This is a genomic window from Streptomyces sp. NPDC098789, assembly GCF_044759975.1.
In the GTDB taxonomy this organism is placed as follows: Bacteria; Actinomycetota; Actinomycetes; order Streptomycetales; family Streptomycetaceae; genus Streptomyces.
The window spans coordinates 1-55,833 of record NZ_JBIWAJ010000029.1 but is presented as its reverse complement, the minus strand read 5'-3'; the positions used below and the strand labels follow the sequence as shown (position 1 = coordinate 55,833).

Below are 55,833 nucleotides of genomic sequence, written 5' to 3'. Positions count from 1 at the left end.
GCCCTGGCGGGATCCGCCTCGCTGGCCTCCGCGGAGACGGTCGACGGCCGGGCGGACGGGTACGTCCGCGTCCAGCCGGGGTTCGCCCTCGACCACCTGGTGGAGTCCTCGATCCCGGGCCGGGGCGGCCCCTTGAAGGTCCTCGTCCTCGCTTCTCGCCCCGACGTCCAGCGGCGGGCCGGCGCCGTCTTCTTCGTCTACGACCCGGTGCGCGCCGCGCAGGCGGGTCCCCTCTGGCTGAGCGGGGACACGGTGGCCGCCTCCGTCGACACCTGGCGGGAGGTCGCGTTCTCGTACCCCTCCACCGCCCAGCAGCGCCTGGAGGTGCGCTACGGCGACCCCGCGGACGCGTCGGCTGCGGTCGTGGTCGCCTCGGTCACCCGCTGTCGCTGACGGGAGGATCGTCGTGAGTGCGGTCCGCGGCCACGCCGGGAGCACCGCTCGGGCCGGTGGGAAGCGCACCGCCGCTGCCTCTTGGGGTGCCCGGGGGGCACTTGTCGCCGGGGGGCCCGGGCGGGCTTCATGGAGTCCGGTGCATCACCGCACTTTCTCAGGCAAAAGCGTCACGGAGACGACATGGCAACTGGCACAGTCAAGTGGTTCAACAGCGAGAAGGGGTTCGGCTTCATCAGCCGTCCGCTCACCCCCGGAAGCCCGGCCCCGGCCGATGTCTTCGTGCACTACACCGCGATCCTCGGGAACGGGTACAAGGAGCTCATCGAGGAGGAACACGTGTCGTTCGACGTCGAGCAGGGCCCCAAGGGCCCGCAGGCCGTCAACGTCGTCCGGACCTCCCGCGGCCAGCAGGGTGCGCGCTGAGCGACCGCCACGTCGGCGCAGCGTCCGTCGCGGACGGGGCCGGCTGCCCCACCCGGCAAGGGTGGGGCAGCCGGCCCCGTCCGTGTCAGAGCGCCGCCGCGGGCCGCCCGGGCTCCTGTCGGGGCACGACCGGGACGGGGAGGGCCAGTGCCCTTCCGAGCGGGACCAGGTGGGTCGCGTACAGGACCACGGGTTCCTCCCCCTCGTTCCGCCCGAGGTGGGCGTGGATCATTCCGGCGGGCTCCTGGAAGGACGTGCCCGCCGGGTGCACCTCCACCCGGCCGATCGCGTCGTAGTGGGTGAGCACCCCGCGGGCCACCACGACCACCACGTCTCCGGGGTGGTAATGCCAGCCGGTCTCGGCGCCGGGCGGGACGACGGTCCGCTGGATCACCGTGCGGCAGGGGCCGCCGGACACCGACAGCTCGAACGGTTCCGCCGCCTCGCCCCGGACCAGCGTCTCGGTGACGACGGGATCACCGTGCGGCTCGCTCCCGCGGGGGTCCCGCCGCGCGGGCCGGGGCAGGTACACCGGTGCCCGGACGGGCCCCCGGCCCGGGCGATCGGCACCCGTCACAGCGACCGCTCCGGAAAGGAGAACCCGTAGCCGTGCGCCTTGAGCCACGGCACCAGCTGTTCGAGCGCCGCGACGGTCTGTGAACGGTCTCCGCCGCCGTCGTGCAGCAGGACGATCGGGCCGCGCGGGAGCTGGCGCTCGACGGCCTCGACGATGTTCGCCGTGCCGGGACGGCTCCAGTCCTTCGGGTCGACGTCCCAGCCCAGCGGGCGCAGGCCGTGTGCCGCGGCCACCGCTCGACTGAAGGGGGTGAAGGCACCACCGGGAGCCCTGTAGTACTGGGCCGCGGGCCCTCCCGCCGCCCCGTCGATGGTCTCCTGGGCCCCCACGATCTGCTGCGTCTGGTAGGCGTCCGACTTCTTGTCCATGGTCATGTCGTGGTCCACGGAGTGGTCGCACAGCCTGTTCCCGGCCGCCTCCACCTGCTTGACCAGCTCCGGATACTTCGCCGCGTTCCCGCCGGTCATGCAGAACGTGGCCTTGACGTGGTCCCGCGCCAGGACGGCGAGCACCCGCGGTGTCCAGACGGGATCGGGACCGTCGTCGATGGTCAGGTCGACCGTGTGGCCGCCCCCCTCGGAGACCTTGGTGAAGCTGTCCGGGACGGCGGCCTTCCCGGTCGGCGCCGTGGTGGTCGACGCGCCGGTCCCGGCGGCCGGGGCGGCCGCGGCGGCTCCGATCCCGCAGACCGCCGTTCCCAGGGCGAGCGCCGTGGCCACGGTGACGGACCGCGCGGCGCGCCGGGTCCAGATCGTGCTTCGAGGCATGTCTTCTTCTCCCACGGCCAGGCGTACGGAACCCCCTCATGGTGAGCGGGAGGGGGTTCCGTACGCTTCGTCCGATCGGCGGACCGGTCGGTGGGTCCGGTCGGTGGGTCCGGTCGGTGGGTTCGCACCGCGACGGCGGACGGCGCACCGGGCCCGGAGGACGTCGGCGCCCGCGCGCCCCGTCCCCACGAGCAACGGTCCGTCAGGCGGCGCCCCTGAGCCAGGCCGCGGGGTCGATGAACGCGTTCCCCGAGAAGTCGCGCTGGTTGCGCACCTCGAAGTGCAGGTGGGCGCCGGTGCTGTTGCCCGTGGACCCCACGTAACCGATCAGCTGACCGGCTCCCACCTCGGAGCCGACCTGCGCGGCCTTGCCGGACAGGTGGGCGTACAGGGTGTACGTGCCGTCCGGATGCTGGATGCGCACGTTGACGCCGTAGGCGGGAGCGCTGTCCGAACCGATCACCTTGCCGGCCGCGGCCGCCTTCACCCGGGAACCGTGGGGGACGCTGAAGTCACTGCCGGTGTGCCAGCCCAGGCTGTATCCGCCCGAGGGCCTGCCGAACCCCTGGCCCGTCGCCCCGTCGACCGGGGAGACCCGGCCGGACGTCGGGGACTGCCTCTCGGTGGGGGAATCCTGCGTCCGCGGCTTCTCCTGCCCGTTACCGCTCGGCGCCGGCGTCGTGGGCCGGGCGCTCGGGGGGCTCTGGGAGGGCTCGGGGGTCCGGGCCGCTGCGGGAAGCACCAGTACCTGTCCGATGTGGATCACGTCCGGGTCGGCTCCGACGACCGACCGGTTGGCGTCGTAGAGCGCGCGCCAGTGCTCACCACCGCCGGCACGACGTTCCGCGATGTCGTGCAGGGTGTCGCCGGAGGCCACGGTGTAACGGCCGCCGATGGCCTTGTCGGGGCCCGTGGCCCCGCCCTCGGCGGCCGGTTCCGGAGCGGCCTTCCGCTGCGGCGCCCGGCTCCCGGAACCGGATTCCGAGCCGGCGGGCTTGCCCGAGCCGGCAGGCTTGCCCGAGCCGGAGTCGGCGGTCGGGGCCTTGCCGGTGCCCCGGCCCACGATCGCGTCGAGCGGGGAGCCCACCTTCGCGTTGCAGGTCCAGGCCCGGGGGCCCTGCCCCTTGAGGATCCGCTCCGCGACGGCGATCTGCTGCGCCTTGGTCGCCTGGTACGGGTACGCGGCGTACTCGCGACCGCCGTACTCGTCCCACGTCGGCTTCTGGATCTGGAGGCCGCCGGTGGAACTGGCGTGTCCGTGCGGCAGGTTCCACCGCCCGGTGGACTCACACTGGGCGATCTTGTCCCAGGCACTGTTGTAGGCCGCCGCGGCCTGGCCGCCCCCGACCGCGAGGGGGAGGACGACTCCGACGCCCGCGGTCACCGCCAGGGTGGCGGCCCTCTGCTGGACCACGTTGGGCGTCGGCTTGCGATGTCGGTTTCGTCGCGCCATGTGTGTAGACCTCCGTCGGCCGCCAGGCCGGGAATGGGGAGTGGGGCGGACCGCCCCTCCACGGCCCCCCTGGCAGTCCGGTCCGTCGAACGTAGCGCCGGGGCGTCGGGGCCCAGTAGGACCTAAAGGACAGGAGAACGGTCAGGCGCGCGGGGCGGTTCGCGCCGCCCGGCGACCGGGTGCGCCCGCCACGCCCCGGACCTCCGCCGCCCGGAAGGGCAGACACCGCGCCGGGGCGTTCCCCGGGAGGGGTGGGGCGGGTCAGGATGTACGGGACGGGGCCTTCTCACCCCGGTACGTCCGTGTACGTCTTCGTGCGGTCCCCGCGGGCGGGGCCGCTCCTCCGTCGCCGCGCGGATCCGCGGGCCGGCCGGACGGGGCCCATGGGGGAAGCCACCAGCGGCCCGTCCCGCTCCGGCCCCCGCACCACCCGCCTGCACAGCCCACGTCCCACGAGGAACCGCCCCGATGACCCAGGACACACCGCCCACGGCGGCCGACGACCGGGCCCGGGCCTGGTCCCGCCGCCGGCAACGGAACCGCTCCGGCCGCCCCCCGAAGCCGCCCCGCACGGGCCGGCGCCGCTGGATCCCGCGGTGGCGCTGGGTGGTGGGCTCCTCCACCGTCGTGCTGCTGCTGGGCATGGGAGCCGTCATCACGGCCTACATGATGGTGGCGGTGCCGGACGAGGCGAAGGCCGCCGCCACCGCGCAGAGCAACGTGTTCCTCTACTCCGACGGCTCGGTCCTGGCGCGCACCGGCGCGTTCAACCGGCAGAACGTCCCCCTCTCGGACGTTCCCAAGAGCGTCCAGGACGCCGTACTCGCGGCCGAGGACCGCCGGTTCTACAGCGAGCCCGCCATCGACCCGCAGGGCATGCTGCGCGCCGCGTGGAACATGACCACCGGCAGTCCCGCCCAATCCGGCTCCACCATCACCCAGCAGTACGTCAAGAACACCTACCTGGAGCAGAACCAGACGCTGACCCGCAAGGCCAAGGAGATGGTCATCTCGGTCAAGCTGGCGCACGAGGTGTCCAAGCAGGACATCCTCCAGGGCTACCTCAACACCAGCTACTTCGGGCGCGACGCGTACGGCATCCAGGCCGCGGCGCAGGCCTATTACGGCAAGAACGTCTCCCAGGTGACGCCGGCCGAGGGCGCCTACCTGGCGAGCCTGCTGAACGCCCCGAGCGCCTACGACGTGATCACCGACCCGCAGGCCCGGCCCGACGCCCTGGCGCGCTGGAACTACATCCTCGACGGCATGGTCAAGGAGCACTGGCTCGGCGCGCACGACCGGGCCGCGATGACCTTCCCCGAGCCCGTGAAGCCGACGCAGTCGGCCGGCCTGTCCGGGCAGCGGGGCTACCTGGTCGAGGCGGCCACGCAGTACCTCGTCGCCCACGACGTGGTGACCAAGGAGGCGCTGGCGCGCGGCGGGTACCGGATCACCACCACCATCGACCGCAAGCGCGAGGACGACTTCGTCAAGGCCGTCCAGGACACGGTGACCTCCCGACTGGACGAGGGCCGGGCGGCGGACCGCAACGTGCGCGTCGGCGGGGTGTCGATCGACCCGGCGACCGGCCGGGTCGTCGCCCTGTACGGCGGCGTCGACTACACCGAACAGTTCGTCGACAACGCCACGCGGCACGACTCCACCCCCGGCTCCACCTTCAAGCCACTGGTGCTCGCCGCCGCCCTGGCGGACCACGCGCGCACGCAGGGCGGCCAGCTCATCACCCCCGACACGGTCTACAACGGCGACGACAAGACGCCCGTCCAGGGGTCGGCGGTGCCGTACGCCCCCGAGAACGAGGACCGGGCGAGCTACGGTCCCATCTCCGTGCGCGTGGCCACCGACAAGTCGGTGAACTCGGTGTACGCGCAGATGGCCGTCGACGTGGGGCCCGCCGAGGTCAAGAGGACCGCGGTGGCCATGGGCATACCGGACGACCTGTCCGCGTTCGGCGCCAACCCGTCCCTCGCCCTCGGCGTCGCGCAGGCGAGCGTCCTCGACATGACGCAGGCCTACGCGACCCTCGCCGCTCACGGCACGTACACCCCCTACAGCCTGGTGGACTCGGTGTCCCGCGGCGGGAAGGACCTGAGCCTGCCCGACCGCACCCCGTCCCGCGCGATTCCCCGGGAGGCCGCGGACACCACGACCTCCGTGCTGCGGAGCACGGTCGCCAGCGGCACCGCCGAAGCGGCCGGCGCGATCGGGCGGGACGCGGCGGCCAAGACGGGCACCGCGGAGAACGACCAGGCCGCCCTGTTCGCCGGATACACGCCCGATCTGGCGACCGTCGTCTCCGTCATGGGCCAGGACCCCGACAACGGGCAACTGCGTCCGCTGTACGGGGCGCTCGGCCTGGACCGCGTCAACGGCGGGGGCCCGCCCGGACAGGTGTGGGCCGCCTACACCCGGGCGGCGCTGCGGGGCAGTACCGCGGTCCCCTTCGACCTCCAGGTGATGCGGGGCGGCTCGTCGGGGGCGGCTTTCGACCCGACGCCGCCCACACCGCCGGGCAAGGGGAAGCGGAAGCCGACGCCCCCGGGGAGCTCCGCGGTCCCGGAGACCGACGACGGGCCCACCGACCTGCCCGACGGACCGACGCCGCCACCGACCCCGCCGGCCACGCCCACACCGCCGCCCGGCGGCGTGCCGGACGGCGGTGGCAACGGCGGGGGCGGGGACGGTGTTCTGCCCGGCCCCGGACCGAATCGGGGGTCCGGATGACCGCCGGGTCGGCCGCCGCGCGTGCGGGTCGGGCCCGTCGGCGTGTCGGAGTCCGGATCCCGAAGGGGCCTTCGCGATGACCGAGGGCCCCGACTGGCTCGGCAGGCTGTTCCCGGCGGACGCGGAGCTGCTCGACTGGTCCGCCTGCGCCCCGCGGGTCCTCCCGGGGGCCGCTCCGGGAACGATCACTCTCCTGGGCGCGCTGAAGTTCTCGGAGGTCGACGTGGCCGTGGAGGCGGAGATCGACGCGGTCCGCGACGGCGCGGGCTGGACCGCGACGGCGGTCAGGCTCGCGCCGGACGCCGGGTGGGAGGACAGTGCCTGGAACGCTCCGGAGCGGGACCCGCGGGCCTCGTCGGACGCCAAGGACCGGGTGCCGCGCATCCGGCTGCTGGCCCGGCTGAACCTGTTCCTCCTCGAAGTCCCGTGCGCGTACCGCCCGGAGTACGTCGGTCCGCTCCATCGGGAGGGCCAGGTGGACTTCGAGGCCGTGGGCACCGGAGGGCTGAACGACGCGCTCCAGGACGCGCTCCGCGACATCTGACGCACCGCGGACCGGCACGGAGGTCACGCACCCGTGCGAAGGCATGAGAAGGGCCCGCCACCGCCCGGGGGGTGGTGGCGGGCTACGGCTCAGACCCGTGCGGACGCGGGCCACTCCGTCAGCACGAACGCCTCGGCGAGTTCCTGCAACGGCAGCATGTGGAAGATCCCGAGCGGTTCCTGGCAGAGGGCGGTGTATCCGACCGCGCTGGTGTTGCTGACCGTGACGATCCGCAGGAACTGCGGTTCGCCGTCGTCCTCGGTCCGGCGGATCCACACCTGGCCCGGGTGGGCCACCACGTAGATGTTGCCGTCGGCGTAGGCCTCGCAGGCGATGGCGAGTGCCGCCCGGTCGGGGAGCAGGTCCTGCTCGCGCAGTTGTGCGCGGTAGCGGTTGATCAGCGCCGCGGCCCCCTCCGACCCCACGACACGGTCAATGCGAAACGTCATGCCGATCCTCCTCCGGGTGCGGATTGTCGCTCCACTCTCGCTGTGCGCAACCGTCGTCACCACGGCCCGCGACGCAGCTCACCGCACCGTGAAACCTGCGTCATGGTCTGCCCGTTCGGCACGGCCGGGCGGGGAGGGGCGGACGGTCCGTCGGCAAGGAGGAGGGGGCCGACGGACCGTCCGGCTCCTCGCCCGGGTCTGGCCTCCCGGGCGAGGAGTTCACGGTCCACTCTCTGCCCCGGGGCTCCCGCGCGCAGGGGCCATCCGGGCAGGCCATCGGGCAGACCGTGCGGGGCGGTGGTCAGCGGCGACGGCCGGACCCGAAGAGGAAGCGGCGCAGGGGAGAGGTCCCGGAGTGCTGCCGGGGCTTGCGCCGGCTCGGGGCGGCGCCGTGCCGCGGCGGACCGTCGGCGCTGCTCCGTGGTGCGTGCCGGCCCGTCCCGGCCGGCGACGTCGTGCGGAGGTCCTCGGAGAGGTTGCGGGCGGATCGGCGCAGCTCCCTCTTCCCGTCGTCGACCAGGAGCCGGAGCAGCGCCGGCGGCTGCTCGGGCCGGTCGGCCCCCCAGGTCTCGGGCCACTCGCTGCCCAGCAGCCCGAGCACGGTGCGGATCGCCTCCAGGACCGCGAGCAGCCGCGCCACGGCGTCCCGGTACGCCTCGGCGTCGGTGAGCCGGTGGTCGTAGAGCCGTGCCACGGCCGCGGCGCGGTCACGGAACTCCGGGTACCCGCCGCGCAGCGAGGCGCTGGTCCGCCAGGTCCGGAGTGCGGCCAGTGGGTGGGCGAAGGTGTCGGGCGGCCACCCTTCGTGCGTGCTGGCGTGAGCGAGCGCGCGCAGGTCGGCGAGGTCGGGCAGCGACAGCGGGGACAGCGGCGCGGTGCGCTGCGCCAGTCCCGCCCGCACCGCGCCGAGGCGGCCCTTGCCCGGAGCCTTCGGCCGGCCCATGCCCAGGGGGCGGTAGGTGTTCTCCCACTCGACGAAGGTGCGCAGTTCGCGGCGCTCGGCCTCCAGCATCTGCCAGCCGAGGCGGATCATGGCCGCGAACGCGGTGGGCCCTTCCGCCGGCATCGCCTCGTCGGCGCCGTCCCATCCCGGCCAGCGGTCTTCGAGGAGGTACAGGTTCTCGGAGTAGCGCCGGAAGATCCGCTGCGCCTGGCGCAGTCCGTGTTCGTAGTCCCTCCCGAGAATCTGGTTCGTCCGGAAGTACCCGACGCAGTCCGCGACCAACCGGGCCGCGCCGGTGAGGTCGGGGCAGGCCTCCTGGAGCGCGGCGAGGGCGGCGAGCTGTTCGGCCTGGCCCAGGGGGTCCGCGAAGGTCTCGCTGCGGCAGCCCGTACGCCCCATCGCCCAGGCGAAGTTGGTCAGGTTGCCCATGAGGAGGCGTACGGAGGTCTCGTCGCGGCCCGGTCCCCGTCGGGCGATCTCACCGAGGGGGGTACCGGCCGGGGCGCGGGCGATGCGCCGCACGGAGCGCCGCAGGTCCTGACAGCCGAGCCGGAGCACGTGGGTGAACCGGTCGGGGCCCACCGCGTCGCCCGGGTCCCAGCCGGTGGGCCAGCGCTCCATCGCGGCGAACCGCGAACCGAGCCGCTGCAGTTCGGCGCCCAGGTCGCTGATGGGCCCGTAGGCGTCGCCCTTGCTGCGCGGGCCGGCAGTGGGTCCCAGCACGTCCTGCACGCCCGCGGCCACCGCCGCGAGGTTCCCCAGTGAAGGCAGCGCCGCCCAACCGCGCGCGTACCGCAGTGGCGTGGCGAGTTCGCCGAGCCCGACGGCCCCGGAGCGCACCGCCTCCATCAGGCTCCGTACCGCCTCGTCGAGCTCGGGCGCGTCCTCCTGGGGAGCCACCGTCGGGTCCGGGGTCCGGGGCGGCTCCGCCGTCCACCCGGGGGCATGCTGCGCCGGTGGTGTCCGACCCGTGTGCTCGATGTACATCCAGCGGCCGTCGGCGCCGTCGTAGCCGCACCAGTGCCGGTCGCCGTGGCGGCTCAGGGAGCGGAAGCGGGGCGGGTGGCGGTCCCAGCCCGCCGCGTCCGCGGGGCGGTGCTCGCTGTGGACGTAGACCTGCACGTTCTGCTCGGTGTCGTAGGCGCACCAGATGTCGCCGTCCCACCGGGTGACGCCGGTGTGGCGCCGCGTCGGGCCGGCGGAGTCCGGGAAGCGGGCCGACGCCGGTTCGCCGCGCTCCTCGGCGCGGGTGGTCCGGTACCACAGCTCCCCCGCCACCCGCAGGAGGGCTTCGGCCTGCTCGTTCTCGTCCCCCGTGACGTGCAGGTCGGTCAGGACGAAGGACCGCAGGCTCTCGGGTTCCTGGAAGCCGCAGAGGAGGTCCTGGACGTCCCGTTCGTCGACCTGCCGCGCGCGGGCCTCGGTGACGAGGGACTGCCAGACGTCGGCGCCGCCCTGGCAGGTGTGCCGCAGTTCCGGCTGACCCAGCACCAACAGGACACCGAGTTGACGGTCCGTCAGTTTTTGGAGCAGGGCGTCATCGGCGCCGAGGAACGCTCCGCCTTCCACCCACCACTCCTTCGCGCCGGCCCGTACGGGAACGCTAGGTCCTGCGCGGCCGGGCGCGACAGCACGGACCGGACAGGGAATCGGTCACGCACCGCTGCCCTTACGGGCAAAAGAGAAATCGACTCCGAAGGAATGCTGGAAACCCTGCGCAGAAATACCTCGGACCGGCTGATCGGATCCCCCGATCAGACATTTCTCTCGGGTCTTTGGTCCCTAATTTTTCGACAAAGAGCCCCTATTGAAACCCTCACGGGACGGGCTTTGAACTGGCATTTTCTACCGAATGACCCTCACTTCCAGGCACCGGCGAAAGCAGCACGCCCCGGAACTGATCAGCGAAGAATGACCCTCATGGCTGGCGTGCCGGAAATCATCCGGCCCACAGGAGGTTCTCACCATGCGCAAGGCACTCATCATCTCGGCGGTCGCCGCCACGGCCGCAATGGCGCTCGGCGCTCCGGCTACCGCGTTCGCGGCGGATGCCGCCCCGACACCCTCGGCGAGCCCGACGGCCGCCCCCTCGCCGTCCGCATCCCCGGCGGACCAGGGGAGCAACACCATCACCCTGAACAACTCGACGGCCCGGCCCGGTGACAAGGTGAACATCACCCTCAACGGCCCGCACCTGAAGGACGTCAAGGTCTCCAGCAGCATCCTGACCCACCCCTTCGTCTTCCAGGGCATCTACGGCGGGGGAACGGTCAAGGCGGACGCCAAGGCGGGCGCGTACCAGGTGACGATGTCCGGCAAGAACGAGAGCGGCAAGGAGGTCTCGGCCAGCGCGACGCTCACCGTCACCACACAGACGCCCGCCGACTCAGGCACCTTGAAGATGTCGCCCGGCGAGGGTGCGGCCGGCGCCAAGGTCGACGTCTCGCTGAAGATCACCAACGGTGCCCAGCCCCAGGCCGTCACCGTCAAGTCGGCCGCTTTCGACGGACCCGTGTCCCTGGCCCGGGGCAAGGACGGCCTCTGGGTCGGCGCGGCCAAGGTGGCCGAGGTCAAGGACGGCAGCTACGGTGTCGCGGCCGTCAGCGACATCCCCGGCACCAAGGCGTTCGCGACCGGCACCTTCACGGTGGGCAAGGTCACCCCGCCCACCCCCCAGCCCACCCCCCGGCCCGCGGACCAGCACGTCGTGCCGAAGGGGTCCGTCAACACGGGCATGGCCCCGGTCGCCTCCTCCTCTCCCACCGCGGACATCGTCGCGGGTGGCACGGTGGCCGCCGGAGCCGCGGCCCTGCTGGCGGTGGCCCTGCACAAGCGCAACCGGAGCAAGGGGTTCTGAACCTCGGAACCTACCCGGGCGTGTGTCCGGACACCGGCGGGTGTCCGGACACACGCCTTCGCGCGGCTCACGGCGAAGCGAGGAATCATGCGCTCGACAGGGATCCCGGCACTGGGGACCGCGCTCCTGCTCGGCTGCGGAACGCTGCTCGCGGCGGCCACCGTCGCCGACGCGGGACCGCGCGCCGCGCAGGACCGGGTGGCGAACACGGCTCGGGCCGCCCTGGTGGCGGGCCCGTCCCGGCCCTTCGACTCGGGGCCGGTACTCGTGAGCGACGCCTCCCCGACGACGGCGACGGGACCGAAGGCGGCGACGGCCGACGGGAGCGGGAACGGGGAGGCGGAGTCCGTCCACGCGCCTCCGGGCACCCTCGACCTCGCGCTCGCGGCGGCGCTGGCCGGGGGCGTGACCTGCGTGACGTACGCGATCCGGCGCCGGGACGGCGCCCGCGTACCGGCGGCGGAAGGGCCCGAACGGAAATGAGCCTCCCTCAGCCGGACGGCCGGGCGGGGGCGTCCGGGGCGCCGTCGCCGGGCGGCCGGGCGGGATCCAGCGGGCACGCGGGGGGCTCGGTCGGCTCCCGCGGGACCGGCCGGGCGGGCTGACCGAAGAGCACCCGGACCCGTGCCCCGCCGGCCGGTGGCACCTCCAGGCCGAGCGAACCGCCGGTGGACTGTGCCAGGCGGCGCACGATGTCCAGTCCCAGGCCGCTCGATCCCGAGCCGCTGGCGCCCCGCCGCAGCAAGGCCGGATCGATCCCGGGCCCGTCGTCCTGCACCACCAGGCTCACCCTGGCGTCCTCGTGTCCCTCGACGCGGACGGTGAGGGCGCAGCCGTCCGGCGTATGGCTGAACACATTGCCCAACAGGGCGTCCACCGCGGCGGCCAGGCCCTCCTGCGACACCCGGACCATGTGGTCGCGGCCGATGACCGTCAGGTGGCACGAGCGGTGCTGGTCCTCGGCCAGGGGCTCCCAGAAGGCGACGCGCTCCTTGACGACCTCCGCCAGGTCGCACCGGGCCCCTTGGTGTTCCATGGCGGGGCGGCGCGCGCGCTCGATGACGTAACTGACCTCCCGGTGCAGCCGCCGCGCGCTCTCCAGGACCTGGGCCGATTCCTTGGGGTCGGTCAGCGACTGGGCCTGGAGCATCAGGGCGGCCACCGGGGTGCGCAGCCGGTGGGAGAAATCGGCGGCGGCCTCCCGCTCGGCCTCGACGCGTCTCTCGATCCTGCTGGCGAGGGTGTTGAACGAGGCCCCCAGGCGCCGTAGTTCGGGAGGACCGGCGACGGCGACGCGGACCGTGAGGTCGCCACGGGCCATGGCGGTGGAGGCACGGACGAGGCGTTCGAGCTGGCGGGCGAGACTGCGCCCGAAACGGTCGGCCAGCAGGGCCGCGGACAGCGGCAGCAGGACGAGCGCCGCCGCGATGGCGGCCCAGATCCGGTGGACGGCCGCCCATTCGTGGTGGGAGTCGATGAACGCGGCGACCACGACACCATGCCCGTCGTGGCTGTTCACCGGCAGGAGGACGGCGTCTTGCGAGGCGCCGAGTCCCAGGTGTCCGCGGGCCGCCCGCAGGCTGTCCCGGGCGGCGGCCTGCTGGACCTCGGGGGGTACCGGGCTGATCGCCACACCGGCCGTGTGGCCGTTGGGGAAGAACACCACATCGCCCAGCGCCGGCGTGACGAATCGTTTCAGCGAGCGTTCGAGCTCCGTCTCGTCCCCGGGCATGTCGGCGATGACGGCGGCCAGCGACTGGGCCCGCGCGTGCGCCTCCGCCTCCGCCTCCTGGAAGTAGGCGTGGCGGACGTAGAAGGCGAGCGGCAGGGCGAAGACCACCGTACTGAGCAGGGCCGCCACGGCCACCCGCACGGCGATGCGGCACCTCATCGGTACTGTCCCTGCGGTGCCTTGAGCTTGACCCCGACCCCCCTCACGGTGTGCAGGTAGCGCGGGCTGGCCGCGCTCTCGCCGAGCCGCCGGCGCAGCCAGGAGAGGTGGACGTCCACGGTCTTGTCGGTGACCCCGAAGGCGTTCTGCCAGACCTCGGCGCGCAGCTCGGCCTTGCTGACCATCCGGCCGGCCCGTTCGGCCAAGTAGGAGAGGAGGGCGAACTCCTTGGGCCGCAGCTCCAGTACCCGCGCGTCCAAGGAGGCGGCATGGGCGTGCAGGTCGATCAGCAGCCCTCCCACGCGCAGTGGCGGCCGTACGGGGTCGGGTTGGGTACGCCGCAGCACGGCGGCCATCCGCGCCTGGAGGTGTTCGGCGGAGAACGGTTTGATGACGTAGTCGTCCGCGCCGAGGTTCAGGGCGGCCACCGTGTGGGCCTCCTCGTCGCGCGCGGTGGCGATGACGACGGGCACGGCCAGCGAGGCGCGCAACATCTTCAGCACCTGCATCCCGTCGAGGTCGGGCAGGCCCAGGTCGAGCACGATGATGTCGACCCCGTCCTGGAGCGCGCGCGTGAGCCCTTCGATCCCGCTGCTCGCGCCGACGACCCGGTGGCCGAGTCGTTCGAGCGCGACCGTGAGGGCGCTGCGGATCAGGTCGTCGTCCTCGATGAGGAGCACATGGGGCATGGTCGGGTCAGCCAATCAGAACGTTGCACTGGGAGGTGATCCTGGCGTTGGGACCGGGGAGCGGATCGCTACAGGTCAGCACCGTGTCTCCGGACCGGGCGGCGGGTTTGCCGCCGATCAGGACCGCGGCGCTGCCGGTCGTCACCACTCCGCTGTTGTCCGGTGGGCGCAGGAAGAGACCGCCGGGCGGGGTGGGCGGCAGGTGGGGCGGGAGGTTGACGGCCTTGGAACCGACCACCGCCGCGGGCCTGCCCCCGATGAGGACCGTGGCGCAGCACCCCCCCATGAGGGTGCCCGAGAAGGGGAACGGCAGCAGGGTGGGCGTGGGACCCGTCGGGGTCGGGACCAGGACGATGTGCCGGTCCATACCGGCGACCCGGTCGCCGAGTCGTGCTGCGGGGCGGGACATGGTGCCTCCCGGCGGTCGGGGACGAGTGACGCCGGGTCAGCTCGTGAGGGTGTAGGTGCGCCCGGAGAAGGAGAACGCGGGGGTGCAGTTCTTCTTGTCGGTGTTGCCGCAGCTGACCGCGAGGACGACCTTCTGGCCCTCAGTGAAGGTGAGGGGCTCCACCCAGTGCCATTCCTTCTTGGCGTCCTTCAGGCTGAACTCCCGCAGGACCTCGCCGTTGCGGCGCAGCTGGACCGTGCCGGTGTCATCGGCGAGGTTCTCGATGTGCAGGTCACTGACGGCCAGGGTCTGGCCCTTGGCGACGGGGTCGTGCTCCTTGAGCGAGTAGGTGCCGGTCTTGCGCGGCTCGGAGTTGGCCTGGAGGCGGAAGCTCGTACCGGCCACGTCCGCGAGAACGGGAACCGGGGGCTTCGCCCCACCGCCGGAAGCACTGCCGGAGCCGGTTGCGGAACCACTGCCGGAACCGGTGGACCCGGTCTGTTCGCCGTCCCCCGCGCCCGCCTGGCCGGAGCCGCCCGAGGCACCCGAACCGCCCGGGGTACCGGCGGCCTTCCCGTCCGCCGCGGCCTTGGCCTTCCCGTCGTCGCCGGACCCGGACCCGGCCGCCGCGGTGGCCGACGGGGCGGGGTCCTGCGGGTCGGCCTTCCTGTCCTGGGAGTCGGCGACGTTCTTGCCGAACAGCAGGGAACTCGTCTTGGGGACGAGGTACGTCGGCATGACCACCAGGGCGACGGCCGCCGCGCCCGCGGCCAGCATGAGCGCCTTGGGCGCCCACGGCGCGAGCATGGCCGTCTGTACCAGCGAGCCGGCCGTCTCGCTCTTCGTCCCGGACCCCTTCACCTGGATCCGGTAGAGGTGGGTGCGCGGCTCCCCGCGCAGGAAGCGCGTGCGCGGCTTGAGCCGGTAGGCGACGATCCGGGTCGTACCGCCTTCGACGGTCACCGGGAGCTGGGGGAAGGTGAAGCGGAGCTTTCCGTCGTCGTCCGCCCCGGTGAGGCGCAGCGTCACCGGGGCGTTGCCCAGGTTGTCCAGGGCCAGCCGGCCACGGGCGCCGCGACTGCCCCGCAGGGTGCGGGAGATGAGTTCCGTCTCGATCTCCTGGAAGCCGGCGACGGAAACGGTGCCTTCGACGACGGCGGAGTGGTCCGTGTCCTCCTGGGACATCACCCGCAGGGCGAAGCCCGTCCGCCCCGGGCGGACCCCGGCATCGCGCGGAGGGGTGAAGACGATGTCCACGGTGGCCACTTCGCCCGGGAAGACGCTCACTTCGGAGGAAGTGGTCTCGGCCCATTCCTTGGTGTCCCCGAGGACGTCGAGCAGGAAGGTGTCGACCACCGTGCCGTCGTTGAACAGCTTGACGGTGCAGGTCGCCGACCCTCCCGGCTCGACCTCGGTCACTTCGTCGCTGAGGGTGGCGATGACGCCCATAACGGCTCCTTCGGTTGTCCGCGGCGCGGACGGTTGTACGGGGCTGCCCGGATCCGGAGCTCCGGGCTCCGTCGGTTGTCGAGGCGGCCACCGCTCTAGATGAATCCCTCGCGGATCGCATAGGCGACGGCGTGGGACCTGTTGCGCAGGTGGAAGCGGCTGGTGACGTCGTGCAGGGTGTTCTTGACCGTCCGCTCGGAGTACGCGAGCTTCTGCGCGATCTCCTGGGTCCCGTGGCCGGTGGCCACCAGCCGCAGTACCTCGGTCTCCCGGCTGGTCAGGCCCGAGAGGCCGATGCCCCGCGGTGCCAGGACATGGTGCTGAAGACTGGCGACCTGCTTGAGCAGGCGGCCCAGCAGGTCGGGCGGGACCACGCCGGCGCCGCGGCACACCGAGGTGACGACCTGTACCAGGCGGTCCGGTGTGGCCTCGGCGCGCCGCAGCAGACCGGCGACCCCGGCCTCCGCCGCGGCGACGACGCCCTCCTCGTCGAGGTTGCTCGCGACGATCACCACCCACTCGACGCGGGACGCCCTCATGGTGCGCAGGAGTTGGAGGGCGCCGGCGTCCACGCGGTCGACCGCGAGGAGACCCACCGTCCGGCTGTCGACCATGCGCTCCTCCACGACGCGCAGTTCGCTGCGGTGGCGGATCGAGGCGATGAGTCCCGCCTGGGACAGGGGGTCCGACGCCTTGATTTGGACACAGATGGGCTCGGACATGAAGGCTCCTCCACACGACGGTCGGGCTGGACACCCCCCGGCCCCTCGGAGTCCGCACGCCGCGCACGTGGACGCCGGTCCGAGAGCTGGCAGCTCCGCGAATCACCGGCGGTGGCGGGGGAACGTCTTCCCGAAGAGGCATCACCAGTCTCACCCCCGCTGCCCTAACGGTGGGTTAGCGGAAGAAGAGGCCTGTCTCAAAATCCAGCGGTTCGGGCACGTTCCGGCTCCTGACCTGCCCCTCGGGCCAACCGGAGGCCCTGATCGGTGGAGTGAGGTTCCCCCGGCCGCTCGGACCATCGGCGACGTCCGGACCGCCAGGTGTCCGGAGAGAGTGGATGCAGGAGTACCGGTCGGTGGCCCTGGGCACCGAGGGGGCTCGGCTTCCCCCGTCCGCGGCGGGGAGCCGCCCTCGACGCCGGGTCGGCGACGGATGCGGCCGGCCGGTCCTCCTCCACCACGGTGTGCCGACGGCGCTCCGCACGTACCGGAGCGGTCGCACCCGGAGGGGCCCGCACGGGGCTCCGGCACGGGTTCCCGCCCGTGCCCGGCCCCCGGCGCACCGCGTACGGCGGACCGGCGGCCACCCGCCCCCACTCCGGAGCTGCCGTGTTCTCACCCTTCCGCAACCGCCGCCGGTCCCGCCGTTCCCTCGTCTCTTCCCGGGCGGGCTGGTCACCGTTCCTCGGGCGGCTGAGCGTGCCCACCCGCATGCTCGCCGTGCTCGTGATCCCGCTGCTCGCCGCCGTGGTGCTCGCGGGGCTCAGGGTCAGTGACGCCTCCGACCAGGGGGACCAGTACGACCGGCTGCTGCGCATCGCGCAGCTGAGCCAGTCGGGTTCCTCGCTGATCGACAACCTCCAGCGCGAGCGTGACCTGCTCATCGACCCGCAGGCCCAGGCCTCGGGCGGGAACGGCGCCCTCCAGAACCAGGAGGAGCGCACGTCCGGCGCGGCGGAGGCCTTCCTGACCGCGGCCCGCAAGATCCCCTCGTCCACCCGGCTCGACTCGCACATCCAGGCGATCCAGGCCGCCGTCGACACCCTGCCCGGGCTGCGCGGGCTGGCGGGCAAGGCCAGCGCGGCCCAGCTGAACTCCGCCTACCTGCGCGTCCTGCTGCCGGTGATCGGGATCAACAACGAACTCGGCGGCGACCTCGACCAGTCGTACTCCCCCGGCTGGGCCACCTACACCCTGGCCCTGGACACGGCCATGACCTGGAGCGAGCGGGCCCTGATCTCCGACACAGCCAAGAGCGGCAGCCTGACCAACGAGCAGCGGGCCGCCCTGCTCTCCTCCGCGCGCCTCCAGGACATGGCCCAGCAGGAGTTCCGCCTCAATGCCATGAGCGCCGACACAGCGGCCTACGACAGGTTGGTCGGCGGCACGGACGTGGCGGCGGCCAACCAGGCCATGAAGGCCCTCGGTGAACTGAACACGGCCAAGCTGGCGAACGGCACCCTGCCCGGCGACTGGTACAAGGCCTTCACCACGAAGATCGACGGGCTCGAACAGCTCCAGAGCACCGTGGGCAAGCGGCTGGTCGACGACTTCTCGCAGCGTCGGCAGGAAGCGCAGGACCAGGCGCGCAACGACCTCATCGTCGCGGGCCTGATCCTGGCCACCGCGCTGGCCCTCGCGTTCTTCGTCTCCCGTTCCATCCTGGGCGGGCTGCGCGACCTGGAGTCCTCGGCGGTCGACGTGGCCGAGAGCAGGCTGCCGGCCGCGATGAAGGCCCTGACGTCCGGGCGCGGCAACGGCGCGGAACTCCAGGTGGCGCCGGTCGCCGGCACGAGCCACGACGAGTTCGCCGCCGTGGGCCGGGCCGTGGACCAGCTGCACCGGGAGGCGGTACGGCTGGCCGCGGGCCAGGCGAGGCTGCGCGAGAACGTCAGCGCGATCTTCCGGAACCTGTCGCACCGCAACCAGTCCCTGATCCAGCGCCAGCTGAGCCTGATCACCGACCTCGAACGGGACGAGCCCGATCCCCAGCAGTTGGCCCGGCTGTTCCAGCTGGACCACCTCGCCACCCGCATGCGCCGCAACAGCGAGAACCTGCTGGTGCTGGCCGGGGCCGAACTCGGCTCCCGCGCCGTCGGCCCGATGCCGGTGCACGACGCGGTGCGCTCGGCCATATCGGAGGTCGAGCAGTACGAACGGATCGTGGTGCACACCCTGCCGGACACCGAGCTGAGGGGCGAAGCGGTCCGTGACGTCGTCCACCTGCTCGCGGAACTCCTGGAGAACGCCGTGTCCTTCTCCAGCCCGCACTCCGATGTCACGGTCGACGGCCAACAGTTGCCGGACCGGCGCCTGGTACTGGAGATCTGCGACCGCGGCATCGGCATGAACACCGAGCAGCTCGCGGAGGCCAACCGCCTCCTGGAGGAGGGGCTGTCCCTGGACGTCAGCGTCTCGGAACAGCTCGGCCTCTACGTGGTGGGCACCCTCGCCCGGCGCCACGGCATCGAGGTGGTCCTGCGCAACGCGGCACCGGGCGTCTCCACCCTGGTGATCCTGCCGCAGGACGTGCTGCACACCCCGGAGCGGCCCGCCGCGCAGGCCGAACCCGGCCCGGTCCCCGGCCACCCCGCCGCCCCGCGGTTCCCCGCCCTGGAGGCTGCCGCACCGTCCGCCGCGGGGGACGCGGGTCCGTACGGGGGCGCCCCGGAGCCCGCGCGCCCGGCCCTCGAACCGATCCCCCCGACACGGGCCACCGATCCCGCGACGATCACGATCCCCACGGTGTCGGTCCCCCTCACGGGACCGGTCGGCGGCTGGCCGGAGCGTCCGGGGGACGCCCGCGGCCGGGCCCCGGACCCCGCGCCCGGCCCCGCCGGGGAGGGCGAGCCGGTCGGCGGCGCGCTGCCCCAGCGGGTCCCGCGCGCCCACCTGATGCCCGGCGCGGTCGAGCAGGCCCCCGACGCGGGGCACCCCCGCGACCCCGAACGGATCCGATCGCGGCTGAGCGGATTCCGCAACGCCGGCGACCCGTCCGGAGAAGGGGAGCCCGGCCGTGGCTGAGCCCGTGACACCCGTGAACGGTGAACTGGACTGGTTGATCACACGGTTCGCCGACGAGAACCCGCAGATCGAAGAGGCCGCCGTCGTCTCCAGCGACGGGCTCCTCCTGGCGCACAGCTCCCGCGGGGAGGGCGCCCAGGGCGACCGGCTGGCCGCCATCGCCTGCGGCATCGCCGCCCTGGCGGTGAGCTGCTCCGACATCGCCGAGGGCGGCCGGGTCCGGCGCGCGCTGGTGGACCTGGAACACGGCTGCCTGCTCCTGTGCCACCTCAGCGAAGGCGCGCTGCTGGCCGTGCACGCCTCGGACGGTTGCGACCTGTCCCTGCTGACCTACCAGAGCACGCGGCTGGCCCGCCGGGCCGGGGTCGCGCTGACCCCGGCCCCGCGCGGGGGACCGTACGAGCGCTCCGCCCGACGCTTCGGGCCGGGGGCCGGGCCATGAGCGGGGCGGCGGGGTCGGGTCCCTACGCGTTCCCCGAGGAGTTCCCGATCGGGCCGCGGCCCTACGCCGTCACCCGTGGCCGCACCCGGTCGTCGTTCCCCCTCGGGGTCGAGGTGCTGATCACCGCGCTCGCGGCGTCCGGGGCGACGGAGTACCGGGGACATCCGGCCCCCGCCCCGCTCTCCCCCGAGCACTGGGCGATCCACCGGCTGTGCGCCGTCCCCCTGTCGGTGGCGGAACTCGCGGCGCTCTCCCAGGTCCCGCTGGGGGTCGCCCGGATCCTGATCGCCGACCTGGCCGAGAGCGGCCTCGTACACGTCCATGCCAACCCGAACACATCAGGCGGGCAGCCGGACTCACGACTGCTGGAAAGGGTGCTCGGTGGACTCCGCGGCCTCTGAGCCGACGGCCCCCGCGGGCCGTCGGCGCGTATCAGCGAAGATCATCGTCGCGGGCGGCTTCGGGGCGGGGAAGACCACCACCATCGGATCCGTCAGCGACATCGCCCCCCTACGGACCGAGGCCCGGCTCACCGCGGCGTCCCGCGGCGTGGACGACACCTCCCACGTGCGCCAGAAGTCCACCACGACGGTGGCCATGGACTTCGGCCGGGTCTCGCTCCCCGAGGACCTCCTGCTGTACCTGTTCGGCACGCCCGGCCAGGACCGCTTCTGGTTCATGTGGGACGACCTCGCGCGGGGGGCGATCGGCGCCGTGGTGGTCGTCGACACCCGCCGGCTGTCCGACTGTTTCGCGCCGGTGGACTACTTCGAGGAACGCGGCCTGCCCTTCGTGGTGGCGGTGAACACCTTCGACGGGCACAGCCCGCACACCCGCGAACAGGTCGGGCAGGCGCTTGGGCTGCACCCCGGCGTGCCGGTGCTCGCCTGCGACGCCCGGCGCCGGGAGGACGTGCTGCCGGTGCTGATCAGCCTGGTCGAGCACGCGTTGCTGCTGCGCTGCCGGACCGATACCGGGTGACCGGGCGGGGGCGGCCGTCGCGCTGCCCCCACTCCTGCCCGTACGGGATTGGCCCCGGTCCGCCCGGACGGCTGAGCTGGAGGGTCCCGGGCTCCCACCGTGAAGGAGACGCCCCGCATGCCGGCACCCGCTGTGCACGACCCCCGAGCGAATCCCGCCGCCGACGGCGCCACGAACGGCGCCCGCCGCTGCCCCGCCGCGGCATCCGCGTACCGCGGCGCGGCCGACCAGCGCTCCACCTGATCGGCGGCGCGTGTGGGACGGCACGAGACGACGCCCCGGCACCGGCACGCACGGCGACGCCGCCGACACCGGGCCCGACGGCGCGGGCGCGGCACGTTGAGGACCATCGTCTGGACGACCGGGCTGGCGGTGCTGCTCGGCGCGGCCGGGGCCGCGGCCGTGGTCCACCGGCTCCAGAGCAACGTCCACAGCGTCGACATCGACTCGACGCTGGGCAGGGACCGCCCGCCGGCGGCCGAGAACGGGGCGATGAACATCCTCGTCCTAGGTTCCGACAGCCGCATGGGCGCCGACTCCGGGGGCGCAGGCGGGGCCCGCTCCGACACGGCGATGGTGCTCCACGTCTACCAGGGCCGCAAGCAGGCGGCCCTGGTCTCCGTCCCCCGCGACACGCTCGTCACCCGGCCCGCCTGCGCCACCCCCGCGGGCACCCGTGACCCCGGCGGCGCGCGCAAGATGTTCAACGAGTCCTACTCCGTGGGCGGCCCCTCGTGCGCCGTGAGCACCGTGGAGCGGCTGTCCGGGCTGCGCATGGACCACTTCGTCGAGCTCGACTTCAACGGATTCAAAAAGATCATCGACTCCCTGGGCGGAGTCACCCTCACCACGACCGAGCCGATCAAGGACGCGGCCAGCCACCTCGACCTCGCACCCGGCACCCACACGCTGAACGGCGAGCAGTCGCTCGGCCTGGTGCGCACGCGCAAGTCCGTCGGCGACGGCAGTGACCTGGGGCGCATCCAGCTCCAGCAGGCCTTCGTCAAAGCGCTGCTGACCCAGGTGCGCGGGAACGGGCTGTTGAGCAGCCCCACCCGGCTGCTCGGTCTCGCCGACACCGCGACGAAGTCCATGACGACCGACAGCTCGCTCGCGAACGCCCGCGCGCTCATGAGTCTGGCGGGAACCCTGAAGGACCTCGGTTCCTCCCGACTCACCTCGCTCACGCTCCCCGTCGGGCCGGACGCCAAGGACCCCAACCGGGTCGTACCGCTGCCCACCGAGGGCGAGCAGGTGTGGCGGGCGCTGCGCGCCGACCGACCGGTGCCCTCCTCGGCCACCGCTTCCTCCCTGGGGGACAAGGGGAGCGCGGGTTCCGTGGTCGCTCCCTGACCCCCGGGCCGCGGCCGGCCGCCGGGCGCCCGAGCACAGTCCCGGGGCCCGGGGCCTCACACGTCCGGCAGGACGAGGGGGAGGGAGAGGCGGACGGCCATGATCGTGCCGGTCGGGGTGTTGGGACGGACGGTGAGGGTTCCCCCGACCTCCTGGAGTCGCAGTTGCTGCGAGGCGATGCCGATGTGGCCCTGCGACACCCGCTGCTCCAGCAGGGCCGGGGTCAGGCCGACCCCGTCGTCGGAGACCGACAGCCAGGCCCGCTGCCCGTCCGCTTCGAACCGGACCACCACGTGCTCGGCCCCGGCGTGCTTGACCACGTTGGACATGAACTCCCGCGCGCAGTTGTACAGGACGCGGTCCGCCTCGTAGCCGGCGGACCGCGTGGTGCACACCACCTCGGTCGTGAACTTGCCCCGCCGGCCCGACCGGACGGCCAGTTCGCCGAGCGCCTGCTGGAGACCGCCGCGCTCCAGGACGGAGGGGTGCAGCTCGGTGACGGAGGAGCGCAGTTGCCGGGCCGCGTCCCGCAGCGCCTCGTCGGCGCGTTCCAGTGCTTCGTGCGGCGCGGCCTCCGCTGCCTCGTCCACGTCGAGCCGGGCGGCCAGCACGCTCTGCAGCGGGCCGTCGTGCAGCGCCTCGGCCATGTCCCGGCGTTCCCGCTCGGTGATGGAGAGGCTCGTCGCGAGCATGGCCCCGCGCCGGTGCGCGAGTTGGGCGATCTGCCGGACCCTCGACTGCTGGATCCGCGAGAGCACCACCGCCGCGAAGCTGACCATGGCGAGGGAGAGGGTGTGCCCGATGGTGAAGTGGGGGTCGGGAGCGGCATGGGCGTGCCCGACCGCGGAGGCGATGCAGAAGAACACGGTCGCGGCGCCGCCGGTGACCGCCGTGACGGCGGGCCGGAGCTGGAACGCGGACAGGATGGTGACCAGCATCAGCCAGTCCGAGGTGAAGGGGTTCTCCCAGTTCGGGTCGTTGTAGGTCCCGGACACGCTGAGCAGCAGGGCGAAGGCGGGCAGGTCCACCAGCGGCACCGCCCAGGCCACGTGGGGGAAGGGTCCCTTGCGCCAGGCGTCGGCCAGCATCACGAGCGTGTAGCAGGCGTACACGGTCATGATGATCGCGGTCGCACCCTTGTTGAGCCGTGGCGGGAACAGCAGGAACTCCGTGCTTGCGGCGAGCATGAGGCCCATGCGCAGGACCGCTTGGCGGTGGAGCGCCAGCCACTGGTGCGCGATGAGCAGGTTGCTGATGGCGTCCAGTGAACCGTCGTGCGGCCAGTGGCCCAGCTCGGGCCGGAGCAGGGTGCGGGCCCGCCGCAGCAGCCGCGCCCCCGGACCGGAGCCCACGGGGCCGTCGGCCGTTCCTCCACCACCGCCGTGAGGTTCGCGCGTCGTATCGTGCACGGCTTCGAGTATGGCCGAGCGGAGCACGGAGGCGGCCCGGCCGGCGGGCGCGTTGGGCTGCGATTTCCACCCGCACTGGGTCCGTTCGGATGACCCGGGTCCGCGCGGCGGCCCGGGAGCCTGAAGGGAGCGCGGGCACACCCGGTCTCCGCGGCCGGGCGGTCCCGCTTCGCGACCGACCCGTCCGCGCCCACCGAGGAGATGCCACCACGCCATGTCCGCTCGCCACAGCCTTCCCTCCTTCGTCCCGCCCACCGACCACGTGGGCGTGCTGCCCTGTGCGGAGCCCGGGGTCGACCCCGACCGGGTCTTCTTCAGCGACACCAGCAGCAACCTGCCGCTGAAGGCGGCGCTGCTCATGTGCGAGCGCTGCCCGGTACGGTTCGCCTGCCAGGACCATGCCCGCAACCAGCGGGAATGGGGCATCTGGGGCGGTGAGCCCGAATCCGCCCGCGAGGCGCCCCCCGCCGGCCGGTCCAGTTCCCGCCGTCGGGCCGCGCTCCGCCTGCGTCCGGCGCCGACCCCGACGGCCCAGCGCCCGGGCGACGACGCACGCGGGAACGGCTGACGCCGCCGCGGGAAACGGACGCGCGAGGCGTCAGTGCGGGCGGATGCGCCGCGGGCGGGAGACGACCCGTACGTCGCTCGGCGGTGCGGGTACGGGCTCCGTCGCCGCCACCAGACCCGCCGTGACCACGAGCTCCAGCGCGGGCCGGGCCGGAACGCACAGGCCCGCGAAGACCCCCGCCAGCTCGCCCGCCGTGCTCCCGGCCGGAGCCGCCTCCAAGTGGACCGGCCCGCCTTCGGCCAGCTCGGGCCCGACCGCCAGCACCGGTCCCGTCAGCTGCGTCAGCGCCTCGTCCAACAGGGCCAGCCGGGCCGGCGCGGTGGGTGCCCAGGCCCACACCAGCCACCGCGTCCGGTACCGGCGCACGGGCGGCCTGCGCCCGACGACCCGGCCGGTCCCGTCACGCACCGCGGCGGCGTCGACGGCCCGGCCCAGGTCCACGGCCGACAGGTGGAAGAGGTGTACGCCCAGCCCCTGCTCTCCCCCGGCGCCCTCGGGGCCGGCCGTGACGGAAGGGCCGGGCGGCTCCGTCGTGACGGCGCAGCAGCCGGCCAGTGCGGTCTCCAGGTGGGCGCTCAGGGCGGCCGAGGTCGCGTGCAGCATGCCGGGAGTATGCACGCGGCCGGCCGCCCGCCGCAGCCTTCCGGGGGCCCGCCCCACCGGAGGTGCCCGGTCAGCGCGGTGACCGGGCCGAACGGACGGGCCGATCGGCCCACGAACGGGGCCCTCTCCTGGGTCCGATCGGCGCTCCCGGGCACCGCGCCCGGCTTGACAGCATCGGCTCACAGCAGCGTTCCGCCCCATTGACCGGAGGTCCCATGCCCAGCTACCTCTCCCCTGGCGTCTATGTCGAAGAGGTGTCCTCGGGCTCGAAGCCGATCGAGGGAGTCGGAACGGCCGTGTGCGCCTTCGTCGGCTTCACACAGAAGGGTCCGGTCAACGATCCGGTCCTGGTGACGAACTGGACCCAGTTCGTCGCCGCGTTCGGCGAGTTCACCGAAGGCTCCTACCTCGCGCACAGTGTGTACGGCTACTTCCTCAACGGCGGCGGCAGCGCCTACGTGGTGCGGCTGGAGACCCCGCGGGGCGAGGAGACCGAGGCGGGCGCGGCGAGCGCGGTCCTGGCGGGCGGCGCCGACGGGCGGCGCGGTGTGCTCGGGGTGCGCGCCCTCGCTCCCGGGACCCAGGGCAACACCCTCGGCGTCGAGGTGGTCGCGGGCGACGGCGACTCCTTCACCCTGATCGTCAAGCGCGACGGCCAGGTGGCGGAGACCTTCGAGGGCCTGACCGCGGGCAAGGGCCCGCGGGCCGTGGCCGAGACGGTCCGGCGCGAGTCCCGTCTGATCGCGGTGCAGCAGTTGGAGGCCGCTCCGCCCGCCGCGGCGGCGAGTCGGCTCGCCGGCGGTGTCGACACCCGCGCGCAGCCGGCCCGGCTCAACCCCCAGGTGTTCCTCGGCTCCACCGGCGACCGCTCGGGCATCGCCGGGCTGGAGGCCATCGACGACATCACCATGGTCGCCGTACCGGACCTGATGGCCTGCCTGCGCGGCGGCCTGCTCGACCGTGACGGGGTCAAGGCCGTCCAGCTCGCGATGATCGCGCACTGCGAGCTGATGGGAGACCGGGTGGCAGTGCTCGACGCCCCGCCGGACCTCAACGCGCAGCAGGTGCGGGAATGGCGGGTGGACGAGGCCGGCTACGACTCCAAGTACGGCGCGCTGTACTGGCCCTGGCTCAAGGTGCTGGACCCGATCACGGGCAAGCCGGCCCCGATGCCCCCGAGCGGTCACGTCGCCGGGGTGTGGGCGCGCAGCGACGACACGCGCGGCGTGCACAAGGCGCCCGCCAACGAGGTGGTGCGCGGTGCGCTGTCCCTGGAACTCGCGCTCACCCGCAAGGAACACGACCAGCTCAATCCGCTCGGCATCAACTGCATCCGGGCCTTCCCGGGCCAAGGCATCCGGATCTGGGGCGCACGGACGCTGAGCAGCGACCCCGAGTGGCGCTACCTCAATGTGCGGCGGCTCTTCAACTTCGTCGAGAAGTCCATCCTCTCGGGCACGAGCTGGGTGGTGTTCGAGCCGAACGACCCGAAGCTGTGGGACTCCGTCAAGCGGACGATCACGATGTTCCTGCGGGGCGTGTGGCGTGACGGCGCTCTCTTCGGCCGTACCCCGGAGGATGCCTTCTACGTGAAGTGCGACGAGGAGAACAACCCCGCCGAGGCGCGTGAGCAGGGGATCCTCACCGTCGAGATCGGTGTCTCGGTGGTGAAGCCGGCCGAGTTCGTCGTCTTTCGGATCTCGCAGTTCGCCGACGGCGCCTCCCTCGACGAATAGCCCCCGGGCCGCGATCGCCGCCCCCACGTCATCCAGGAAAGGAGCCGCGGATGTCCGTCAACCACGACGCGCTCACCGCTGCACGGTTCTCCATCACGATCGACGGGTACGAGATCGCCTCGTTCTCGGAGCTGTCCGGCATCACCACGGAGGTCGAGGCGGTCGACTACCTGTCGTCGAACGACAAGGAAGTCATCTTCAAGAAGCTGCCGGGAAAGGCCAAGCCGCCGACGGTGGTCCTCAAACGGGGCAAGAGCAGTGGCCTGGAGCTGTGGGCCTGGCACCAGAGCGTGCTCTCGGGTGAGATCAACGTCGCGCGCAAGAGCTGCTCCCTCGTCATGTACAGCTTCGACGGGACCCCGGTGGCCCGCTACTACCTGTTCTCGGCCTGGCCCGCCAAGCTGGAGGTCGGGGCGCTGAAGGCCGGTGCGAGCGAGGTGCTCATGGAGACCGTGACCCTGGTCTGCGAGCGCCTCCAGCGGGTGGCGCCGTGAGCGGCGCGGGCCCCGTCGAGGCCCTGTCGACCGAGTACCCGTTCGTCCTGCCGCGGGGTTACGTGGACTCCTCGGGCACGGTGCACCGCGACGGGGTGATGCGCCTGGCGACGGCCCGGGACGAGATCGCGCCGCAGGCCGATCCCCGGGTGCGGAACAACCCCGCCTACCTGACCGTCCTGCTGCTCGAACGCACGGTGGTCAGCCTCGGCACCCTGCCCGAGACCGCCGGGTACGTCATCGAGAACCTCTTCGCCTCGGACCTGGCGTTCCTCCAGGACCTCTACCGCCGCATCAACCAGGACGGCCGCACCGAGGCCGAGGTGAACTGCCCCTCCTGCGGTCACGACTTCACGATCGACGTGGCCGGTGATGCGCCGGGGGAATCCTGACGTACGCCACCGACCGCCTCTGGGAAGAGGTCGCGTACGTGGCGTACTACCTGCACTGGCCCTTCGAGTCGATCCTCGATCTCGAACACCCCGTCCGCCAGCACGTCATCGCGGAGATCGGCCGGATCCACCGCACGCTCGCGGACGACTGACCGACGCCGGCCGCCCCGGGAGAGGCACACACCATGATCTGGCCCCTGCGCCGCACACGACGCACGACCGCCGCGCCGGCCGCGCCGGACCCGATGCCCGTGGCGGACGGCCGGGCGCACGCCACGGGCGACGCCGCCTGGTCGCGGGCCGCGCCCCTGCGGACGACCGGCTCCGCCGTGCACGCGCCCACGATCGCCGCGCCCCCACTGGCGGCTCCCGCGGGCGGGCTCGTACAGACGCCGCTGCGCCCGGTGCCCGCCCCGTCGGCGGCGCAGCGCCCGGCCGGCACGATCACCGGGATCGTGGGCGTCCGCCGTCACCCGAGCTCCCCGCGCCCCGTGCCCGAACCGCCGCTGACGGAGGGCTCCGCGCTGCCCGCACCACCCGCGAAGCGCCGGGCCCGTTCCGTCGACGCCGCGCCGGCGACCGCCCCGCTGGTACGGGCCGACGGTCCGTACGTCGGCCCGCCCAGACCCGCCGCGCCGGTCGAACCCTCCCCGCCGTGGATGCGCGGGATCGTCCCCGGGATGTCCATGGAGCAGGTCTCCGCGATGTTCGGTGACGCCGCCGCGAGCCTGGCGTCGCGCTCCGGCACCCCGGTTCCGGCCGCTCCTGCCGCGGCCACCCGCCCCGGTCCGGCCGGGCCGGCGGGCGGTCCGGGTCACGCACCCCGCCCGCGGCCCTCGCTCGCCGAGAGCCGCAGGCAGGCGGCCGTCGACCCGCCGGGCCGCGAAGCCCCACCGGCCGCTGCCACCGCCCCGGCCACCCCGGCGCAGCCTCGGCGCTCCGACCCCGCCACCCCGGACGGGCCCGGAGCGGCTTCCGTGAGCGGCCCCGCCGCCGCCCCGGACGCGTCGTCACCCGCGCCGGTACGAGGGGGTCCCGCGTTCCCCGCTCCGTCCGCGCCCACGGGCGGCGCCGCACACACCTCCCACCCGCTCGGTTTGCGGCCTCCGCTGGCGCACGGCCCGTCGGCGCGCCGGCCGGCCGTACCGGACGCCGCCGGGGAGGGGGAACGCCCTCGGGACCGCGCCCCGCAGGGCCCCGCCCCGCCGGTTGCGGGGCCCGCGCCCACCGCCGTGGTGCCGCGCGACATGGCCTCCGCCTTCGCCCTCCTGTACGGGGTGGACGTGTCCGCGATCCCGGTGCACCGCGGCAGGGGCGCCGCCGAGCGTGCCTCCGGCATGGCCGCCCGCGCGTTCACCGAGCAGGGCGTGGTCTTCCTGCCCGAGGAAGCCGGGCCGATGGAGGACCGACGGGTCCGCGGACTCCTCGCTCACGAACTGACGCACGCCGTACAGCAGCGCCGACACGGATCTGCGCTCCCGGCGGAGAACACCGCCTCCGGGATCGAGATGGAGCGCCAGGCAGTGGCGGCCGAGCAGCACTTCCGCGAGGAGCCCGGCGCCCCGGCCCCGGAGCCGCTCGCGGCCGCGTGCGAGCACCCCGCCGCCACGGAAGCCGCCGTCCGGTCGATTTCCTGGACCCCGGACGGGGGCATGGTGGGCGGCGGCGTACAGCGCGCCTCGACGAGCGAGATCACCCGGAAGTTCTTCGACGAGCTCAACGAACTGCGCTCCGAGCTGGGCGATTCCCGGCGCGTGTCGTCCGTGTCGGAACTGGACAGGGAGCAGCGCATCGCCCTCGAACTGAGGCTGCGCAAGGCCGGCGCCACGGAGGACGAGGACGAGGGGGCCGGTCAGGTGCCGAAGCGCCCCCTGGACTGGGCCGAGGTGTTCGCCCAGTCCGCCTCTTCCCTGACGGGCGACGCGCTGCGGCCCTTCTACTCGCGGACCAAGGAAGAGCAGCGCAAGAGCCGTGACGAATGGCGCCGTTGGGCGCTGGGCAGTTCTTCGGACGCCGACCAGGCCCACGCGTACGCGGACCATCTGGACGCCGAGGAGGACCACGGGGGCGAGAGCGGCGAACGGCGGGCCACACCGCCCGGTCCCACCGGGGAAGGAGGGTCCCCCTCGCTCCCCGGCACGGGCGCGACCGACGACCTCTACGCGCGGATCGTCGCCCGGCTGGAAACGGACGGGCTCCTCCCACCGGGCAGCGGGGCCAGGGCATCCGGCAGGACCGGGCCGCCGGAAACGGCGGCGGCCTTCCCCGGTACGGCCTTCGCGGCCCTAGGAGCCGGCGCGCCCGCGGGCCCGCTCCCTCCCGTCGGCGTTGCTCCCGGGGCACCCGGGGCACCCATGCCCTCGCCCGCCCCCGGCACCCCTGGACCCGGGCCGTCCGGGGTCCGTCCCGACGCCCCGAAGGAGATCGGCGGGGCGGCTTCCCGGCCCCTGGACCACGCGGAAGTCTTCGCCCAGACCGCCTCGGTGGTCGCCTCGGACCTCCTGCGCCCCTTCTACTCGCGGAGCAAGGAGGAGACGGCCCGGAGCCGGGACGAATGGCGGGAGCTGGCACTGGGGCTGCGCCACCAGCGGGCCACGGCCGCGGAGCGGGCACTGCTGGACCAGGACGACACCCGGACCCCATCGCCCACCGCCGCGGCCGTGGTGGCCGCCGCGGCCGCCCAGCCGACGGCCGCGCTCCTCGCCCCCGCACCTGCGGCGCCCGCTCACCCCACCCTCGCCCAACTGGCCGACCAGTGGGACGAGGTGTCCCTGCGGGTGCTGTCCGGCCGCCTCTACCCGTTGCTCATCGACAGCATCCGCCAGGACCTCATGTCGGGGCAGCAGCGGCACGGAATCCCCTGACCGCACCGACCCCCCGCCGCACCCCGACCCGTCTTCTCCCCGACCCGTCTTCTCCCCGATCCGATAAGGAAGGCCCATGCCGTTCTCCGACAACACCACCCTCGCCCTCGCCAACCGGTTCCAGGTCGTGCTCGACGACGGGAACGTGGACCTGGGCAGCTGGCACCAGTGCCAAGGACTCGAAGTCAACTGGAAGATGGCGGACTACCGGTCCGGTGACGGCGGCAACGACCGCTGGTACTACCCCGGTTTCACCGAGTACCCCCCGCTGAAGCTGACCCGGGCCGCGTGCTCGGACTCGCCGAAGGTCCAGGCGTGGCTGTCGAAGGCGTCCTTCTCCCGGCAGCCGAACACCGGCGCGGTCACCCTGCTCGACCCGTCCAACAAGCCCGTGATCAGTTGGGACTTCAAGTCGATCGTGCCCATGAAGTGGTCGATCGTCGGTTTCGAGGCCGGCACCAGCAAGGTGGCGCTGGAGACGCTCGAACTGATGCACAACGGCTTCCTCAGCGACGAGAACAAGCCGTGACGCCGCTCGCGGCGGTCCGATGCCCGGGAGCCGGCCCATGGCGATGACGCACGACGCCAAGATGGCGCTGAACTCCCGCTTCCACGTGGCCGTGGGCGAGTTCGAACTCGGGGGCTGGGCCAGCTGCCGCGGCCTGGCGGTCACCTTCGAGAACGAGTCCCTCGCGGTCGGCGGATGCTACGACGAGTCCTGGGTGCTGCCCACCCGGATCACGTACTCCACCATCACGCTGGTCCGCGCCATCACTCCGGACGGCACGAGGACCGTGCACGACTGGCTCCGGCGCATGCAGCGGGAGTGGGTCAACAGCGACGACGACCGGGACCGGGGCACCACCGCCACGATCAAGCTGATGGACACCTCGAACAAGTTGAGCGAGCCGGTGTTCGAGTGGACCTTGCGCAGCGTCTACCCCAAGTCGTGGAAGGGCCCGGACATGGACGCCACCAACGCCGGCGTCGCCACCGAGACCCTCGAACTGATCCACCAGGGCTTCCTGTAGCCCTCCCCCCGCCCGGACCCCACCCCGGGCCCTCCGAAAGGGCCGCAGACCATGACCGTGTACGGCAACACCTACGGTCCCGCGGTGCTGATGTGCACCGCGCCACCGATGATCGGAACGGTTCCCTTCCAGCTGAACCCCGAGTCGATCAGCTTCTCCCGGGACGTCCGGGTCTCGGAGAACGGCTCCTCCAGGGGCACCCTGGGCACGGAGTTCAAGTCGGCCGAACCGTCCAGGATCTCGCTGACCGACGTCACCATCCGGGGACTGCACACCAAGGCGCTGTGCGACCAGCTGCTCAACTGGATGTCGCCGGGCTCCGGCCGGCTGGGCCAGATGGTCGGCGGCATGCTCACCAAGGCGACGGGCGGCGAGCGGGACTTCACCAACCGGCTGCCCTGCCTGACCTTCCTGTGGGGCCCGCCGAACCTCGGCTTCTGCTACTCGGTCATGCTCACGTCCGCCAGCATCAGGTACGTCCGGTTCAACGCCGACGCCGTACCGGTGCGCGCCAAGGTCACCCTGTCGATGAGCGAGCAGCCGAGCGTGCTGGGCACCCTGCCCACCAATCCGACGTCGGGCGGCCTCCCGGGCCGGGGCACGTGGACCCTGACCGAGGGCGAGAACCTCCAGGCGGTCGCCCTGTCCGGCTACGGCAGCCCGCACGCCTGGCGCGAGATCGCCCGGGCCAACGGCATCGAGGACCCGCTGCGGGTGCGCCCCGGCCAGGTCGTCTACCTGCCACATCCCGACGAACTGGACGCGGAGGAGGTCCGGTGAGCGGGCAGGCGTCGAGCCCGCACCGGGTCCTGCCGCAGATCCGGGCGGGCTCCGGCCGGGTGGCGGACCTGCCGCAGGCCCTGGCCGACCGGGTGACCCGTGTCGTGGTGGACACCGATCTGCACCTGCCCGACCTGTGCGAGGTCACCTTCCACGAGCCGGATCCGTTGGGCGCCACGGCCGCGGACGAGCGCGGCCTGCGGGCGGGCTGCCGCATACAGATCCTGGCGGCGGCGACCACCGGCGAGGAGGCCGGTGCGGAGTTGTTCTCGGGAGAGATCACCTCCGTGGAGGCGATCTGCCAGAACATGACGGTGCAGACCGTCATCCGCGGCTACGACACGAGCCACCGGCTGCACCGGGGCCGGTCCACCCGTACCTTCCTCAACTCCACCGACGGACAGATCGCCCGCCAGGTGGCCCAGGACGCGGGGTTGGACATCGGCGACGTGCGGACCTCCGGCACCTCGTACGAGCACGTCTCCCAAGTGGCCGAGAGCGACTGGGCGTTCCTGCGGCGCCGGGCCAGGGCCATCGGTTGGGAGACCGGCGTGCGCGAGGGAGCGTTCTACTTCCGCCCGGCGGACGGCCCGGCACGGCCCGCCGGTGGCCCGCGGGTGATCGCCTTGAGCTTCGGCGACAACCTCCTGTCGTTCCGGCCGCGGTTGACGGCCGCCGGACCGGCCCGTGAGGTGGAGGTGCGCGCCTGGGACGCGCACAGCGGGCGGGCCGTGACGGCCGTGGCACCCGTGCGCGACTCCCGCGACGGCCCCACCGGAGCGGTGGTGCCGCACGACTTCGACAAGCCGCTGACCCCGGCGAACCGGCGCCGTACTTCGCGGCCCGACCGGATCGACGTCGTCACCTGCGCGCCGGGAGCCGGAGCGGCCGCCGCGCAGGAGGTGGCGCAGTTGGCCAAGGGGCTGGCCACCCGGCTGGCGGGGACGCGGGGCGAGGCCGAGGGGTGGTTGATGGGCCACCCCCGGGTGCAGGCCGGAACCGAGGTGGAGGTCGACGGCGTGCCGAAGGCCTTCGCGGGGCGTTGGCGGGTCACCCAGGCCCATCACGTCTTCGGGGAGCACGAGGGCTACCGGACCCGGTTCAGCGTCGGTGGCGGCGCGGACCGCTCCCTGTTCGGCCTGACCGCCGGCGGACCCGCGGCGGACCGGCCCGCCCTGGACGGGGTGGTCTGCGCGGTGGTCAGCGACATCAACGACCCGTCCCGGCTGGGGCGCGTACGGCTGCACCTGCCGTGGTTGTCGGAGGACTACGAGTCGCACTGGGCCCGGGTGGCACAGTTCGGCGCCGGCGCCCTGGGCGGGGCGCTGTTCCTGCCCGGCGTGGGTGACGAGGTGCTGGTCGGTTTCGAACTCGGCGACGCGGGGCGCCCGGTGGTGCTGGGGTCCCTGGTCAACGCCCGCAGCGGGTACGCGGCGAACGCGCTCGGCGGACCGGCGGTCCAGCCGAACGGGAAGACCGCCGAGGTGGTGCGCCGGGGCTTCGTCTCGGACCGGGGCAACAAGCTGGTGTTCACCGACGGCGCCGGCGCCGGCAGGACCGCTTCCCGGGTCTCCCTGGGGAACGCCCGGGGGAACCTGTCCCTGGTCATCGACGAGGCGGCCCGCACCGTGACGCTCAGCTGCGACGCCGCGCCCTCGGGGCGCGACGGCCCCCGGGCGCTGACGATCCGCTGCGAGGGCGGCGACGTCACCGTGGACGGCGGTGCGAACGGCACGGTGAAGGTCGTTTCGGGGGCCAAGGGCAAGGTCGTCGTCGAGGGGGGCGAGGTATCGGTGAGCGCCGGCCGCAAGCTCTCCCTGACGAGCCGGGGGGAACTCGACATCTCGGGCGGTGTCGTCAAGGTCAGCGGCACCCCGATCAAGTTGAACTGAAAGGCGTACCGCAGCCATGCCACTCCCTTCCCCCGCCCCCGCCCCCGCCCCCGCCCCCGCCCCCGCGGAAGGACCAGCCGGGCTCCGCCGACCGGTCGCCGACTTCGTCGGAGCCGGCTGGGCCTTCCCGATGCGGACGGACGCGCAGGGCCGGATCGCGCTCGCCCGCGGACGGCACGAGATCGAGCAGGCGATCCACCTGATCCTGGCCACCTATCCCGGGGAGCGGCCGATGCGGCCGCACTTCGGCTGCCGCCTGCGGGACTTCGTCTTCGGGGACACCAGCGGGCGCACCCGGGCCGAACTGTCCACCTCGGTGCGCGACGCGCTCCTCGCGTGGGAGCCGCGGATCGATGTGCACGCCGTGGAGGTGAACAGCGATCCCGACCGGCCCGCACTGCTCTACATCGACGTGCAGTACACCGTGAAGACCACGAACGACCGACGCAATCTCGTCTTCCCCTTCTACGTCATCCCTGAGGAGGGCGACTACTGATGTCCGTGCCGATCCCCCATCTCGACGACCGGCGGTTCCAGGACCTCGTCGACGAGGCGAAGCGCATGGTGATGCGCCGCTGCCCCGAGTGGACCGACCACAACGTGTCGGACCCGGGCGTCACGCTGATCGAGACCTTCGCCTTCATGACCGACCAGCTCCTCTACCGGGTCAACCAGGTGCCCGACCGCCTCTACCTGACCTTCCTTCGGATGCTGGGCTTCGGACTGGCCGCACCGACGGCCGCCCGGGTCGCGGTGACGTTCTGGCTGTCGGCGCCCGCCTCCACCCCCATCGTCCTGCCCCGGGGGACGAGCGCCGCGACCCGCTCCGGCGACGGCCTGGAACCGGTGGTCTTCTCCACCGTGCGCGAGACGGTGCTCCCGGCCGCCCGGCTGGAGCACCTGCTCACGCTGGAGTCCGCCCGCGGCGCCCTCGTCCCCCGCGAGGAACACCTGAGGCTCGACATCGACTTCGAGGCCTTCGGCGAGGGACGGCCCGCATGCGGGGACGCCCTGTTGATGGGGCTCAGCGAGCCGGCTCCGCGGTGTCTGGTGCGGCTGGACTTCCAGTGCACCGTCCAGGGCATCGGCGTCGACCCCGACCGGCCCCCGCTGGTGTGGGAGGCATGGGACGGGAACACCTGGCACGCGTGCGCGGTGCACGAGGACACCACGGGCGGACTGAACCGGCCCGGCCGGGTGGTCCTCCAGTTGCCGCCGCGGCACGAGGCCAGCGTCGTGGAGGGGCGCAACGCCGGCTGGCTGCGGGCCGTGGTGACGGCGGCCTCGGACGACGTGCCCGCGTACAGCTCCTCGCCGATGATCACGTCCCTGAGCGCGGGCGTGGTGGGCGCCACGGTCGCGTCCGTGCACGCCGAGATGATCGAGGACGACGTACTGGGCCAGGCCGAGGGGACACCCGGGCAACGGCTGTCGCTGTCCCGCTCCCCGGTCCTGCTGAACGTGTCCGAGCCCGTACTGGAGACCAGCGGCGAGGACGGCTGGGAACGCTGGACGCGGGTGGAGCACTTCGCCGACAGCGGGCCGCGGGACCGGCACTACGTCCTGGACCCCACCGCGGGCACGGTCGCGTTCGGCCCGATGCTGCGGGAGCCGGACGGCTCGGTCCGCCAGCACGGCGCGGTGCCCCGGCGGGACGCCCAGGTGACGATGCGCTCCTACGCGACCGGTGGCGGCCGGCGCGGCAACGTCGGCGCCGGCGCGATCGGGACCCTGACGTCCGCGGTGCCGTTCGTCACCGACGTCGGCAACCTCCAGCCGTCGGCGGGCGGGATGGACGGGGAGGAACTCGCGGACCTGCGCGAGCGGGCCCCCCTGTTGCTGCGGACCCGCGACCGGGCCGTGAGCGCCCAGGACTTCGAGGTGCTGGCCCGGCAGGCGGCGCCGGAGATCGCTCGGGTGCGGTGCCTGACCGCGGGTTCCTCCGGAGTGCCGGCCGGGTCGGTGAAGCTCCTCGTCGTACCGGCTCCGCCGGGCGGCACGCACGTCCGCTTCGAGCACCTGGTGCCGGCGGCTCCGGTGCTGGAGCGGATCGCGGCACACCTCGAACCGCGACGGCTGCTGGGCACGAACGTGCTCATCGAGCCGCCGCTGTACCGGGCGGTGACGGTGATCGCCCGGGTACGGGCCCGCCGCGGCGCCGACCCCGAGCAGGTGCACGACGACGTGGCAGCAGCCCTGTACGGGTTCCTGGACCCGATCGGGGGCGGCCCGGAGGGAACCGGCTGGCCCTTCGGCCGCCCCGTGCAGACGGGCGACCTGTACGCGCGGCTGCACGCCGTGGCGGGGGTCGATCTGGTCGAGGAGATCAAGCTGTACAGCGCCAACCCGGTGACGGGTGCCCGTGGGGAGCCGACCGAGCGGCTGGAGCTGGATCCCTCCAGCCTGGTGTTCTCCTACGAGCACCACATCCGGGTGGAGGAGACGGAATGAGGGGCGGTGTGGAAGGACTGGCCTCGCCCTACCCGATCGGGGGGCTGCTGCCGTCCGTGTACCAGGAGGACGAGTTCGCCCAGCGCTTCACGGCGGGCCTGGACGACGTACTCGCCCCGGTCATCTCCACGCTGGACTGCCTGGAGCACTACCTGGACCCGGCCCTGGCCCCGGCGGACTTCCTGCCGTGGCTGGCGGGCTGGCTCGGAGTGCAACCGGGCAGCCACCCGGATCCCGCGCGCCAGCGCCTCCTGCTGGCGGCCGCGGGTGACCTCTACCGGCGGCGCGGCACGGCGGGCGGGCTCCGCGACCATCTGGAGCTGGCCTTCGGCGGGTACGTGGAGGTCGAGGACGGCACGGTCGTGACCGTGCGCACGACCGCCTCGCCCCCGGCGGGTCCCCGGGGACCGGCCGGGCCCGGGCGTCTCCTGCTGACCGTGCGGATCGCGCCCGAGGTGCCCGTGGGACACGCCGTCATCGAACGGTTCGTCGCGGCCGCGAAGCCGGCCCACGTCCCCCACGTCGTCGAGGTCCTCACGGAGTGATCGTCTGCCGCAAGTGCGGGTTCCACAACGACGCGGCCGACGCGTTCTGCGGTGCGTGCGGGAGCTTCCTCGAATGGACCGGCCAGAAGGTCGAGCTCGACCTCGGCGCGGAGCGGCGCCAGGAGATCGAGGCCGAGGCGGAGGCGAACAGCCGCCCCGGTCTGATGCATCGTGCCCGACTGCTCTACTCCGACGTCGGCAGGAGCGAAGCGCTACCGGGGCGGACGGGGCCGGCGGGGGTCCCCGGCGCTCCCGGCGGCATGGGCGGCCCCCCCGGCATGCCCGGCCGACCCCCCGGTCCGGGCGGCCCCCCCGGCAGGCCCCCGGGACCGGGCCGACCTCCCGGACCGCCCGGCAGGCCCCCCGGGCCCCCCGGGCTCCCCGGGCTCCCCGGCCCGCCGGGCAGACCACCCGGGCTCCCCGGACCACCGCGCCCGGCCGCGCCCCCACCACCGCCTCCGCCGCCACCGCCTCCTCCCCCGCCACCGCCTCCGCCGCCTCCACCGCCACCGCCTCCGCCGCCTCCGCCGCCACCGCCTCCGCCTCCGCCTCGGGGTGCCGGGGGCGGTACGAGCGCTGCCGCCACGAAACCGGCGGCGGACGGGGCGGACCGGGCGGACCGGGACGCGGGCGACGACTGGCTGAAGAAGGCCCTGGCCGACGGGGACGGGGATCAGGACGCCGAGGAGGACTCGGACGACGACTGGCTGAGCAAGGCCCTGGCCTCCCTCGACGAGGACGCGGACGCGGACTGGCTGACCAAGATCCCGGCCGCCCGGCGCGGCGAGGACGACCAGGACGAGGAGGGGGCGGCGGACGACGCCCCCGAACCCCCGCAGGACCCGCGCGACGAGCCCGAGGCGATGACCCCCCAGGCGGCGCGGCGCCCGGTCCCGGGCAGGAAGCGCCTTCCCCCGCGCCATCACGAGGCCGGGGACCTGCTGTGCCCGGCGTGCGGTCAGGGCAACGAGCCGCACCGGTCGTTCTGCAACCGCTGCGGCGAACCCCTCGCGCAGGAGCAGGTCATCCGTGCCGCGTGGTGGAAGCGGTTCGTTCCGCGGCGGCGCGGCCAGGTCCTGGAGGCGGGCGCCCGCCCGGGCCAGGAAGGCGTCAAGGACAGGCGCCGCATACCGACGCCCGCTTCCATGGCGGGGACACTGCGTACGTTCGGCGGGATCGTGGCCCTGACCATCGCCGTGATCTACGGCGTGCACCCGCCCTTCCGGGAAGCGGTCGGCAACCAGGTGGCCTCGGTCCAGAGCCAGGTGGACAAGATGTTCCACCCCCGCCTGACACCCGTTCAACCGACGCGGCTGACCGCCAGCTCGGAGTCCGCCGACCATCCCGCGTCGATGAGCGCCGAGGGCAACACCAAGACCTATTGGGCCTGGCCGAGGAAGGCGCACCCGGTCACCCTGACGATCGAACTGGGCGAGGCCGTCCCCCTCAACGGCGCGCTCCTGGCCAACGGCTCGGAGGAACGCTTCCGGAACTACTCGCGGGTCAAGCAGCTGAAGGTGTCGTACTCCAACGGCACCGCTCAGGTGGTCGACCTGGAGGACATCCCGCAGCCCCAGCAGATGAAGCTGGACAGCCACGGCAAGGTCAGCGGTGTGGTGCTGGAGGTGCTCTCGTACTACGGCACCGGCACCGATACGGAGGCCGCGCTGTCCGAGGTGGAACTCCAGACGCAGACCGGTGGTTTCGGCTCCTGGTAGGGGCCGGACGGACCGGTCGTTACCCCCGGCGGACCGACCGATCGTAGGACGGCGGCGACGGGGTGCGGGGGGCAGGCTGAAGAACGTGGGCACACAGGTGTCCGCGCCCCATCGGGCCCCCGCCGGAGGCAAGGGATCTCCATGACCCATGTGCTCATCATCGAATCCGACGCGGACGTCCGGCTGCGCCTGGAGACCGGGCTGCGCCGTCTCAAGTACCGCGTGAGCAGCGCGGGAGGTGGCCAGGACGGCATGCGGGCCGTGTTCAGCCAGCGTCCGGACCTGGTGCTCCTCGACCTCGATCTGGGGGACGTCGACGGGCTCGACGTACTGAGGGTCCTACGGACGGCTTCGACGCCCGTCGTCGCCGCCGTGCCGGTGCACGACGAGCAGCGGGCCGTCACGGCGTTGCGGGCGGGCGCCGACGACTGCGTCGGCAAACCGTTCTCGCTGGGCCTGCTGGACGCCCGGCTCGGGGCCCTGGCCCGACGCTGTCGGCCCCGGCGCGAGGTCCCGGCGGTACGCGTCGGCGACCTCGTCGTGGACCCGGCGGCCCATGTGGCGCGGATGGGCGGCCGCACCCTGCGGCTGCGCCCCAAGGAGTTCCGACTGCTGGTCTACCTCGCCTCGCGCGAGGGTCGCGTCATCAGCAGGCGCGAACTGCTGCGCGAGGTCTGGGACGGCGCCGGCGGCTCCTCCAACAGGACCCTCGACGTCCATCTGTGCCTGCTGAGAAGGCAGTTGGGCGAGAGTGCCTCGCACCCCCGCTACCTGCACAGCTTTCGCGGGGTGGGGGTGAAGTTGCACGCTCCGGTGCCATGACGGGCCGTACGCGCGGGCACGACGGACAGTGCGCACACCTGGGCCCAACACCGCGTCAGCGCCGCGTTAACCCACACGTCTCTAGGCTCGACCGCATCCGACTGCCTGCCGGACCCGGCGGCCTCGAGTAGACCGGTCACCCCTCCCATGCACACGTCCCACATGTACACGCCCCACCTGCCCGCGGCCCTGCGCCTGCTCCGTTTCCTGGTCCGCCGTGCCCTGTGGTCCGTCACGCGGTAACCCGGGCACCGCGTGCGGTGGGGCGACCGGGGCGGGCGACGGCATCCGGGCGCCCGTACCGACCCCACCCCCTCTTCCGTCCCTTCCCGCGGAGCCGTCATGCGCCTTCACCCCACCCTCGACCGTCCTTCGCCCGCGCCTCACCGCTTCGTCCACGACCGGATGCTGGTGGTCCTGGAGCACGCTGACCGTCCGGCCCGGCAGGCCCGGCACCTGCTCGCCGGGCAGTTGGAGCAGCTTGGTCTGCTGCCCGCCGAGGACTGCCCGGCCCGGCGCCGCGCCGATGACGCCCTCCTCGTCGCCAGCGAGCTGGTCACCAACGCATGTCGGCACACCTCCGGCCCCACCCGGCTCACCTCGCGCTGGAATCCCGAGAACCACAGCTTCACCGTCTCCGTGTTCGACCCCTCCGGCCAGCTTCCGCGCAGGGCCCCGGAGGAGGAACGCGGCGCGCACGGCGGCTACGGCATGGCGTTGGTGGAGGTCCTCTGCGACCGCTGGAGCGTCACCTCCCGCGAGGCGCGCGGCAAGGCCGTCTCCGCGACGGTCTCCTTCCCGGCTCCGCCGCCCGCACGCAGGGCCGCGCGGGGCGGCCGGCCGGGGGATCGCGCGGACCGTTGATCCTCCGCCGATCCGTGGATCCCGTCGGGTGGCGACGAGCCCCCACCGGTGCGGCGCGAGCCACCCGGCGGGCCCGGACGGAACCTCAAAACTGCTGCCTGAGCTCGCACTTCCCGGTCCACCAGAAACCCTCGGCCGTGCCAGCGGCCCCTTCTCGCGTCGTAAGGACATTGCCATGACACGCCAGTACGGTGCGAACGCCGGGAGCCCGGACGCCACAGACCCCGCCGGAGCCGATCGCGGGCCGCACCGGCGCCGGTCGAACGGCCGGGTCAGGGTGGCGGCGCTGGCCGGCGCGGTGGTCCTGACCGCGGTGGTGGCCACCGCGTGCTCGAACGGTGGCTCCGGCGTGCACACCGCCGATCCGAGTTCCGCCCGGTCCGCGAGCGCCGCCCCGATGGCGGCGTCCGTACCCGACCGCATCGTCATCCCGTCGATAGGCGTCGACGCCCATCTGAACACCGTCGGACTACAGCCGGACGGTCAGATGGAGGAGCCGTCGTTCGACGCCCCGATGGAGGCGGCCTGGTACCGGCAGGGCCCCACGCCCGGAGAGGCGGGCGTCTCCGCCATCGTCGGCCACCTGGACACCCCGAAGACCAGCGAGGCGGTCTTCTACAAGGTCGACACCCTGAAGAAGGGCGCCGAGATCGACGTGGAGCGCCAGGACCACAGCACGGCGGTCTTCGACGTCGATTCCGTCGACACCTTCCTGAAGAGCGAATTCCCCACCCAGAAGGTCTACGGCGGCACCGGTGGCAAGGCCGAACTCCGGCTGATCACCTGCGGCGGCAACCTCACCGACCAACGCCATTGGGACTCCAACGTCGTGGTCTTCGCCCACCTCGTCAGCAAGCCCTGACGACATGTACGGATGGCTCTGGCGCCGGCTGCCCGGCCCGCCCTGGACGCGCGCTCCGAGCGCCGCCGTCCTGGTCGCCGTGGTGGTCCTCCTGCTGTTCCGGTACGTCTTCCCCTGGGTCGAGCCCCTGCTGCCCCCCGGCGGCGGCGCCGTGGACGGCATGCCGTGAGCCCTCCGGCGCACCCGGCGGCAGGGGGCGGCCGGGCCGCGCGGCGGCGTGCCGCGCGGGCGGCGACCCGCCGTGCGCGCCGCCGTCGCCGGGGCGGTCCCGTGACCGTCGCGGTCCGCGGACTCGCCGAACTGTTGCTGACCACCGGGGCGCTGATGCTGCTGCTGGTCGTCTACCAGCTCTGGTACACCAACGTCCGCGCCGAGCGCGCGGCCGACAGCGCCATCGCCACCTTGCGGCAGCAGTGGGACGACCCGTCCTCCGCCCCCGGTGGGGCCGGAGCCGACACGGACGCCGGGGTGGTGGCCGACCAGAGCTTCGCCGTGCTCTCCATCCCGTCCCTGGGCGTGCGGGTACCCATCGCCCAGGGCATCAGCAAGGAGAGGGTGCTCGACCGCGGCCTGGTGGGGCACTACGACGGGGTCGGCGGTCCCGCCTCGGCCATGCCGTGGGACAAGGAGGGGAACTTCGCGCTGGCGGCGCACCGCAACACCCACGGCGAACCGTTTCGCCGCATCGACCGGCTGAAGCCGGGCGACCAGGTCGTCGTCAGGACGCGCGACACGTACTACACGTACGACATCACCGGCTCCCTGCCACAGACCTCGCCGTCCGACGCGAGCGTGGTCCGGCCGGTCCCGGCCCGGTCCGGCTTCACCGGTCCCGGCCGCTACCTGACGCTGACCACCTGTACGCCGGAGTTCACCAGCACCTACCGCCTCATCGTGTGGGGAAAGCTGACGTCCGAGCGTCCGGTCTCCCAGGGACCGCCGGCCGCGCCGGGCGGCGCCGCCGCCTGAGCGCTCCGCGCGTCGTGCACGGGAGATCCCGGTCGCTACGGTCGCTGCCGGCTACGGCGCCTCGTACTTCCGGCCTCCGTTTCACCCTGTGGATCGTCCGTTCGGATCATGTGCGCGGCAGGCGGGGCCGTGCATCCTGGACGTTCGCGGAAACACCCGACCGCGCGCGGGGCGCTGTCCCCGGGCGGGCCGGTCGACCCGCGAGCACGTCACCAGACCGTCGAAGGGACACGTGTGGACGGCACCGCGCACGATGACCTGACCGCCCAGCGCGCCTTCCTCGACGCCCGCCTCGCCGATCTCCTGGAGACGGGGGAGGACCGGACGCTGGTGCCCGTCGTGCACGCGCTGGCCGACAGTGTGCGCGACCTGGCCGAGGAGGCCGATCGGGCCCGGGTCCGGGGCGACCGTACGGTGTACGCCAACGCGGCCCGCCAACTGCACGCCGTGGCCGGCCAGTGGGCCGACCACCCGGACTACCGGTCCCCGGCTCCACGGCGCTGAGCCGGACCCGGGCTTTCAGCTCTCCGGCAGGAGGATGCCGAGCCTGCGCATGGCGGGCGACGGGGGACCCGCCGACCGCACGGTCCGGTGGCCGGGCCCCCGCGGGGCGAGGGTGCGCGGGTCCACCGCCTCGGAGGGGCTGCTGAACGCGTACCTGCCGGCGGGCTCCTGGTCACGGTCGTGGGGCAGCAGCCAGAACACCCTGCGCAAGAAGGTGCCGGAGGCCCGGGACGCGCGAGCACCGGGCCCGAGGAGCGCGTAGCCGACCATACGGCCGTCCCGGTGGTACGGGGGCCGGCCCTGGCGGCTCTGCAGGCGCTCGACGCTCTGGCGCACGTAGTCCAGGTCGCCGATGTCCTCCAGCCACACCAGCCGGCACTCCTGGGCGATCTGCTCCGGCCCGATGAGTCCGCTCACGGGGTCACCTCCCCATCGGGGGACGTGAGGAGTCCGATCCCGGGGTAGTACTTGCGTTGGTTGGACGTCATCATCTGCTTGGGGCTGCTCATCCCCAGGGTCTCGCGGATCCGGGCGGCGAAGGCCCTGGAGGTGACCGGATTGGCGCCCTCGCCCAGACACCACTGCCGGTAGGCGCGGTACATGGTCGCCTGCTCGGCCCGCAGGGTGGCCTCCACCCGGCACGCTTCGCCGATGAAGCGGCCCAGGTGGTCCTCCGTCTCGGCGTAGGCGGTGGTGGCGACGCACACCCGGTCGGGGCCGCTCAGGTCCTTCTCGCCGCCGAGGTAGCGGCGGGCTCCTTCGACGAGCCAGGCGAGGATCCCCGGCCCTTCCTCCTGGACGAGGGACTCGGCGAGGTTGTCGACCTTGCGGTGGTCGGGTACGACGCGTTCGAAGGGGATCAGGCGGATGCGTCGCCAGAAGGCGAACCCGCCCGTGCCCACCTCGGGCCGGTGGTTGCCCAACAACCAGAGTTTGTGGGTCGGTTCGATGGAGAAGAAGTCCTGCCTCATCCGGCGCGCCTTGATCCGATCGCCTCCTGTCAGCAGTTTCACCCGGGCCTCGTCGAAGCGGTCCCCGGGCTTGAGTTCGCTGCACACGATGACCCTGCGGCCGAGCAGTTCGGCAAGGTCGGTGGGGTGTCCGTCGAAGGCCTTGGCCATCAGGAACCCGGGCGGCGCGGCGTCCGCGTAGTCACCCAGCAGTTTCAGCAGCACGTCGAGCAGGACGCTCTTGCCGTTCTTCCCCATGCCGTAGAGGAAGGGCATCACCTGCGCGCCGACGTCACCGGTGATCGAGTACCCCAGCATCAGCTGGAGGAAGTCGATCATCTCCCCGCCCTCCTCGTCGTCCCCGAAGGTGTCACGCAGGAACGCCTCCCACCGGACGGCGGGAATCGGCGCGGGGGCGACGCTCGTGGACCGCGAGTGGTAGTCCCGGGCCGGGTCGGAGGGGCTCAGCGCGCCGGTGAGCAGGTTCACCACGCCGCCCGGGGTGCACAGCGCGTACGGGTCCGCGTCGAGCTGGGAGGCGTTGAGGATCATGCGGGGGGCCGACCTGGCCTGCGTCAACATGGCCTTCACACCGGCTGTGGAAAGGGAGCGGCGCCGGTGCTGGCGCAGTGCCGTGGTGCTGTGGGAGCCGGTGGGGTCGTGCTCGGCGAGTCGCTCGGCCATCTCCCCGGCGGCCCACACGACGGTGTCGTCCTCGTCGAGCTCCCAGCGGTAGCCGGTCCACCGGTACCAACCCAGCCCGGGCACGTGCCGATGGGTCCTGCCGTAGAGCGAGACGAACAGCTTGGCGTTGCCGCGATCGCTCAGGCTGTCGGGCAGCAGCAGCTGCCCCGGGGGGTCGGGGGTGGGCGCGGGCGGCCGGGTGGCGGTCACGAGGCCGGCGATCGTGTCGGGGGAGGCCGACCCGGCGAGGATGCTCAGGGCGACCGCGACCGGGTCGAAACCGGTGGGTGCGTCCGTCACGCACGCTCCCCGAGGTACAAGGGGCGTCCCCGGCCCGCCCTGAGCCCGCCGGCGATGATGCGCCGGGCCCGGTCCGGCTGCCCCGGGCGGACCAGCGCCGCGGCCCGGGCCAGGGCCCGTTCGCCGGTGTCGGCATCGAGGTGGCCGCCGGCGACGAGCCCGCCCACCGTGTAGGCGGCCCGGTTCAGTCGCTCGGTGAAGCCGGCGCCGCTCTGCCGCACGGCGCAGACATCGAGGTCCCCGAGGACGGTGCACAGCAGGGCCGCCGCGGCCGGGCGGGGCGCGGCGCCACCGTGGCGCGGGCCGGAGCGGGCCGCCGCCGCCGTGGCCGGGCGGGGCGGGGGGACCGGGGTCGCGGGAGCCGGGGTGCGTGCGTGCCCGGTCCGGGTCAGCTCCCCGGCGAGCCAGCGGGGCAAGGGAGCAGGTGTCCGACAGGAACCGACCGCTTCGTAGCTCCCCGCGCGGGTCACGGTACCGGGGGCGACGATGTAGCCGCCGTGCGCCCGTACGTCGACCTGCCAGGCCAGGGCCCGACCCCGACCGGAGCCCGTGGAGCAGTGCCAGCCGTGCCCGTCGCCCGCCAGGTACCACACGTGCAGGCCGCCCGAGGGGGTCCGCACCCTCAGGGTGCCCTCGTCCGCGGCGGGGGACGGGGCGCCGTGCAGGGCGGCGAGCACGCCGAGCGTGTGGAAGCCGTGGGCGAGACCGGTGAGGTCGGCGCCGGAGGGGATGCTGATCCCCGGCAGCAGGCGTTCGCGCGGGGGCGGCGTACCGCCGTGGGCGTCGATGTCGATCACGACCAGCCCCGCCGGGCCGCAGGCCACTCCCACGCCGAAGCGGGGGGCCCGCCACCAGGAGTCGATGCGTTCGGGGTCCGTGGTGGCGGCGTGGAACCCGTGGCAGCGCCCGCCGACGCGGAGGCACGGGCACCGGCCGGGCACGTGCGCGCCGTCCCGGCAGTTCGGGCAGTTGCGCGGCGGTGTCTTGGCCCCGAGGGCGAGGGGATGCACCGGCCAGCCCCGAGCGGCGCACCAGCGCGCCACGTCCCGGGGGGCGGGCGCCTCGCCTCGGGCCCGGGAAATCGTCACTGCTGCGCCGGCTCTCGAACACGGGACGTACCTTCGGGGCGCCCGCATCGCATGCACGATTCGAAAGGCATGTGTTTCCTCCCAGCGACTCAAGCGACTGACGTTCCCCCGAACACACTCTGGGCGATGCGAGAGGGGGGCGCCTCGGCTGATCGGGGGGCCGATGGGGCCGTTCCCGGCGCCCCATCGCCCCCGACCGATAGGGCCTTGGGCCTCTACCGCGAAGGGCTGTCGAGGGCGACCGTGTCCCGCCCCAGGACCTGCACGAGCGAGTGGAGGAACTCCTGGCGGCGGATCTTGGGGGAAGTGTGGCGGGGAACGGGCCGGTTCTCACGGCGGTGCTGCTGCATCGTTGCGTCTCCTTCGGGTGCGTTCACGTCTTTTCGCCTGACGGGGGAACGGGCCCCCGCCCCAGCCTCGGGGAGCGGGGGCAGCTCCCCCGTCCCCCTTCCGGGGGATGCCCGGGGGGAAGGGACGGTGGCCGATCAGGGGGGCGGGGTTTCGGCAGGTGCCGGTCACCGCACCTGCCGAACGGCACCACGACGAGCGAACGACGGAAGCGCGGGACGCGATGAAAGCGATGAAAGCGACGGAAGCGACGCTTCGGTGCCCCTTCCCCTCCCCCCGGTGTTTTGAGGAGGGGTCGATAGGTGTCTCCTTCGGTCGCTCGGGTCGCTGCTACCCCGGCCGGACCGCGCCGGCGTGGGTGCTCCAGGTCATGTCCCGGAGCTGCACGCCCGCGGCCGGGTTCTGCGCGCCGACGAACTTGCCACCACCGATGTAGATGGCCACGTGGTGGGCGTTGTCCTTGCTCCCCCAGTACAGGATGTCCCCGGGCCGCAGTTCGCCCTTGACCTCGGAGTAGGCCCGGGCCTGCTCCTGGGACGTCCGGGGAACGGAGATGCCGGCGGCCCGGTAGGCGGCCTGGACCAGGCCGGAGCAGTCGAAGGCACTGCCCGACGAAGCCCCGTACACGTAGGCCGATCCGACCTTGCCCCGCGCGAAGTCGGCGACCTTCGAGAGCCCGGCCGGGGGCAGGCTCCCCTTCGGCGCGGCCGCGCCGCTCCCGCCCCTCCCCGGGGTCTGCTGGGCGGCGGCCTTCGCGGCCTGCTGCCGGGCGGCCGCAGCACGTTCCTCGGTGGCCTGGCGCGCCTCGGCCTTGCTGACCCGGGCCCGGGCCGACGCCGAGGCCGCTGCGCGGTCCTCCGCGCCCTCGATCTCGAATCGCTGGGCGTCCTGGTGGAACCGGTCGATGGTCCGGGTGGTGGCGGAGAGCGCCGACCGGTCCGTGAGGACGGACCCGACCGTGGCCGTTTCGCGGGTGTCGCCGGACTCCTGGGACCGGGGCCGCTCGGCCGCCGAGGCCGGCGCAGCGGCCACGATCGAGCCGAGGATCCCGGTGGCGACCCCGAGGTTCACGACGCTCGTACGCGAACGCGACGGGGGGGTGGGTTTACGGTGCCGAGGGCACCCCGATGTGCGGGTAGGGACGGTGTGAGGAGACATGAACCACCTCTATCCGTGATCTCCGGCCCCTCACAAGGCCCGCCGGAGCACCTGCCTGATGGCCGTCTCGATCAGGCAGTCACCGGCCCCCGAAAGGACAAGAGGGCGGCCCGCCCCGAGCGCGGCCGGCGGCCATCGCGACGTAGCCCTCGTCGCCGACGGACACGCCCAGTTCGCTGAACCCGAGGGCCGCGTAGAACCGCCCCGCGGCGGTGGCGGAGCGCTGCCGGGTCAAGAGGACCCAGCGCTGGGACACCGGTGCGCACAGTCGGTGCAGGAGCGCGCGGCCCACGCCCTGGCGCCAGGATCCCGGATCGACGTGGAGTTCGAGGACCGCGTAGGGGCGTCCCAGTCCGGCGTACGGGCCCCCGCCCGGCGCGTCACCCAGTTCCGCCATGACGTGCCGCGCCCAGGGCCAGCCGTCGTCGAGGGGCGCCCCGTAGGCGTATCCGACCAGTTCCCCGGCGCGGAACGCGCCCACGGCGTCGAGGGCCGGCGTCCCGATCCGGCGCCGCAGCACGGCCCCCCGGGCGGCCGTCTCGACACCGTCGAACCGATTGGCGCGGCATTGGACGGCGAGGACCTGCTCCAGGTGCCGGCCGAGCGCCAGGGGGGTGACCCGCACCTCCTCGGCAGGTCCCTCGGCGGGTCCGTCAGCGGGTCCGTCAGCGGGGGGAGGCGACAGCGCCCGAGGCCCGTGCGTCATGGCCGATGACCCCCCGCGTTCTCTCCTCGCCTGCTGGACACCTCATCGCAGCAAAGGGAGCAGGGCCCTGGCCAGGGCCCGCAGGGCAGCTCGCCGGACAGCCCGGAGGACGGTGGCCGCCGGACCCGCACGCGCGTCCGCCCGCACGCACGTCGACTCGCGCGCGCGCCGCCGGGACGCTGCCCGGGTTCCTGCCCCACCGGGCCTGGCACCACCCCGGCCGGCCGGGTGTGCTGGAGGGGAACGGGCGGAGTTCCTGCCCCACCCGTACGACCAAGGAGGCGCCATGTACGTCAACGGAGGCCCGGTCGGCTTCGGAATGCTCCCCTCGGCGGCGCACCACTTCGTCTCCGCGCTCGGTGGTCCGACCGTCCCGGAGCCCGCCCACCCCGCCCCGCAGCGCCCGTACACCGACGGACACACTCCGCTCTACCAGATGCTGGTGCACGAGTGGCAGTACCTGGGCCGGTGCTCGCCGGAGTGCTGCCGACCGGGCATGGCACAGATCCACCACCTGTCCGCACCGGCCCGCTGGTGACCCGGCCGGGCCGCTTCCGCTACTCCAACAGGCCGCGCCGCATCGCTTCCGCGACGGCCGCCGCCCGGTCCGAGACGCCCAGCTTGGTGTAGAGGCGCTGTGCGTGGCTCTTGACCGTGCTCGGGGCGAGGAAGAGCCGGCCCGCGACCGCCGGAATGCTCATCCCCTCGGCGAACATCTTGAGCACCTGACGTTCCCGCTCCGTCAGGAGCGGGCCCTCGTCCTTCAAACGCCCCCTGATCTCACCGGCGAGGCCGCCCGCCAGTTCGGGGGGAATCACCGTGCCACCCGCCGCGACCTGTGCGACCGCCTCCACGATCTTGGCGCGCGGCGCGTCCTTCAGCACGTATCCGGAGGCACCCTCCTGGATCGCCTGGAAGACGAGGCTGCTGTCCTCGAACGCGGTCAACAGGAGCACTCGCGTCGCCAGCCCGTCCCGCACCACCGCACGGACCACGGCGATCCCGTCGAGATCGGGCATCTGCACGTCGACCACGGCCACCTGGGGCCGGTGTTCGGCGATGGCCTTGAGGGCCTCCCGCCCGGTTTCCGCCTCGGCCAACACCTGGATGCGCCCGCTCGACGTCAGTGCACGGCGGACACCCTCCCTGAACAGGGGGTGGTCATCTGCCAGTACGACACTGATCAGCTCGTTGAGACCAGCCACACGTCACCGCCTCCTCGTCCCACAACCTTCGGACGCCCCTCGGTGGGTGGCCCTTGTGGGCTCACTCTCACGTCGAGAGTATCCGTTACCACCCATAACAGGTAGATATAGCGCAAATGTGAAGTTTCCTGGTACTTCCTCAGCCAGAACGACCACGGCCGCTCCGTTCGCCGCTCAGGCCGCTCAGGCCGCTCAGGCCGCGAAGTCCTCGGTCCACCAGAAGCCGACGTCGTCGAAGTAAGCCCCCAGTCCCGAGGTGTGGTTGCCGCAGTCCAGCAGGTTGGCACGGGCTCCGGGCCGGGCCATCCACTCGTTCATCAGCGCCTGCGGGTCGGCCGGCCCGCGCGCGATGTTCTCGGCGCTCACGCCCGTCACACCGGCCCCGGCGGACCGCGACCCCGGAGTGGAGCCGTCCCGGCCGGTGCTGGAGAAATATCCGTCCACGGCCATGTCCTTGCTGTGCGCTCCGGCGGCCGCCGACAGTGCGGGACTGAAGGTCAGGGGCGAACACCCGGCCTCGGCCCGGGCCACGTTCACCAGTTCCTCGGCCGCCGCCGCAGCGGCCGTCGCCGTCCGGGGGATGCTCTCGCGAGGGGCCACGCCCCGGACGGAGCCGTCGTGGGCGCCGCGCCCCGGTGCGGTACGTGCGTCCGGTACCACGGTCGGACGCGGTGCGGTGGCTGGACGCGGTGCGGTGGCCCGATGCGGTGCAGCGGCGGGATGCGGCGCGGTGGGCGTGCCCGTCCCGGAGCCACCGCGTCCCGACGTGGCCAGGCCCTGTTCGAAGGGGTTCGGCCCGAGGGGCACCTGCCCCGCGGAATCGTGCCGCGCTACCGGGACCGCTCGTACCCGAGCGGGGCCGGACGACCCCGCCGCGGTCGTCACCGCCGCGGCGACCACCGCGGCGGCGGCCGTGGCGAGCACAACGGTGCGCAGGGCCCGGGGGCGTCCGCGTGCCTTGCGGGGGGTGCCGTGCCGTCCCATCGCGTTCTCCTTGCCGTGTCGCCCGCCCCGGCCCGTCCCGGCCCACCCCTTCGTACCCATGGTGCGGCCCCCGCGCGGCCGACGGGCATCCCCCCGGTGGACCCCCGTCCGGGGGAGGGAGGAGGGTCGCACCCGGGGCGGCCCGGTCCCCGGTGGGGGGCCTCTGACCGGACCGGTGGATCCCCCGGTCCGGGGATCCCGCATCCGCCCGCGGCCCCGCAGGATGGCAAGGGCGGGTACAGGCACGTGTCCGGTGTCCTAAGGAGAACGCGGCATGGCACCAGAGGAGTTCGTGGTCCTCACGGAGGTGGACCCGATGATCGGGACCGACATCCGGTACGCCACGCACCGCAACTTCGTCGGCGTCCCCCTGGACGGGTATCTCAGCCCCACCTGCATCCTGACGCGGAGGACCGCGTGGGCCCTGTCCCGGGCACGGGCCGCGCTGTCGGGGTCCGGCTACACCCTCCAGGTGCTCGACGCCTACCGTCCGATACGGGCGGTGCGACACGTCACGCGCTGGGCACGGGACCTGGACGACCAACGGACGAAGCAGGAGTTCTACCCACGGACCGCCAAGGAGCGGCTCTTCCCCGACGGGTACCTCTACGAATGGTCCAGCCACAGCCGGGGCGGCAGCGTCGACGTCACCCTCGTGACCACCGCGGGCGCGCCGGTGGACATGGGCACGGCGTTCGGCTGCTTCGACGCCCGGTCGCGCACGCTCCACCCCGGCGTCCGCGGGGTACGTCGCTCACGTCGCGCGCTCCTGGAGCGCGCGATGGCGCAGTCGGGGTTCGTCAACCGCCCCGGGGCGTGGTGGCACTACACCTACGCGTCGGAGCCCTTCCCCGACGTCTACTTCGACTTCCCCGTATCGGAGTCGTCGCTGTCGCTGCCCGCCCCCGTGGGGCTCCGCTCCCCCGTGCTCCCGGCCCAGCGGTCCGGGAACGCGCCCTGACCGTACGGGTGCGTCCCCGAACCGCCGGGCCGCTCCCCTCAATCGTCGGAGTCGGAGTCGGAGCCCGAGTCGGATCCGGAGCCGGAGTCCCCCTCGTACGCGGTCTTGGACCTTCCGCCCCGCACCGGGCCGGTAGCCGTCTCGGGCGTCGGCGTCTTGGCCGTGTCCATCGAACCGTCCTCCTCGTACGCCGTCTTGGACCCCCCGCCCGGCGCCGGGCCGGAGGCGGTCGTCGTCGTGGTCGTCGTCGTCGGCGGCGGCGTCGCGGTCGTGGTCGTGGTCGTGCTGGACGTCCGGGCCTGTGGTGCCGGGACACTCGGGCCGAAGAGCGCGTCCCTCTCGATCTGCGCCACGGTCCGGCCGTGCAATCTGATCGACGTCGCGTCCGCGTTCTCGCCGAGCTGCGCCAGGACACTCGCCGGGATGTGGACGTCGCCCTTGTCGTACGGGTACTCCGCTCCGTCCCTGGTGGCACGGACGTGCTCGTGCATCGTATGGATGTCCTCCAGGCCCGGGATGGCGCGGGCGCCGGGGTCGTTCTCACCGCGCAGCACCACGTCGGTGTTGGGGTCCAGCCCGTGGTGGTCGACGAGGGCTGCGACGGCCACGCCCATGTTCGCGGCCTCGGGCCGGTAGTGTCCGCTCCAGTTGTCCAGGGACAGCTTCCCCGCGTGGTTCACGGTGAGCATTCCCGCCGCCGTGACGTGCGCTCCGGCCACCGCGGTGCTGTGATGGCTCAGTTTGACGTGCCCCCCTGCATTGATGTGGGGCCTGACCTCGTTGATGGAGCTGATCACCCGGGTCTCGACGAACCGCCCGGACGCGTCGTGGAAGCGGGCGGAGAATTCGTTGAAGACGTAGAGCTGGTCATCGGCGAGGACCCAGCCCCGGGTGGAACCCGGGGCGAGGAGGGAATCGTCGGCGAGGACGACGGCGCCGTCGCGGATGGTGGCCCGGTAGGCGGCGCGCTCGTCGAGGTCGACGTAGAGGGTCGAGAGCGCGGTCCGGTCGGACTCCCGCTGCCTCCAGTGCTGGCCGAGTTCCTCGTTCCGGTAGTGGTCGTGCAGCGGGAGTCCGTCGGGATCCGCCGCCTTGAACCGCACGCTCTCGGGACGCTCGTACGCCTGGTAGGGGACCGGGCCCGCCCCCGTGTCCGTCACGGAACCGTCCTCGTACGGATGCGAGGGATCCGGCAGCTGCGTCCGGTCCCGCAGCCCGGTGAGCACCTCTCGGACGACCGCGACCGACTCGGGCCCCAGCCAGTCGTAGTAGCGCTCGAACAGGTCGACTCGCGCGGCCTCGTCGCCGAATCCGGCGGGTACGCCGCACGCGGGCCCGTTGCCCTCGTCCATCGCCTTGGTCAGTGCCCCGTCCAGGTCCCGGCTCGCCTCGACGACGTCACCGAGCAGGTCGTGGAAGAGCACGGCGCTCTCCTCGACGGAGACGCGCAAGCCGTCCAGGTACACGAGGTACTGCGTCGCGTGCTGCTCCCGCTCGGCGCTCGGCTCGGCACCGACGATCCCGCTGAGCTCTTCGACACCGGTCAGCAACGCCCCCCACATCGTGCGCAGGGCGCTGAAGACCTCCTCCGCGCGGTCGGTCCGCGGCGTTTCCCCGGCCGGGAGTTCATCCCTCAGCGTGGCCGTGCCCTGCAAGAGGGCGTCCAGTGGTGCGAGGATCTCCTGCTCGCCGCTCCAGAGACGGCGCCACAGCCAATCGAGGTCGTCCCGGTCTGCCGCTGTCCACATGTGCGGTCCTGCCTTTCCGTTCGGGTTCGCGCTCCGTCCAACGTGCCGGAGCCTACGAAGGCGGTCGGTGGAAGTCCCTGGGCCGACAGGCAGACCAAGGTGCACCGCACCCGGCCGATCAGGCAGCATGCCTGCTCGCGCTACGCGGCGGGCGCGATGCCACCGGTGCCGGGGTCCTGCTGGCGGCGGAGCAGCGGGCGCGCGGCGGGCAGGAGGACTGCCGCGCCCGTCCCGCGACCGGTACGCGGCCCGCTCGGCGGCCTGGGGCTGCGCGGTCCGGCGATCCGCGAGGTCATGACCACGGTGAGCTGCTCGGCCGGGTGGTGGTCCGAGAAGGTGAAGACCCAGGGGTCGCAGCAGTACACGGCCGCGGTGAAGTCGTCGCCTCCGCTGCCGTCCGGGGCGCGTCTGATGATCAGGACGTTGGGCCAGCCGTCGATGCGCAGGTCTATCGACATCGAGGCCGGCTGGCCGGGGCGCAGCGGGTCCCGCTGTCCCAGGACGACTCCCACGGCGCCGGGCGCGATCAGTTCGGGTGCCGAGCGGACCATGTCGCTGCGCATGTGCCACGGGGTGACCGGTCGGCCGGTCAGGTTGTGGAGCTGGACGAACCAACCGTTGGAATGCATCCCCCAGCCGGCGTCGGCGCCCGGCCGTACACCGACGGCCGCCTCGTCGAGGACGTCGGGGTGCCGGGGGACGGAGCCGGGCGCCTCGTGGTCCTTCGGTTCGAGCGTTGTCATGGGACACCTCGCACTTCGATGATGGGACCGCGCGTCGCGAGGAGATCGCGAGGAAATCGCGAGCGGAACGCGAGGGGAACGGCGTGCGCCAACGACGCTGCCACTGCCGGCGGCTGCCCGGGAAGCCGCTCGGGGCCCGCCGAGGGGGTATTGGCCCGCAGAAGGGTCCGACCGGTGGAGCCTGCGGGTACGGACCGGTGCGGAGGATGGGACATACGCACACACCTGTGCGGAGGTGCATGGCCCGGCACCCGTTCGACCTGCCCCGGGCACGCGGGAGACCACCATGAACACCGCTGCCGTCAGCTCGTCCATGGCGCTCGTCTTCGGCGTGGCAGTCGTCCTGTGGGCCGCCTTGCGGTACGCGGGGCCACGCCCCCTGCACGAGCCGCTCTGGATCGGTGCGGCATGTGCGGTACCGGGCGTCGCCCTGCTCAACACGTACGTCTGGCAAGCGGGCTTGAGCGATCGGGACGTGTACGTGGTCACGGCGAGCCTGGCCGCCGGGGTGCTCCTGGCGGTGGTCCGCGGCTGCACCGTGCGGTTGTTCCGCGAGAACGGCCGGATGATGCGTCGGGACGGGCCGACGACCACGTTGCTCTGGACCCTGGCCGTCCCTCTGCACCTCCTGTTCGACGCGGCCCTCCCCTGCGTGGGCGGCCGGGACTGCTCCGCGTTCGGCGGACCCGGATGGTCCTCCCTGCTGCTGTCCGTCGGCTCGGCGCTGTTCGTCCAGGAGTCGGTGGTGCGGTGCCGGGCGCGCAGGGCCCGCACCGGCGCCACGGTGCCCGTGCCGTAGGGCCCACGACCCGTGAGGCGGTGCGGTGCGGTGCGACGGTTCAACCGCCGGCTCCTCCGGTCAGGGGGTACTCCGGCCGACGGCCCGACGGGAGTCTCCGAAGGCAACGCCCCTCTGGGCGAGGACCGTGCGGGTCCGCTCGCGTGCGTGCACGTCCCCGCGCGTCCCCACACGTCCGTGCTCTCCCGTAGGCCGTCCCCGCCCCCGCGGGGGCGGTCCCTTCTTCGCGTCTCCTCCGGGAGCGCCAGCTGCCCAGGGAACGGTCCCCATGAACAGTCACACCCCCGTCATGAACAGTCACACCCCCGCCGGACAGGATCCCGCCGTGAGCGCGGCCGCCCGGCCCGCCACGTCGCTGACCTGCGGTATCGAGGAGGAATACCTACTGGTCGACGCGAAGACCATGCGGCCCGCGCCCTTCGCCGTGGAGGTGCGCGGCCTCGCGGCCGCCGAAGGGCTGGCCACGCACGCGGAGGGAACCCCGTACCAGGTGGAGGTGGCGACCTCCGTGGCGGGCGGCGTCCTCGACCTCCGCAACGAACTCACCCGGGCCCGGGCCGTCCTCTCCCGCGCTGCCGCCGCACACGGTTGCAGGCTCGTCGCCGCGGCCGTCCCCGTGCTCCCGCCGGAGGGGCCGCTCCGGATCAGCTTCGACGTACCCCGTCGGCGCGAGCGGCTCGACGGGTTCGGGCTGTTGACCGAGACCCTGGCCAGCTGCGGCCGGCACGTCCACGTCGGCGCGCTCGATCTCGGCGGCGCCGTCTCCGCGTCGAACACCGTCCGGCAGTGGATCCCGACATTGATCGCCATGAGCGCCAACTCGCCTTTCTGGAACGGCCGCGACACGGGACACGCCAGCTGGCGCACCATGGCGTGGTCGTCCTGGCCCTCGGCGGGTCTGCCGGCCCACTTCACCTCCGTCGACCACTACGAGCAGTGCGTGGGCACCCTGATCGGGTCCGGCGCCGCGCTCGACGAGAAGATGGTCTATTGGGACGTGCGCCCCAGTCCGGGATGGCCCACCGTCGAGACGAGGGCTGCGGACGTCACGGCGGACCTGGACGTCGCGGTGGCCCTCGCGGCCCTGTGCCGGGCACTGGTCGAGGTGTCGCGGCGACAGGGGGCCGACGGCCGGCGGGAGATCGCCTTCCCGGAGGAACTGCTGCGGCTCGCCCGCTGGCGTGCCTGCCGTGACGGGCTGGAAGGCAAGGCCCTCGACCCGCGGACGGGGTTGGAGACTCCGGCGACGGCCCTGCTGGAATGCCTCGTCGAGTACGTCGCCCCGCACCTCGCCGCCGCGGGGGACCTCGGGCTGGTCACCGCGACGGTGGACCGGTTGCGGCGCCGTGGATCGGGTGCGGCCCGCCAGCGAGCGGCGTACGAGCGGCGCCGACGGCCCGAGGACGTCGTACGCCTGTTGGCGGACGAGACCGAGGGGAACGCCGGGTCCTGAGCAGCGGCCCTCCCATGACGCGGGCGCCCCCGCGCCGCCCCGCGGCCGGGCGGGCCGCGGGCGGGGCGCGGCGGGGGGCCGCGCGGCGCGGGCCGGGGGGCCCGGCCGG

58 protein-coding genes (1 of these 58 only partly in view) are annotated in these 55,833 nt (G+C 73.3%); 36 read left to right on the top strand and 22 right to left on the bottom strand.

Annotated features, from left to right (window positions below):
- Both ACIQWR_RS37780 and ACIQWR_RS37775 read left to right on the top strand, forming a co-directional pair.
- Positions 1–393, top strand: the 3' portion of a protein-coding gene (locus tag ACIQWR_RS37780) for a hypothetical protein (RefSeq protein WP_404019519.1). Its footprint begins 48 nt before the window's first position; only the last 393 of its 441 coding nucleotides appear in the window; its start codon lies off the left edge, out of view; its stop codon occupies positions 391–393.
- A gap of 183 nt (positions 394–576) precedes the next feature.
- Complete coding sequence (locus ACIQWR_RS37775) at positions 577–819, top strand: cold-shock protein (protein WP_404019516.1); 243 nt, start codon at positions 577–579, stop codon at positions 817–819.
- Positions 820–904: 85 nt separating this feature from the next.
- On the opposite strand, the gene ACIQWR_RS37770 is transcribed toward ACIQWR_RS37775, so the two are convergent.
- From ACIQWR_RS37770 to ACIQWR_RS37760, 3 genes are all read right to left on the bottom strand, one after another.
- Entirely contained in the window at positions 905–1,396 is a 492-nt protein-coding gene (locus ACIQWR_RS37770) for a cupin domain-containing protein (protein WP_404019514.1), read from the bottom strand.
- A complete protein-coding gene (locus ACIQWR_RS37765) occupies positions 1,393–2,163 on the bottom strand; it encodes a polysaccharide deacetylase family protein (RefSeq protein ID WP_404019512.1) in 771 nt (256 codons plus the stop codon). Before ACIQWR_RS37765 ends, ACIQWR_RS37770 begins: the two co-directional genes overlap by 4 nt.
- Before the next feature lie 202 nt (positions 2,164–2,365).
- Positions 2,366–3,616 (bottom strand): peptidoglycan DD-metalloendopeptidase family protein, encoded by a 1,251-nt coding sequence (locus ACIQWR_RS37760; RefSeq protein ID WP_404019509.1) that lies wholly within the window; start codon positions 3,614–3,616, stop codon positions 2,366–2,368.
- A gap of 468 nt (positions 3,617–4,084) precedes the next feature.
- Between ACIQWR_RS37760 and ACIQWR_RS37755 the strand changes: the two genes are divergently transcribed.
- A complete protein-coding gene (locus ACIQWR_RS37755) occupies positions 4,085–6,361 on the top strand; it encodes a transglycosylase domain-containing protein (protein WP_404019507.1) in 2,277 nt (758 codons plus the stop codon).
- A gap of 76 nt (positions 6,362–6,437) precedes the next feature.
- A complete protein-coding gene (locus ACIQWR_RS37750) occupies positions 6,438–6,905 on the top strand; it encodes a hypothetical protein (protein WP_404019504.1) in 468 nt (155 codons plus the stop codon).
- An 89-nt stretch (positions 6,906–6,994) separates the two neighbouring features.
- Here ACIQWR_RS37750 and ACIQWR_RS37745 read toward each other — a convergent pair whose 3' ends face one another.
- The gene (locus ACIQWR_RS37745; protein WP_404019500.1) at positions 6,995–7,354 is read right to left on the bottom strand and encodes a hypothetical protein; all 360 of its coding nucleotides are present in this window, start codon (positions 7,352–7,354) and stop codon (positions 6,995–6,997) included.
- A gap of 301 nt (positions 7,355–7,655) precedes the next feature.
- On the bottom strand, positions 7,656–9,866 hold the full coding sequence (locus ACIQWR_RS37740; protein WP_404019497.1) for a hypothetical protein: 2,211 nt from the start codon (positions 9,864–9,866) through the stop codon (positions 7,656–7,658).
- Between the two features lie 397 nt (positions 9,867–10,263).
- Here ACIQWR_RS37740 and ACIQWR_RS37735 point away from each other — a divergent pair, with 397 nt between their 5' ends.
- Positions 10,264–11,154, top strand: coding sequence for a hypothetical protein (locus tag ACIQWR_RS37735; RefSeq protein ID WP_404019494.1), 891 nt, complete (start codon positions 10,264–10,266; stop codon positions 11,152–11,154).
- A gap of 87 nt (positions 11,155–11,241) precedes the next feature.
- Positions 11,242–11,637 (top strand): hypothetical protein, encoded by a 396-nt coding sequence (locus ACIQWR_RS37730; RefSeq protein ID WP_404019491.1) that lies wholly within the window; start codon positions 11,242–11,244, stop codon positions 11,635–11,637.
- A 7-nt stretch (positions 11,638–11,644) separates the two neighbouring features.
- Here ACIQWR_RS37730 and ACIQWR_RS37725 read toward each other — a convergent pair whose 3' ends face one another.
- The 5 genes from ACIQWR_RS37725 to ACIQWR_RS37705 all read right to left on the bottom strand — a co-directional run bounded on the left by ACIQWR_RS37725 (position 11,645) and on the right by ACIQWR_RS37705 (position 16,293).
- Complete coding sequence (locus ACIQWR_RS37725; RefSeq protein ID WP_404019489.1) at positions 11,645–13,045, bottom strand: sensor histidine kinase; 1,401 nt, start codon at positions 13,043–13,045, stop codon at positions 11,645–11,647.
- The gene (locus ACIQWR_RS37720; RefSeq protein ID WP_404019486.1) at positions 13,042–13,734 is read right to left on the bottom strand and encodes a response regulator transcription factor; all 693 of its coding nucleotides are present in this window, start codon (positions 13,732–13,734) and stop codon (positions 13,042–13,044) included. The genes ACIQWR_RS37725 and ACIQWR_RS37720 overlap by 4 nt, the downstream gene beginning before the upstream one ends.
- Positions 13,735–13,741: 7 nt before the next feature.
- A complete protein-coding gene (locus ACIQWR_RS37715) occupies positions 13,742–14,143 on the bottom strand; it encodes a PAAR domain-containing protein (RefSeq protein ID WP_404019484.1) in 402 nt (133 codons plus the stop codon).
- A gap of 36 nt (positions 14,144–14,179) precedes the next feature.
- Positions 14,180–15,571: a hypothetical protein gene (locus ACIQWR_RS37710; RefSeq protein ID WP_404019481.1), complete on the bottom strand. Its 1,392-nt coding sequence runs from the start codon at positions 15,569–15,571 to the stop codon at positions 14,180–14,182.
- A gap of 95 nt (positions 15,572–15,666) precedes the next feature.
- Positions 15,667–16,293: a response regulator transcription factor gene (locus ACIQWR_RS37705; protein WP_404019478.1), complete on the bottom strand. Its 627-nt coding sequence runs from the start codon at positions 16,291–16,293 to the stop codon at positions 15,667–15,669.
- A gap of 609 nt (positions 16,294–16,902) precedes the next feature.
- Between ACIQWR_RS37705 and ACIQWR_RS37700 the strand changes: the two genes are divergently transcribed.
- From ACIQWR_RS37700 to ACIQWR_RS37675, 6 genes are all read left to right on the top strand, one after another.
- A complete protein-coding gene (locus ACIQWR_RS37700; RefSeq protein WP_404019475.1) occupies positions 16,903–19,317 on the top strand; it encodes a nitrate- and nitrite sensing domain-containing protein in 2,415 nt (804 codons plus the stop codon).
- Complete coding sequence (locus tag ACIQWR_RS37695; protein ID WP_404019472.1) at positions 19,310–19,759, top strand: roadblock/LC7 domain-containing protein; 450 nt, start codon at positions 19,310–19,312, stop codon at positions 19,757–19,759. The genes ACIQWR_RS37700 and ACIQWR_RS37695 overlap by 8 nt, the downstream gene beginning before the upstream one ends.
- Positions 19,756–20,160 (top strand): DUF742 domain-containing protein, encoded by a 405-nt coding sequence (locus ACIQWR_RS37690; RefSeq protein ID WP_404019469.1) that lies wholly within the window; start codon positions 19,756–19,758, stop codon positions 20,158–20,160. Before ACIQWR_RS37695 ends, ACIQWR_RS37690 begins: the two co-directional genes overlap by 4 nt.
- Positions 20,141–20,740 carry a GTP-binding protein gene (locus tag ACIQWR_RS37685; RefSeq protein ID WP_404019466.1) on the top strand — a complete coding sequence of 200 codons (600 nt, stop codon included), beginning with the start codon at positions 20,141–20,143 and terminating at the stop codon, positions 20,738–20,740. Before ACIQWR_RS37690 ends, ACIQWR_RS37685 begins: the two co-directional genes overlap by 20 nt.
- A gap of 117 nt (positions 20,741–20,857) precedes the next feature.
- Positions 20,858–20,983, top strand: a complete 126-nt coding sequence (locus ACIQWR_RS37680; RefSeq protein ID WP_404019464.1) for a hypothetical protein — start codon at positions 20,858–20,860, stop codon at positions 20,981–20,983.
- A 12-nt stretch (positions 20,984–20,995) separates the two neighbouring features.
- A complete protein-coding gene (locus ACIQWR_RS37675) occupies positions 20,996–22,093 on the top strand; it encodes an LCP family protein (protein WP_404019461.1) in 1,098 nt (365 codons plus the stop codon).
- Positions 22,094–22,149: 56 nt separating this feature from the next.
- On the opposite strand, the gene ACIQWR_RS37670 is transcribed toward ACIQWR_RS37675, so the two are convergent.
- Positions 22,150–23,502 (bottom strand): sensor histidine kinase, encoded by a 1,353-nt coding sequence (locus ACIQWR_RS37670; RefSeq protein WP_404019459.1) that lies wholly within the window; start codon positions 23,500–23,502, stop codon positions 22,150–22,152.
- A gap of 214 nt (positions 23,503–23,716) precedes the next feature.
- Here ACIQWR_RS37670 and ACIQWR_RS37665 point away from each other — a divergent pair, with 214 nt between their 5' ends.
- Positions 23,717–24,070 (top strand): WhiB family transcriptional regulator, encoded by a 354-nt coding sequence (locus ACIQWR_RS37665; protein ID WP_404019456.1) that lies wholly within the window; start codon positions 23,717–23,719, stop codon positions 24,068–24,070.
- A 30-nt stretch (positions 24,071–24,100) separates the two neighbouring features.
- Here the strand turns inward: ACIQWR_RS37665 and ACIQWR_RS37660 are convergent, their stop codons facing one another.
- Positions 24,101–24,673: a hypothetical protein gene (locus tag ACIQWR_RS37660; RefSeq protein ID WP_404019453.1), complete on the bottom strand. Its 573-nt coding sequence runs from the start codon at positions 24,671–24,673 to the stop codon at positions 24,101–24,103.
- Positions 24,674–24,888: 215 nt separating this feature from the next.
- Here ACIQWR_RS37660 and ACIQWR_RS37655 point away from each other — a divergent pair, with 215 nt between their 5' ends.
- From ACIQWR_RS37655 to ACIQWR_RS37565, 19 genes are all read left to right on the top strand, one after another.
- A complete protein-coding gene (locus tag ACIQWR_RS37655) occupies positions 24,889–26,409 on the top strand; it encodes a phage tail sheath family protein (protein ID WP_404019450.1) in 1,521 nt (506 codons plus the stop codon).
- Between the two features lie 50 nt (positions 26,410–26,459).
- Positions 26,460–26,903: a phage tail protein gene (locus ACIQWR_RS37650; protein WP_404019448.1), complete on the top strand. Its 444-nt coding sequence runs from the start codon at positions 26,460–26,462 to the stop codon at positions 26,901–26,903.
- Positions 26,900–27,295, top strand: coding sequence for a hypothetical protein (locus ACIQWR_RS37645; RefSeq protein ID WP_404019446.1), 396 nt, complete (start codon positions 26,900–26,902; stop codon positions 27,293–27,295). The genes ACIQWR_RS37650 and ACIQWR_RS37645 overlap by 4 nt, the downstream gene beginning before the upstream one ends.
- Positions 27,289–27,447, top strand: a complete 159-nt coding sequence (locus tag ACIQWR_RS37640) for a DUF6760 family protein (protein ID WP_404019597.1) — start codon at positions 27,289–27,291, stop codon at positions 27,445–27,447. Before ACIQWR_RS37645 ends, ACIQWR_RS37640 begins: the two co-directional genes overlap by 7 nt.
- A gap of 33 nt (positions 27,448–27,480) precedes the next feature.
- Positions 27,481–30,159, top strand: coding sequence for a DUF4157 domain-containing protein (locus ACIQWR_RS37635; RefSeq protein WP_404019443.1), 2,679 nt, complete (start codon positions 27,481–27,483; stop codon positions 30,157–30,159).
- Positions 30,160–30,235: 76 nt separating this feature from the next.
- Positions 30,236–30,688, top strand: a complete 453-nt coding sequence (locus ACIQWR_RS37630; protein ID WP_404019440.1) for a phage tail protein — start codon at positions 30,236–30,238, stop codon at positions 30,686–30,688.
- Between the two features lie 37 nt (positions 30,689–30,725).
- Complete coding sequence (locus ACIQWR_RS37625; protein ID WP_404019438.1) at positions 30,726–31,190, top strand: phage tail protein; 465 nt, start codon at positions 30,726–30,728, stop codon at positions 31,188–31,190.
- A 51-nt stretch (positions 31,191–31,241) separates the two neighbouring features.
- Positions 31,242–31,970, top strand: a complete 729-nt coding sequence (locus ACIQWR_RS37620; RefSeq protein WP_404019435.1) for a hypothetical protein — start codon at positions 31,242–31,244, stop codon at positions 31,968–31,970.
- The gene (locus tag ACIQWR_RS37615; protein ID WP_404019432.1) at positions 31,967–33,862 is read left to right on the top strand and encodes a VgrG-related protein; all 1,896 of its coding nucleotides are present in this window, start codon (positions 31,967–31,969) and stop codon (positions 33,860–33,862) included. The genes ACIQWR_RS37620 and ACIQWR_RS37615 overlap by 4 nt, the downstream gene beginning before the upstream one ends.
- Before the next feature lie 130 nt (positions 33,863–33,992).
- Positions 33,993–34,358 (top strand): GPW/gp25 family protein, encoded by a 366-nt coding sequence (locus ACIQWR_RS37610; RefSeq protein WP_404019595.1) that lies wholly within the window; start codon positions 33,993–33,995, stop codon positions 34,356–34,358.
- Positions 34,358–36,313, top strand: a complete 1,956-nt coding sequence (locus ACIQWR_RS37605) for a putative baseplate assembly protein (protein WP_404019429.1) — start codon at positions 34,358–34,360, stop codon at positions 36,311–36,313. Before ACIQWR_RS37610 ends, ACIQWR_RS37605 begins: the two co-directional genes overlap by 1 nt.
- Positions 36,310–36,858, top strand: a complete 549-nt coding sequence (locus tag ACIQWR_RS37600; protein WP_404019426.1) for a phage tail protein — start codon at positions 36,310–36,312, stop codon at positions 36,856–36,858. Before ACIQWR_RS37605 ends, ACIQWR_RS37600 begins: the two co-directional genes overlap by 4 nt.
- Positions 36,855–38,576 (top strand): NADase-type glycan-binding domain-containing protein, encoded by a 1,722-nt coding sequence (locus ACIQWR_RS37595; RefSeq protein ID WP_404019423.1) that lies wholly within the window; start codon positions 36,855–36,857, stop codon positions 38,574–38,576. Before ACIQWR_RS37600 ends, ACIQWR_RS37595 begins: the two co-directional genes overlap by 4 nt.
- A gap of 141 nt (positions 38,577–38,717) precedes the next feature.
- Positions 38,718–39,398 (top strand): response regulator transcription factor, encoded by a 681-nt coding sequence (locus tag ACIQWR_RS37590; protein WP_404019420.1) that lies wholly within the window; start codon positions 38,718–38,720, stop codon positions 39,396–39,398.
- Positions 39,399–39,740: 342 nt separating this feature from the next.
- The gene (locus tag ACIQWR_RS37585) at positions 39,741–40,262 is read left to right on the top strand and encodes an ATP-binding protein (protein ID WP_404019417.1); all 522 of its coding nucleotides are present in this window, start codon (positions 39,741–39,743) and stop codon (positions 40,260–40,262) included.
- A 175-nt stretch (positions 40,263–40,437) separates the two neighbouring features.
- Complete coding sequence (locus ACIQWR_RS37580; protein WP_404019414.1) at positions 40,438–41,124, top strand: class F sortase; 687 nt, start codon at positions 40,438–40,440, stop codon at positions 41,122–41,124.
- Between the two features lie 4 nt (positions 41,125–41,128).
- Positions 41,129–41,293: a hypothetical protein gene (locus ACIQWR_RS37575; RefSeq protein ID WP_404019411.1), complete on the top strand. Its 165-nt coding sequence runs from the start codon at positions 41,129–41,131 to the stop codon at positions 41,291–41,293.
- 101 nt (positions 41,294–41,394) lie between these two features.
- On the top strand, positions 41,395–42,093 hold the full coding sequence (locus ACIQWR_RS37570; RefSeq protein WP_404019408.1) for a class E sortase: 699 nt from the start codon (positions 41,395–41,397) through the stop codon (positions 42,091–42,093).
- A gap of 234 nt (positions 42,094–42,327) precedes the next feature.
- The gene (locus ACIQWR_RS37565; protein ID WP_404019405.1) at positions 42,328–42,597 is read left to right on the top strand and encodes a hypothetical protein; all 270 of its coding nucleotides are present in this window, start codon (positions 42,328–42,330) and stop codon (positions 42,595–42,597) included.
- Positions 42,598–42,612: 15 nt separating this feature from the next.
- On the opposite strand, the gene ACIQWR_RS37560 is transcribed toward ACIQWR_RS37565, so the two are convergent.
- From ACIQWR_RS37560 to ACIQWR_RS37535, 6 genes are all read right to left on the bottom strand, one after another.
- A complete protein-coding gene (locus ACIQWR_RS37560; protein ID WP_404019402.1) occupies positions 42,613–43,014 on the bottom strand; it encodes a DUF6009 family protein in 402 nt (133 codons plus the stop codon).
- The gene (locus ACIQWR_RS37555; RefSeq protein WP_404019399.1) at positions 43,011–44,531 is read right to left on the bottom strand and encodes a phage/plasmid primase, P4 family; all 1,521 of its coding nucleotides are present in this window, start codon (positions 44,529–44,531) and stop codon (positions 43,011–43,013) included. Before ACIQWR_RS37555 ends, ACIQWR_RS37560 begins: the two co-directional genes overlap by 4 nt.
- Positions 44,528–45,541, bottom strand: coding sequence for a bifunctional DNA primase/polymerase (locus tag ACIQWR_RS37550; RefSeq protein ID WP_404019396.1), 1,014 nt, complete (start codon positions 45,539–45,541; stop codon positions 44,528–44,530). Before ACIQWR_RS37550 ends, ACIQWR_RS37555 begins: the two co-directional genes overlap by 4 nt.
- 293 nt (positions 45,542–45,834) lie before the next feature.
- Complete coding sequence (locus tag ACIQWR_RS37545) at positions 45,835–45,969, bottom strand: hypothetical protein (protein ID WP_404019393.1); 135 nt, start codon at positions 45,967–45,969, stop codon at positions 45,835–45,837.
- A gap of 328 nt (positions 45,970–46,297) precedes the next feature.
- Positions 46,298–47,038 (bottom strand): C40 family peptidase, encoded by a 741-nt coding sequence (locus ACIQWR_RS37540; RefSeq protein ID WP_404019391.1) that lies wholly within the window; start codon positions 47,036–47,038, stop codon positions 46,298–46,300.
- Between the two features lie 166 nt (positions 47,039–47,204).
- On the bottom strand, positions 47,205–47,750 hold the full coding sequence (locus tag ACIQWR_RS37535; protein ID WP_404019388.1) for a GNAT family N-acetyltransferase: 546 nt from the start codon (positions 47,748–47,750) through the stop codon (positions 47,205–47,207).
- A gap of 367 nt (positions 47,751–48,117) precedes the next feature.
- On the opposite strand from ACIQWR_RS37535, the gene ACIQWR_RS37530 reads away from it, so the two are divergent.
- The gene (locus tag ACIQWR_RS37530; RefSeq protein ID WP_404019386.1) at positions 48,118–48,369 is read left to right on the top strand and encodes a hypothetical protein; all 252 of its coding nucleotides are present in this window, start codon (positions 48,118–48,120) and stop codon (positions 48,367–48,369) included.
- 19 nt (positions 48,370–48,388) lie between these two features.
- Here ACIQWR_RS37530 and ACIQWR_RS37525 read toward each other — a convergent pair whose 3' ends face one another.
- Entirely contained in the window at positions 48,389–49,036 is a 648-nt protein-coding gene (locus tag ACIQWR_RS37525) for a response regulator (RefSeq protein WP_404019384.1), read from the bottom strand.
- Positions 49,037–49,228: 192 nt separating this feature from the next.
- On the bottom strand, positions 49,229–49,636 hold the full coding sequence (locus ACIQWR_RS37520; protein WP_404019381.1) for a CAP domain-containing protein: 408 nt from the start codon (positions 49,634–49,636) through the stop codon (positions 49,229–49,231).
- 658 nt (positions 49,637–50,294) lie between these two features.
- Here ACIQWR_RS37520 and ACIQWR_RS37515 point away from each other — a divergent pair.
- Complete coding sequence (locus ACIQWR_RS37515) at positions 50,295–50,981, top strand: M15 family metallopeptidase (protein WP_404019378.1); 687 nt, start codon at positions 50,295–50,297, stop codon at positions 50,979–50,981.
- Between the two features lie 38 nt (positions 50,982–51,019).
- On the opposite strand, the gene ACIQWR_RS37510 is transcribed toward ACIQWR_RS37515, so the two are convergent.
- Together ACIQWR_RS37510 and ACIQWR_RS37505 are read right to left on the bottom strand one after the other, a co-directional pair.
- On the bottom strand, positions 51,020–52,729 hold the full coding sequence (locus ACIQWR_RS37510; protein ID WP_404019375.1) for a hypothetical protein: 1,710 nt from the start codon (positions 52,727–52,729) through the stop codon (positions 51,020–51,022).
- Between the two features lie 140 nt (positions 52,730–52,869).
- Positions 52,870–53,472, bottom strand: coding sequence for a hypothetical protein (locus ACIQWR_RS37505; RefSeq protein ID WP_404019372.1), 603 nt, complete (start codon positions 53,470–53,472; stop codon positions 52,870–52,872).
- 286 nt (positions 53,473–53,758) lie between these two features.
- Between ACIQWR_RS37505 and ACIQWR_RS37500 the strand changes: the two genes are divergently transcribed.
- A complete protein-coding gene (locus ACIQWR_RS37500; protein WP_404019369.1) occupies positions 53,759–54,271 on the top strand; it encodes a hypothetical protein in 513 nt (170 codons plus the stop codon).
- Between the two features lie 268 nt (positions 54,272–54,539).
- A complete protein-coding gene (locus ACIQWR_RS37495; RefSeq protein WP_404019367.1) occupies positions 54,540–55,724 on the top strand; it encodes a glutamate--cysteine ligase in 1,185 nt (394 codons plus the stop codon).
- The last annotated feature ends 109 nt before the right edge of the window (positions 55,725–55,833 follow it).

Coding starts and splice junctions, on each gene's coding strand:
- ACIQWR_RS37730 (WP_404019491.1), top strand. CDS start 11,242: ATGCGCTCGACAGGGATCCCGGCACTGGGGACCGCGCTCCTGCTCGGC.
- ACIQWR_RS37655 (WP_404019450.1), top strand. CDS start 24,889: ATGCCCAGCTACCTCTCCCCTGGCGTCTATGTCGAAGAGGTGTCCTCG.
- ACIQWR_RS37690 (WP_404019469.1), top strand. CDS start 19,756: ATGAGCGGGGCGGCGGGGTCGGGTCCCTACGCGTTCCCCGAGGAGTTC.
- ACIQWR_RS37775 (WP_404019516.1), top strand. CDS start 577: ATGGCAACTGGCACAGTCAAGTGGTTCAACAGCGAGAAGGGGTTCGGC.
- ACIQWR_RS37660 (WP_404019453.1), bottom strand. CDS start 24,673: ATGCTGCACGCGACCTCGGCCGCCCTGAGCGCCCACCTGGAGACCGCA.
- ACIQWR_RS37745 (WP_404019500.1), bottom strand. CDS start 7,354: ATGACGTTTCGCATTGACCGTGTCGTGGGGTCGGAGGGGGCCGCGGCG.
- ACIQWR_RS37545 (WP_404019393.1), bottom strand. CDS start 45,969: ATGCAGCAGCACCGCCGTGAGAACCGGCCCGTTCCCCGCCACACTTCC.
- ACIQWR_RS37750 (WP_404019504.1), top strand. CDS start 6,438: ATGACCGAGGGCCCCGACTGGCTCGGCAGGCTGTTCCCGGCGGACGCG.
- ACIQWR_RS37495 (WP_404019367.1), top strand. CDS start 54,540: ATGAACAGTCACACCCCCGTCATGAACAGTCACACCCCCGCCGGACAG.
- ACIQWR_RS37510 (WP_404019375.1), bottom strand. CDS start 52,729: ATGTGGACAGCGGCAGACCGGGACGACCTCGATTGGCTGTGGCGCCGT.
- ACIQWR_RS37635 (WP_404019443.1), top strand. CDS start 27,481: ATGATCTGGCCCCTGCGCCGCACACGACGCACGACCGCCGCGCCGGCC.
- ACIQWR_RS37590 (WP_404019420.1), top strand. CDS start 38,718: ATGACCCATGTGCTCATCATCGAATCCGACGCGGACGTCCGGCTGCGC.
- ACIQWR_RS37605 (WP_404019429.1), top strand. CDS start 34,358: ATGTCCGTGCCGATCCCCCATCTCGACGACCGGCGGTTCCAGGACCTC.
- ACIQWR_RS37705 (WP_404019478.1), bottom strand. CDS start 16,293: ATGTCCGAGCCCATCTGTGTCCAAATCAAGGCGTCGGACCCCCTGTCC.
- ACIQWR_RS37530 (WP_404019386.1), top strand. CDS start 48,118: ATGTACGTCAACGGAGGCCCGGTCGGCTTCGGAATGCTCCCCTCGGCG.
- ACIQWR_RS37765 (WP_404019512.1), bottom strand. CDS start 2,163: ATGCCTCGAAGCACGATCTGGACCCGGCGCGCCGCGCGGTCCGTCACC.
- ACIQWR_RS37720 (WP_404019486.1), bottom strand. CDS start 13,734: ATGCCCCATGTGCTCCTCATCGAGGACGACGACCTGATCCGCAGCGCC.
- ACIQWR_RS37505 (WP_404019372.1), bottom strand. CDS start 53,472: ATGACAACGCTCGAACCGAAGGACCACGAGGCGCCCGGCTCCGTCCCC.
- ACIQWR_RS37580 (WP_404019414.1), top strand. CDS start 40,438: ATGACACGCCAGTACGGTGCGAACGCCGGGAGCCCGGACGCCACAGAC.
- ACIQWR_RS37735 (WP_404019494.1), top strand. CDS start 10,264: ATGCGCAAGGCACTCATCATCTCGGCGGTCGCCGCCACGGCCGCAATG.
- ACIQWR_RS37715 (WP_404019484.1), bottom strand. CDS start 14,143: ATGTCCCGCCCCGCAGCACGACTCGGCGACCGGGTCGCCGGTATGGAC.
- ACIQWR_RS37725 (WP_404019489.1), bottom strand. CDS start 13,045: ATGAGGTGCCGCATCGCCGTGCGGGTGGCCGTGGCGGCCCTGCTCAGT.
- ACIQWR_RS37760 (WP_404019509.1), bottom strand. CDS start 3,616: ATGGCGCGACGAAACCGACATCGCAAGCCGACGCCCAACGTGGTCCAG.
- ACIQWR_RS37585 (WP_404019417.1), top strand. CDS start 39,741: ATGCGCCTTCACCCCACCCTCGACCGTCCTTCGCCCGCGCCTCACCGC.
- ACIQWR_RS37500 (WP_404019369.1), top strand. CDS start 53,759: ATGAACACCGCTGCCGTCAGCTCGTCCATGGCGCTCGTCTTCGGCGTG.
- ACIQWR_RS37630 (WP_404019440.1), top strand. CDS start 30,236: ATGCCGTTCTCCGACAACACCACCCTCGCCCTCGCCAACCGGTTCCAG.
- ACIQWR_RS37600 (WP_404019426.1), top strand. CDS start 36,310: ATGAGGGGCGGTGTGGAAGGACTGGCCTCGCCCTACCCGATCGGGGGG.
- ACIQWR_RS37610 (WP_404019595.1), top strand. CDS start 33,993: ATGCGGACGGACGCGCAGGGCCGGATCGCGCTCGCCCGCGGACGGCAC.
- ACIQWR_RS37650 (WP_404019448.1), top strand. CDS start 26,460: ATGTCCGTCAACCACGACGCGCTCACCGCTGCACGGTTCTCCATCACG.
- ACIQWR_RS37680 (WP_404019464.1), top strand. CDS start 20,858: ATGCCGGCACCCGCTGTGCACGACCCCCGAGCGAATCCCGCCGCCGAC.
- ACIQWR_RS37710 (WP_404019481.1), bottom strand. CDS start 15,571: ATGGGCGTCATCGCCACCCTCAGCGACGAAGTGACCGAGGTCGAGCCG.
- ACIQWR_RS37620 (WP_404019435.1), top strand. CDS start 31,242: ATGACCGTGTACGGCAACACCTACGGTCCCGCGGTGCTGATGTGCACC.
- ACIQWR_RS37575 (WP_404019411.1), top strand. CDS start 41,129: ATGTACGGATGGCTCTGGCGCCGGCTGCCCGGCCCGCCCTGGACGCGC.
- ACIQWR_RS37515 (WP_404019378.1), top strand. CDS start 50,295: ATGGCACCAGAGGAGTTCGTGGTCCTCACGGAGGTGGACCCGATGATC.
- ACIQWR_RS37625 (WP_404019438.1), top strand. CDS start 30,726: ATGGCGATGACGCACGACGCCAAGATGGCGCTGAACTCCCGCTTCCAC.
- ACIQWR_RS37755 (WP_404019507.1), top strand. CDS start 4,085: ATGACCCAGGACACACCGCCCACGGCGGCCGACGACCGGGCCCGGGCC.
- ACIQWR_RS37665 (WP_404019456.1), top strand. CDS start 23,717: ATGTCCGCTCGCCACAGCCTTCCCTCCTTCGTCCCGCCCACCGACCAC.